This is a genomic window from Pseudomonas sp. 3HC3 (assembly GCF_044904505.1).
Lineage (GTDB): Bacteria > Pseudomonadota > Gammaproteobacteria > Pseudomonadales > Pseudomonadaceae > Aquipseudomonas > Aquipseudomonas putida_Y.
Map to the genome: position 1 here is coordinate 1 of NZ_JADDRH010000020.1, position 57,671 is coordinate 57,671.

A 57,671-nucleotide genomic window follows, 5' to 3' on the forward strand; every position below is an offset into this window, starting at 1 on the left:
ATGTTGGCCAGAAGCAAAAAGCTTCCTCGAACAGGCCTGATACATAGATGCAACCGGGTTCCTATGTTCAAAAAAGCAGCTAGACAGTGTGGGCGAGTCCATACATAGGAGCGGGTTTACCCGCGAAGGGACCATCAACATCACATCAGGAACCCAGCCCACCTCAGGAGGTCTGTGTTTGCATGTATTACGGTGAACGCTTCAACGCCTGGACCCACTTGGTCGGTGCCGTCCTCGCTGCTATTGGTGCCATCTGGCTGATCGTGGTCGCGGGCCTGCAAGGCGACCCGTGGAAGATTGTCAGCTTCTCCATCTACGGCGGCACGCTGCTGTTGCTGTACAGCATCTCCACTCTGTACCACAGCACCCGTGGGCGGGCGAAAGTGATCATGCGCAAGCTCGACCATCTGTCGATCTATCTGCTGATTGCCGGCAGCTACACGCCGTTTTGCCTGGTCAGCCTGCGTGGCCCTTGGGGATGGAGCCTGTTCGGCGTGGTCTGGGGGCTGGCGATCATCGGCATGTTGCAAGAGATCAAGCCGCGCTCCGAGGCGCGGATCCTGTCGATCATCATCTATGCGGTAATGGGCTGGATCGTGCTGGTGGCCGTCAAACCACTGCTGAATTCGCTGGGCACTGCCGGCTTCGCCTGGCTGGCTGCCGGCGGCGTGTTCTACACCGTCGGCATCATCTTCTTCGCCTTCGACAGCCGCTTCCGCCACTGGCATGGCATCTGGCACCTGTTCGTGATCGCTGGCAGCCTGATGCACTTCGTGGCGGTGTCGCTCTACGTACGCTAATTAAAAATCGCCCCACAACTGCTGTGCCACCGACAGCGCCACCACTGGCGCGGTCTCGGTGCGCAGCACGCGTGGGCCAAGGCGGGCTGCGTGGAAGCCGGCGGCTTTGGCCTGCTCCACTTCGGCCTCGCTCAGGCCGCCTTCGGGGCCGATCACGAAGGCCAGGGTTGCGGGCTTTTCATGGCTGGTGAGCGGCTCGGCCACCGGGTGCAGGACCAGCTTCAGGTCAGCCTTGGTGCTGCTCAACCATTCGGCCAGGGGCACGGGTGGGTGGATGACGGGCAAGGTAGAACGCCCGCATTGTTCACAGGCGCTGATCGCCACTTGGCGCCAGTGGGCCAGGCGCTTGTCGGCGCGTTCGTCTTTCAGGCGCACTTCGCAGCGTTCGCTGACGATCGGGGTGATTTCATTGGCGCCAAGCTCGGTGGCCTTCTGGATCGCCCAGTCCATGCGCTCGCCACGGGAAAGGCCCTGGCCCAGGTGCACATGCAGCGGTGAATCGGCCTGGCCGGCAAAGGCCTGGTCAAGGCTGACGCGGACAGTTTTCTTGCCCACCTCAAGCAACTGACCACGGAATTCCTGGCCGCTGCCATCGAACAGCTGCACGGCGTCGCCGGGGGCCATGCGCAGCACGCGGCCAATGTAGTGGGCCTGAGCCTCGGGCAGGTCGTGCTCGCCAAGGCTCAGGGGGGCGTCGGTGAAGAAGCGGGACAGTCTCATGGTTCAGCTCGGACGTAAAAGGATCATGTGACCCTTGTAGGAGCGGTTTTACCCGCGAATGCGATGGTAGGGTCACCGACGCATTCGCGGGTAAACCCGCTCCTACGGGGGCTCGGTGGCGGGCCTTCGGGCCTAGCCCGGGTCGCGGAAGTCGGGGTGGAAGTTGGCCGGCACAGCGACACTGATGCTATCGCGGGTGGCGATGTCGATGCCTTCGCTGGCCACCTCGGCAAGGAAGTCGATTTGCTCGGGGGTGATCACATACGGCGGCAGGAAGTACACCACGCTGCCCAGCGGTCGCAGCAGGGCGCCGCGGGTCAGGGCGTGCTCGAACACCTTCAGGCCACGCCGCTGCTGCCAGGGATAGGCAACCTTGCCTGCCTTGTCCTGAACCATTTCGATGGCCAGGGCCATGCCGGTCTGGCGAATTTCGGCAACGTGAGCATGATCGGCCAGGTGTGCGGTGGCTGTGGCCATGCGCGTGGCCAGGGCCTTGTTGGCCTCGATCACATTGTCCTGCTCGAAGATATCCAAGGTCGCCAGCGCCGCAGCGCAAGCCAGCGGGTTGCCGGTGTAGCTGTGCGAGTGCAGGAATGCGCGCAGTGTCGGGTAATCGTCGTAGAACGCCTGGTACACCTTGTCGGTGGTCAGGCAGGCGGCCAGCGGCAGGTAGCCGCCGGTCAGGGCCTTGGACAGGCACAGGAAATCCGGGCGGATGCCGGCTTGCTCGCAGGCGAACATCGTGCCGGTGCGGCCGAAGCCCACGGCGATCTCGTCGTGGATCAGGTGCACGTCGTAGCGGTCGCAGGCCTCGCGCAACAGCTTGAGGTACACCGGGTGGTACATGCGCATGCCACCGGCACCCTGTATCAGTGGCTCGACGATCACGGCACTGATCGAGGCGTGGTGTTCGGCCAGGGTCTGCTCCATGGCCTGGAACATGTTGCGCGAGTGCTCCTCCCAGCTCATGCCCTCGGGGCGCAGGTAGCAGTCAGGGCTGGGCACCTTGAGAGTGTCTAGCAGCAGCGCCTTGTAGGTTTCGGTGAACAGCGGCACATCACCCACCGACATGGCGGCAATGGTTTCGCCGTGGTAGCTGTTGGTCAGGGTGACGAAGCGCTTCTTGTCCGGTTTGCCGATGTTCTGCCAGTAGTGGAAGCTCATCTTCAGCGCCACTTCGATGCACGACGAGCCATTGTCGGCATAGAACACCCGGTCGAGGCCGGCCGGGGTCATGGCGACCAGGCGCTCGGACAGCTCGATCACGGGCTGATGACTGAAGCCGGCCAGGATCACGTGTTCGAGCTGGTCGACCTGGTCCTTGATGCGTTGGTTGATGCGCGGGTTCGCGTGGCCGAACACGTTAACCCACCAGCTGCTCACCGCATCCAGGTAGCGTTTGCCCTCGAAGTCTTCCAGCCACACGCCTTCGCCGCGCTTGATCGGGATCAGCGGCAGCTGCTCGTGGTCTTTCATCTGGGTACAGGGGTGCCACAGGACCTTGAGGTCGCGTTGCATCCACTGATCATTGAGGCCCATGGGCACTTCTCCTGGCTTTGCGGCGTGGTTCGACCGCGTAAGCCTAAGCAATGCCGCAGGGCAGGACAACCGCTGCCGTTCAATGGTGGTGGGTGCCGGCCCATTCGAGCTTGCTGCCATGCACGGTGCAAAGCCCTGCAGGATGTGTTGCCGGAGTTGAAGCTCAGGCCTGAGGCTGTGCGAAGTAACCAAGATCATGCACAGGTCCCCTGCCACTGTGTGGCATAGCTACTGACAAAAATGTGAGCTGCCAAAAGGACTTGATGTCACTGCGCTGGCAGGGTGGTCGGACCTGACGTATTCTTAACGCATCTACCCGGGGCATTCCTGCCTCTCCCCGTTTCTGTAACCCCTGACTCGGAGTTCGCCGACATGGCTGCTGCTTGGGTGCGCCTGTGCGCGTTGGTATTGATTGGTGTGTCCAGCGGCGCTGCGCTGGCGAAAGACAAGACGCCCACGGCGATTGTCGTGGGGGGAGGCCTGGCAGGCCTGACGGCAGCCTACGAGCTGCAGAACAAAGGCTGGCAGGTGACCCTGCTGGAGGCCAAGGCGGGCATGGGCGGGCGTTCGGGCCTGGCCACCAGCGAGTGGATCGGCAACGCCAAGGCACAGCCGGTGCTTAACCAGTACCTCAACCGTTTCAAGCTTGAAACACTGCCGGCGCCGGAGTTTGTGCGTACCCCCGGTTACCTGATCGACGGCGAGTACTTCAGCGCCAGCGACCTGGCCACCAAGCAACCGGCCACTGCCGAGGCGCTCAAGCGTTACGAAAAAACCCTCGATGACCTGGCCCGCTCGATCGATGACCCGCTGAACCCGCAGGCAACCAGCACGCTGTTCGCCCTGGACCAGATCAACGTCTCCACCTGGCTGAACAAGCTGCAACTGCCTGCCACCGCCCGTCAGTTGATCAATCAGCAGATCCGCACCCGCTACGATGAACCGTCGCGCCTGTCGCTGCTGTACTTCGCCCAGCAGAACCGCGTGTACCGCGGCGTTAGCGACCGCGACCTGCGCGCCGCGCGGCTGCCCGGTGGCAGCCCGGTGCTGGCTCAGGCTTTCGTCAAGCAGCTGAAAACCATCAAGACCAGATCGCCGGTTACCGCGATTGTCCAGGACAAGGATGGTGTCACGGTAAAAGTCGGCAGCGTCGGTTACAAGGCAGATTATCTGGTCATGGCCGTGCCTTTGCGCGCGCTGGCCAGGATCCAGATGACCCCTGGCCTGGACAGCCAACATCTGGCGGCGCTCAAGGGCACCAACTATGGTTGGCGCGACCAGATCATGCTCAAGTTCAAGAAACCCGTATGGGAAAGCCGTGCACGCATGTCGGGCGAAATCTTCAGTAACGCCGGCCTCGGCATGCTGTGGGTCGAGCCGGCGCTCAAGGGGGGTGCCAACGTGGTGATCAACCTGTCCGGCGACAACGCTCGCCTGCTGCAGGCCTTTGGTGACAAGCAGATGGTCGACCAGGTGCTGATCCGTCTGCATGCGTTCTACCCCCAGGCCCGTGGTGCTTTCACCGGTTACGAGGTCAAACGATACAGTGCTGACGTGGGCACTGGTGGTGCCTACCTGGCCTACGGCCCGGGGCAGATCAGCAAATACTGGCGCCTTTGGGAGCGCCCGGTGCAGCGCATTACCTTTGCCGGTGAGCACACTGATGCCCTGCACCCCGGCACGTTGGAAGGCGCCTTGCGCAGTGGCCAGCGTGCGGCCAGCCAGGTTCAGGACCTGTTGGCCGGCAAGTCGTTCGACCCGGCCAAGGTGGCGCCGGTTGCTGCGACGGCAGGTGCGGCGGCCGCCAAGGAGAGCAAAGGAGGGTTCTTCTCCAATATGTTCGGCGGTTCGTCCGACAAGGGCGACAAGGCTGACAAGGCGCCGGTCAAAGCTGAGCCGAAGCCGTCCGAGGAGGCGAAGCAGGACAAGCCAGGCTTCTTCAAGCGCTTGTTTGGTGGGGCGGACACGCCCGAGGTGAAAGCTGCAGCCAATACCCAGGCCAAGGCTGGCTGATTGACCGACAGTGTCGGCCTGTTTGCAGCCTGAAGGCCGGCACTGCAACCCCAACGCTCCGACTATCGTTAATGTTTTCTTAATGGTGACCCAACAGAATAAATATCGGATTCCTCGATAATCCGAAGCAATTTTTTCCGCTTTTATTCGATAAGTTTCGCGTTAGTCTGTGCACAGCTTTCACGGGGAAACACGCAACATGCAACTGCGCAATTCACCTTCTCGCTACGGCGTGGTCAGCATCATCCTGCACTGGGGCGTGGCACTGGCAGTCTTCGGCCTTTTCGGCCTGGGCCTGTGGATGGTCGGCCTCGATTACTACAGCCCTTGGCGCAAAGCCGGCCCGGACCTGCACAAGAGCATCGGCCTGGTGCTACTGGCGGTGATGCTGCTGCGGATGCTATGGCGTTTCATCAGTCCGCCACCACCGGCTCCGGTCAATCATGGTGCGCTCACGCGCCTGGCGGCCAAGATGGGCCATCTGGTCCTGTACTTTGGGCTGTTTGCAGTGATGGTTGCCGGTTACCTGATTTCCACTGCCGACGGCGTCGGCATTCCGGTGTTTGGCCTGTTCGAAGTGCCGGCATTGATCAGCGACCTGCCAGACCAGGCAGATGTGGCGGGTGTGGTTCATTTGTGGCTGGCCTGGGGGCTGGTGATTTTTGCCGTGCTGCATGCCCTGGCCGCGCTCAAGCACCATTTCATCGACCGTGACGCGACCCTGACTCGCATGCTGGGCCGCAAAGCTTGACTCTCAACCTCAATTACACAGGAAGGAACAGGATGTTGAAAAAGACTTTTGCCGCTCTGGCGCTCGGTACCGCTCTGCTCTCTGCTGGCCAGGCCATGGCTGCCGAGTACAAGATCGACAAGGAAGGCCAGCACGCGTTCGTTGACTGGAAAATCAGCCACCTGGGCTACAGCTTCATCCACGGTACCTTCAAGGATTTCGACGGCAACTTCAGCTGGGACAGCGCCAAGCCTGAAGCCAGCAAGATTAGCGTCGACTTGAAAACCGCCAGCCTGTGGTCGAACCACGCCGAGCGTGACAAGCACATCGCCAGCGCCGACTTCCTCGACGTGAAGAAGTACCCGGACGCCAAGTTCGTCTCCACCAGCGTCAAGTCGACTGGCGACAAGACGGCTGACGTGACTGGCGACCTGACCATGCACGGTGTCACCAAACCGGTGACGTTCAAGGCTACCTTCAACGGTGAAGGCAAGGACCCATGGGGTGGTGAACGCGCTGGCTTCAACGCCACCACCACGCTGAACCTGAACGATTTTGGCATCAAAGGCCCGGGCGCTACTTCGCAGACCCTGGACCTGGATATCAGTGTTGAAGGTGTGAAGCAGAAGTAATTTCTGCCAGCTGAAGACCGAGGGGGCCGCTTTGCGGCCCTATCACGACATAAGGCCGCTCCTGCAGAGATCAAGAAATTCTCTACAGGAGCGGCCTTATGTCGTGATAGGGCTGCGAAGCAGCCCCCTCGGTATTTCTATCAGCCCTTGCGGGTCAGCAGCGCCGGGCGCTCACCGCGTGGGCGGCTTGGCAGGTCATCCAGTTGCTCAGGCGTCGGGAAGCGGTCCAGCTTGGACTCCTTGCGAATGATCACTGGCTGTTTTTCCGGCTGACGCGGGTTGCGCACGGCCGGCTCTTGCCGGGCAGCATCGTCACGCGCAGGGCGACCACGGCCACCGCCGCCATCACGACGGCTACCGCCACCGTTGTTGGCGCGGGGCGGGCGTTTTTCTCCGCCGGCACTGCCACCACTGCGTGGCTGGCCGCCATTGCGGGCTTGGCCCTGGCCGCCAGCGTTGCTGCGTTGGCCATTGCCTTGCCCCTGACCTTGGCCAGCACCACCTGGGCGGCGGTTGCGGCCCTGGTTCTTGCCCTGGTACGGGCTGACATAGTCGGCGCGGTTACCGAAGTTATCGAGCTCGTCGTCCAGGAATTCTTCCGGGTCGCGGTCTGCTGGCGGCTTCGGCACGCTGCTATTGCTGGCCTGCTGCTGGCGTGGCTTCTTGTCACGCGGCTTGCGCGGTTGCTGCTGCTTGTCACCGCTCCTTTCCTTGTCCTCCGGCTTGGCCGCAGCTTGCTGCCTGGCTTTGCCTTTGTCCTTGCCTTTGTCCTTGCGGCCGCCGTTGGTGTCTTTACCACCTTCGCCACGGGCTTGCTGGTTGCGGCCACCGCGGCCGTTGTTCTGCGGGCGCTCGCGTGCTTCGGGCTTCTCGGCTTCTACCTGGCTGGCGTCGAACCCCATCAGGTCGCCGTCTGCGATGCGCTGCTTGGTCACCCGCTCGATGCTCTTGAGCAGCTTCTCTTCATCTGGCGCGACCAGGGAAATTGCTTCGCCCGAACGACCGGCACGGCCGGTACGGCCAATGCGGTGGACGTAGTCTTCCTCGACATTTGGCAGCTCGAAGTTGACAACGTGGGGCAACTGGTCGATATCCAGGCCGCGGGCAGCGATGTCGGTGGCGACCAGTACGCGCACGCTGTTGGCCTTGAAGTCGGCCAAAGCCTTGGTGCGGGCGTTCTGGCTCTTGTTGCCGTGAATCGCGGCGGCGGTCAGGCCTTGCTTTTCCAGGTACTCGGCCAGGCGGTTGGCGCCGTGCTTGGTTCGGGTGAACACCAACACCTGTTCCCAGGCGCCCAGGGTGATCAAGTGCGCCAGCAGGGCACGCTTGTGGCTGGCAGGCAGGCGATACACCCGCTGCTCGATACGCTCGACGGTGGTGTTCGGCGGGGTGACCTCGATACGCTCCGGGTTGTGCAGGAGCTTGTCGGCGAGGTCGGTGATGTCCTTGGAGAAGGTGGCCGAGAAGAGCAGGTTCTGACGCTTGGCCGGCAGGCGGGCGAGGACCTTCTTGACGTCGTGGATGAAGCCCATGTCGAGCATGCGATCGGCTTCATCCAGTACCAGGATTTCCACGTGGGCCAGGTCGACCTTGCCTTGGCCGGCGAGGTCGAGCAGGCGGCCTGGGCAGGCGACCAGCACATCAACGCCTTTGGCAATGGCCTGGATCTGCGGGTTCATGCCAACGCCGCCGAAGATGCAGGCGCTGACCAGTGGCAGGTCACGGGCATAGACCTTGAAACTGTCATGCACCTGGGCTGCCAGTTCGCGGGTCGGTGTCAGGACCAGTACGCGAGGCTGGCGCGGGCCGTGGCGCTGCGATTTGTCGGGATGGCCGGCCGGGAACAGGCGTTCGAGAATCGGCAGGGCGAAGCCGCCGGTTTTACCCGTCCCTGTCTGTGCGGCAACCATCAGGTCGCGGCCTTGCAACACGGCGGGAATTGCCCGCTGTTGCACGGGGGTCGGCTGGGTGTAGCCCGCAGCCTCGATAGCGCGGACAAGAGCCTCGGAGAGACCGAGGGAAGCAAAGGACATGGGCGATCCTGTTCTCGTGTGGGCTGGGCCCGTTGGGATGTTCTGCCTGGCGCGACGGGCATCGGTGGAATGCGATCGCGTCCGGTCCAGCTGGGCTTTCACTGCACATCCGGGAAACGGAGGCTGGACGCGAAGGGGCGTCGGTGCCGATCGGGATGCCTTTTGCGAGGCCGAGCGTCCGGGCGTGAGCCGGGCGGGAAGGCCCGAGTATAACAGAGCTATCGCGCTGTGCTGCTTTCCTGCTGCTCAACGGCGTTGAGAATGTTTCCGGTGTCGCTTGTGTAGCGGTTGCTGATCGCTGCATAGGCCGGTTCCTGCTTGAATCGCTGCAGCTCTTCGGCAAAGGCCAGTGCCAGTGCCTCCCGGCCAGGTTTGCGCACTAACCCCAGGTACTGTGTTTGATGGCTTATGACCAGCGGCAACTCCTCGACGTGCCGCTGCAAGCCAAGTTGGTGAAGCAGGTGGTGCCCAACCCTGCGGTCGGTGATCGCCAGGTCGATACGGCCCAGCATCAGCTTGCCAAAGTTGGCTTCGAGGGTGGGTGCGGCTTCGCGCTTGAAGTAAGAGGCCTCGCTGAACGCGGCACCATAGGTATAGCCAGGCGATGTGCCGACGGTAAGGCCGGAAAGGTCTTTCAGCTGGGTGACGGCATGGCGGCGTGCTTGAGCCTGGAACAGGACGAATTCGACCTCCGACAAGGGCTCGGGCGCATAGACCAGGTAGGGCTGGCGCGATTCGATCTGGAAGGTGTCGAGGATGCCGTCGGCCAAGCCTTGCTTGATCATTGCCAGACAGCGTTTCCACGGCAGGAACTGCAACTCGACCTCGACCCCCAGGCGCTTGAAGATCTGAGTGGTGACCTCGTAGTCGATACCGCGTGGCTGGCCTTCATGCTGATACACGTAGGGCGCCCAGTCATCAGTCACCAGACGCAGTCGCTCGCCCAGAGCCAACGGGCTCAGGCTGGCGAGCAGCAGGATCCAGAACAGACGGGCGATATGTGACATGGCCGGAGATTACGCGCTCGGCCGGTGTACGGTAAAGGCATGCACGATCGATGTGGGAGCGGGCGTGCCCGCGAACACCGGCGAAGCCGGTGCCAACTATCGGGTTGCTCCCTTCGCGGGCACGCCCGCTCCCACAAACCGCCAAGACAATGAATTTTGCGGGGACATCAGGCTTGAGTGGTTCGCAGCAGATGCGCCTCGATATCCTTGCGCCGCTCGCCCAGCGATAGCCGCAACCCCGGATGGCGCAGGCACTGACGCAGCCGCTCGGGCTCCATGTAGCCATGGCGGTCATTGAGGTTTTCCAGGGCCTTGTCCCACCAGGCAGACGCGCAGGCGCGGTCGAACTCATTGGGGTAGGGGTAGCAGCCATACAACAACTCGCGGGCGAACTGGCGCTCGTGGCTGGGCAGGGTCAGGCTCAGCGCCTTGTAACCCAAGCGGTGCAGGGTTGGTGGCCGGGGCAGTTGGTCGTTGACCTGCGCAACATCGGCCAAGGCTGAGGGGCTGAGTGGGTCATGGTCGTGCTTGCGCAGCCAGGCCTGGATCTTGGCGCGGAACTGCGCCTTGCGGCTCCAGTAGTGATGGATGACATCGGTACACTCGGCCAGCTCCAGGTTGCGGTAGGCCGCGATGGCCAGGCAGAACTCCTCAAGGGTATAGGCCTCGCGAGCCAAGGGGTAGAATTCATCCATCATGGCGATGGAGCGGTCGAGGGTACCGCAGTCCTCGGCAGTGAGGCCGATAACGCCGGAATTGACGAGCGGCATCTGACAGTCTGCGAGCCCTCTGGACTCGAGAATGGCCAGCAGGTTCTTGTACAAGAGGCACTTCTGGTCAGCGCCGTAGCGCGCGCCGATGGCGTTGCACAGCAGGCGGTTGGGCGCCACACGGGCGAACAGATGCAGCGGCGAAGTGCGGAAAAAGGTGTCTGTGTCGATCAGCACTGCCAGTGGGTGTTCCTGCAGTACCCGGCGCAACAGCACATGCTTGCTGCGAAAGTGATAACCGTGCGGGGCGTTCCATGCCTGGCGCGTGGCCTCGTCCAGCAGATGGACGGTGACGGGCAGCTTGGCGTAGGGCTGCGCAGTGTCGGTGTAAACCTGGATGTCCATGGCCTCGCCGGCTGCGCTGCCCAACTGGGCGAGGGCGCTGACGATGCTGAAGCAGGCTTCCTGATGGTAGGTTGCCGGGCCGAAAGCCAGGTATACAAGCTGTGGGCGCGAAGGTTGGGGGTGCTGCATGGCAGGCGAGACCTGTTTAACCCGAAATTGAATAAGGCTTTAGTCTATGACCAAAGCCTTAATCATTTCTTAAACAGACTTTGCCAAAAGATTTCAGCGCGGCAGCTTAAGGTTGTTCCAGATCGCCAGGCTCGGTTCAGCCTGGTTCAAGGTATAGAAGTGCAGGCCCGGCGCGCCGCCTTGCAACAGCTGTTCGCACATGCGGGTAATCACTTCTTCGCCGAAGGCCTGGATGCTGGCGGTGTCGTCGGCATAGGCTTCCAGCTGCTTGCGGATCCAGCGCGGGATCTCGGCGCCACAGGCATCGGAGAAGCGGGCCAGCTTGCTGTAGTTGGTGATCGGCATGATGCCCGGCACCACCGGAATGTCCACGCCCTGCTTCTGTGCGCGCTCGACGAAGTAGAAGTAGCTGTCGGCGTTGAAGAAGTACTGGGTGATGGCGCTGTCGGCACCGGCCTTGACCTTGTGCACAAAGTTGGCCAGATCGGCCTCGAAGTTGCGCGCCTGCGGGTGCATTTCCGGGTAGGCAGCCACTTCCAGGTAGAAGTGATCAGCGGTTTCCTGGCGGATGAACTCGACCAGGTCACTGGCATAGCGCAGTTCACCACTGGCCATGCCCATGCCCGACGGCAGGTCGCCACGCAGAGCGACGATGCGTTTGATGCCGGCGGCCTTGTACTCGGCCAGCAGGGCGCGCAATTCGGCCTTGGTGTCGCCCACGCACGACAGGTGCGGCGCGGCAGGGATCTTCACTTCGTTTTCCAGCTGCAGCACGGTATTGAGCGTGCGGTCGCGGGTCGAGCCACCGGCACCGTAGGTGCAGGAGAAGAAGTCCGGATTATAGGTGGCCAGCTGGCGGGCAACACCCATCAGCTTTTCGTGACCGGCGTCGGTCTTGGTCGGGAAGAACTCGAAACTGTAACGGCGTTCTTGTGACATCAGGCGTTCCTCAAGCAGCAAGCTTCAAGCGGCAAACTGCAAGTAAAAGCCAGATCGGTGATGGCCGACCTGGCTTGGCATCGTTCAATATCGTTGGTGCTTGAGCTGCAAGCGGCAATGGCACTGTCTGCCTTGTCTTGCAGCGTGCAGCTCAAGGCTTGCCGCTTAGTAGCGGTAGGCGTGCGGCTTGAACGGGCCTTCGACGGTCACGCCGATGTAGTCGGCTTGCTGCTTGGTCAGCTGGGTGACCACGCCGCCGAAGCCGCGGACCATTTCCAGGGCCACTTCTTCGTCGAGTTTCTTCGGCAGCACTTCAACAGTCAGGCGCTCGGCTTTCTTTTCGGCCGGCAGGTCAGCGAACTTCTGCTCGAACAGGAAGATCTGTGCCAGAACCTGGTTGGCGAACGAACCGTCCATGATGCGGCTTGGGTGGCCAGTGGCGTTGCCCAGGTTGACCAGGCGGCCTTCGGCCAGCAGGATCAGGTAGTCGTCGTTCTGCGGGTCGAAGCTGCCAGCGCCGGTACGGTGGATCTTGTGAACCTGCGGCTTGACCTCTTCCCAGGCCCAGTTCTTGCGCATGAAGGCGGTGTCGATCTCGTTGTCGAAGTGGCCGATGTTGCAGACCACGGCACGCTTTTTCAGGGCCTTGAGCATGTTGGCGTCGCAGACGTTGACGTTACCGGTAGTGGTCACGATCAGGTCGATCTTGCCCAGCAGAGCCTTGTCGATGCTGGCTTCGGTGCCGTCGTTGATACCGTCGATGAACGGCGAGACCAGCTCGAAACCGTCCATGCAGGCCTGCATGGCGCAGATCGGGTCAACTTCGGAGACCTTGACGATCATGCCTTCCTGACGCAGGGACTGGGCCGAGCCCTTGCCCACATCACCGTAGCCGATCACCAGGGCCTGTTTGCCCGACAGCAGGTGGTCGGTACCACGCTTGATGGCGTCGTTCAGGCTGTGACGGCAGCCGTACTTGTTGTCGTTCTTGCTCTTGGTGACCGAGTCGTTGACGTTGATCGCCGGGACTTTCAGCTCGCCCTTGGCCAGCATGTCCAGCAGGCGGTGTACGCCGGTAGTGGTCTCTTCGGTTACGCCGTGCACACGGTCCAGTACCTGCGGGTACTTCTTGTGCAGCAGTTCGGTCAGGTCACCACCGTCGTCGAGGATCATGTTGGCGTCCCATGGCTGGCCATCTTTCAGGATGGTCTGCTCCAGGCACCACTCGTACTCTTCTTCGGTTTCGCCTTTCCAGGCGAACACCGGGATACCGGCGGCGGCGATCGAGGCAGCGGCCTGGTCTTGAGTCGAGAAGATGTTGCAGGACGACCAGCGCACTTCGGCACCCAGGGCAACCAGGGTTTCGATCAGCACGGCGGTCTGGATGGTCATGTGGATGCAGCCCAGGATCTTCGCACCTTTGAGCGGTTGCTCGGCCAGGTACTTGCGACGCAGGCCCATCAGCGCAGGCATTTCCGATTCGGCAATGATGGTTTCGCGACGGCCCCAGGCGGCCAGGGAGATGTCGGCGACTTTGTAATCGGTAAAACCAGCAGGCATGTTTGCAGCGCTCATGAGAGCCTCCATTCGTAATGTGCGAATGGGCGCCGTTGTGCGTTAAGCGCTCGCGGGAGCGAGCAACGCCCCATCCGAGCCTGACAGGCCTAGCCTGCTGCAGCGCCCCTCGGACAGGTGGCGGGCATGGCACCGCTGTGGGCAACCATGTAAAACGGCGCAGATTATAGCTGCCCCCGCCGGCTTGCCCAAGGTTTTCCGTCGATTAATCGCGACGATAGTCGATGTTCAATGGAGCGAAGGCAGCCGCTCTGCCATCATTGCTACACGTTAGCCAAGCAGGTCAGGAGTACAGATGAACTTTCACACCCGCAAGTGGGTTAAACCCGAAGACCTCAACCCCAATGGCACCCTGTTCGGTGGCAGCCTGTTGCGCTGGATCGATGAAGAGGCGGCGATCTACGCCATCGTCCAGCTGGGCAACCAGCGTGTGGTGACCAAGTACATGTCGGAAATCAACTTCGTCAGTGCTTCGCGTCAGGGTGACATCATCGAGCTGGGCATCACCGCTACCGCGTTCGGCCGCACCTCGATCACCCTCAAGTGCGAAGTGCGTAACAAGATCACCCGCAAGAGCATTCTGACTGTCGACAAGATGGTGTTCGTCAACTTGGGTGAAGACGGCCAGCCGGCGGCCCATGGGCGCACCGAGATCAAGTATGTGCAGGACCAGTTCCCGGATTCGGCAGTCGAATAGTTCCTGGTTGTCTGTGCTGGCCTCTTCGCGGGTGAACCCGCTCCTACAGGGGTACGCGATCCCGTAGGAGCGGGTCTACCCGCGAATGGGCCGCAAAGCGGCCCCGGCATTCTCAAGGCTGGGCGCTGACCTTGCGCACCACCCGCCCAATACTCAACCCCTGCACCAGAATCGACGACAGCACCACGATGTAGGTGATCGACAGCAGCAGGTCCCGTTCCTCGCCCAGCGGTAGCGACAGCGCAAGTGCCACCGACACGCCACCGCGCAGGCCACCCCAGGTGAGCACCCGCACCGTGCCTTTGGGCACCGGGCGCCAGCGCCGCAGCAGTACGATCGCCGGGGCCACCGTCAGCAGGCGCGACAGCAGCACTGCCAGCGCCAGCACGCCGCCGGCCGCCAGGTGCATCCAGTTGAACGGCAGCAGCAACAGCTCCAGGCCGATCAATGCGAACAGCAGGGCATTGAGCATGTCATCGATCAGCTCCCAGAAACCGTCCATGTAACGGCGGGTCATGTCATTCATCGCCAGGTTGCGCCCCAGGTTGCCGATGATCAGGCCGGCCACCACCATGGCGATCGGCGCCGACACATGCAGCTCGTAGCACATCGCCGAACCACCGATTACCAGCGCCAGGGTCAGCATGACTTCCACCTGGTACTGCTCGACGCTCTTGATCATGCGGTAGGTGGCGTAGCCGATCAGGCCACCGAACACCACACCGCCAATGGCCTCGTGGGCGAACAGGATTGCCGTGTCGGTCATGCTCGGTGTTTCACCCAGCCGGATGATGCCCAGCAACACGGTGAATACCACGACTGCCGTACCGTCGTTGAACAGTGACTCGCCAACGATGGTGGTTTTAAGCGGTTTGGGCGCATTGGCAGTACGCAGCGCACCAAGTACGGCAATCGGGTCGGTCGGTGAGATCAATGCACCGAACAGCAGGCAGTAGATCAGTGGCACCTGCCAGCCGAACAGGGCAAACACCCAATGCGACAGGTAGCCGATGACCACGGTGGCGATCAGCACGCCCAAGGTGGCCAGCAGGCCAATGGGCCAGCGGTAGCTGCGCAGGTCGCTGAGGTTGACGTGCAGGGCGCCGGCAAACAGCAGGAACGCCAGCATCCAGTGCATGAGCAGGTCGTTGAAATCGATCTGGTTCATCAGCCCTTCGACGCGTTCTTCCAGGCCAGGGAAGCCGATAAGGCTCAGGCCTTGCAACAACAAGGAAAACAGCAGCGCCGTGACCATCACGCCGATAGCGGGGGGCAAGCCGATGAAACGGTAATTGACATAGGTAAGAAGGGTGGTGAGGCAAATAAACGCGGCAACGAGTTCAAGCATCCTGAATCCTGTAACAGTGGCTTCCAAGTCTTATCCCGAATGGCTCGGGCAGTTCTTTGATGACCTGGCTCGGGGTTCGGGGCACAGGGTTTGACCAAATTCCTTTGAGACGTTCCCGAACAAGAGGCGCGCAGCGGCGCCTGGGAACGCTATATATTCAACCTCCAAAAAACCTCACAAGGATTACAAGGCGTGTTGGCAACATCTCTGGTGCTGGTTGCCGCCCTGCTGCATGCAACCTGGAATACCTTGATCAAATTCAGCGGCGAGCGCTTGCTGGTAATTGCCAGCATGGACACGGTAGCGCTGGCCTTCGCGGTGCTGGCGGTGCCCTTTGTCGATGTTCCGCCTGCTGAAATCTGGCCTTGGCTGGTAGCCTCGGCACTGGCTGAGCAGTTGTACCGCTATCTGCTGATCCAGGCCTACCGCGTGGGCGACCTGGGGCTGGTCTATCCTCTGATGCGCGGGCTGTCACCGCTGGTGGTGCTGGGGCTGACCCTGGCCTTTGCCGGGGAATCGCTGAGCCAGCAGCAGATCATCGGTATTCTGTTGATCCCCTGTGGCATGGCCTGCCTGTTGTGGCAGGGCGGCGGCGGTGACCGGCTGCCTTGGTCGATGTTGCCGGTAGTTGCCTTGATTGGCCTGTGCATTGGTTGCTACACCTGGTTCGACGGCCAGGCCGTGCGCCTGTGGGGCAAGCCGTGGGATTACCTGGTGTGGCTGACCCTGCTCAGCGCCTGGCAATTTCCGTTGTTGGCGGGCGTAGCGCGGCGGGCGCCATTCGTTCTGTTCTGGCGAACCCAGTGGCGCCTTGGGTTGGCGGTAGGGTTCTGCGTATTGTTCAGCTATGCCCTGGTGCTGTGGGCCATGCACCTGGGGTCAGTGGCCGAGGCGGCGGCACTGCGGGAGTTGAGCGTGATCCTGGTGGTGCTGCTGGGTATGCGCTACCTCAAAGAACCTTTTGGCGGGCCGAGACTCCTAGCTTGCGGGCTGGTGTTGGCCGGCATGCTGGTAATGAAGCTTTGACCTGAAGACTGAACAAGGAGTCCTGTCCATGACTGTTGCCCTGTGGTGCATCCTGATTGCGCTGCTGTTGAACCCGCTTTGTGCCTTGATCGCCAAGGCGAGCAGTGGCCGCTTCGGCCTCAAGGACAATCACGATCCGCGAGCCTTCCTCGATACCTTGTCGGGCCTGCCACGGCGTGCCCATGCTGCGCAGCAGAATGGCTACGAAGCGTTTCCGGCATTTGCTGCGGCGGTGCTGGTGGCGGATATCGTCGGCAATGCCGAGCAGGTGACCCAGGATGTACTGGGAGTGATGTATATCACCAGCCGCTTGCTTTACATCATCTGCTACCTGGCCGACTGGGCTGCCCTGCGATCGCTGATGTGGTTTGCCGGCTTGGCGTTGATCGTGTCGTTCTTCGTGGTTTCCATCTGAAACCGAGTGGCCTTCTTCGCGGGCTTGCCCGCTCCCACAGGTACACCACAGTATTCAAGGGCTGTGGTGTACCTGTGGGAGCGGGCAAGCCCGCGAAGAATCCACCGCCGATCAAGGTACCTTAGGTACCTCAGGTAGCGGCTGGCCTTTAGGCCAGAGCATCCAGATCTGCCCCTGCTGCTTCATGTTCCCCGCCAGCTCGCCGGCTTCCGGCCCGGTGCCCCAGAACAGGTCGGCACGCACTTCACCCGCAATCGCCCCACCAGTGTCCTGCGCACCCACCGGGCGCACCACTGGCGAGCCGTCCGGGCGCGTAGTGGAAAGCCACAACAGGCTGCCCAGCGGAATTACCTTGCGGTCGATGGCCACGCTGTAGCCGGCGGTAAGCGGCACGTTCAGCGAGCCGCGCGGGCCTTCGTTGCTGTCCGGGCGGGTGCTGAAGAATACGTAGCTGGGGTTGCTGGCCAGCAGCTCTGGTACGCGCTGCGGGTTGGCCTGGGCCCAGGCATGAATGGCGCCCATGCTCACGTCTTCTTTTTTCAGCTGGCCCTGTTCCACCAGCCAGCGGCCGATCGGCCGGTAAGGGTGGCCGTTCTGGTCGGCATAGCCCAGGCGCAGTTGACGGCCATCTTCCAGTTGCACCCGGCCAGAACCCTGGATCTGCAGGAATTGCAGGTCCATCGGGTCGGTCAGCCAGGCCAGCACCGGTGCCTTGACGCCGTTACGGTTGATGACTTCGGCCGTGTCGTATGGCTTGAGCACCCGACCCTCCAGACGGCCGCGCAGGCGTTTGCCCTTGAGTTCGGGGTACACGCTGGCCAGGTCGACCACGATCATGTCATCAGGGATGCCGTAAACCGCCACATGGTTGGTTGCCGAGGGGCTCAGGCTGCCCGGGTAGACCGGCTCGTAGTAGCCGGTAATCAGGCCGTTGGCATTGTTCTCTGCAGAGCGCAGGCCGTACACCTGCAGGTTCTGCTCAAGGAAGGTACGCACTTGGGCGGCGCTGGCTGTGGCGCTGCCGGCCGCTTCGCAGGTGGCGGCCCACACCGGGTCGCGCTTGAGCTTTTCGCAGCCGTTGCGCCAGGCATAAAAGCCGGCCAGCAGGTCCTCATCGCTGACGGCCGGCAAGTCTTTCCAAGTGGCCGGGGCATAGGTGGCGACAGCGTGGGGCTCGGGCTTGGCGCTCTCGCCGCCGTTGCAGCCGGCCAGCAAGGCTAGTACCGGCAGTGTCCAGGCCAGGTGGCGCAGGGCAGATTTCATGTGTGCATTCCTGTCATGAGCGAACATGAAGGTTCGCCCCTGTCTTTTATGTGGCTATTGGTGTTTGGCCCAGGGGCAGCGATACTGGCCGCCCATTTGCGTAGGCCGAAGTGAGCGTGATGTTGAAGCGATTGACCGTTGTTCTGCTGGCAGCACTTGCCCTGGGAGGGGCTTTGACTGGTTGTGACCGGGTTGACCCGAACTCGCCGCTGGGCAAGCGCAAGGTGATCTTCAAGGACATGCTCAAGACCAGCGAAGACCTGGGCGGCATGCTGCGTGGTCGGTTGCCGTTTGACGGAGTGAAGTTTGCCGACGGTGCGCTGAAGCTGGACAGCCTGTCGCATCAGCCGTGGCAGCACTTTCCACAGGTGCGCGATGGTGGTGACAGTGCCGCCCGCGCCGACGTGTGGGAGCGCCAGGCGCGGTTTCATGACCTGGCCCGGCAGCTTGAAGGTGTCACCGGCGAACTGGTTGATGTTACCCGCAACCAACCACTGGATGCTGCGCAACTGAAAGCACCGATGGGCAAGGTCGAGGCTGCGTGCAAGGCCTGTCATAGCGAATTTCGTAATCATTGAAGGCTGTGCAGGCCACATTGGCCCTTGTAGGAGCGGGCTTGCACGCGAACACTGGCGAAGCCGGTGCCATGCACCGCGTCGCACTCTTCGCGGGCAAGCCTGCACTACAATGACCGCGCCTGTTTAACGGTCGAGATCGTCGACTGCTTCCTGCAGCTCTTTACGCGACTCAGCCAGCTTGTCCTTGCGCTTGTTGATCTTCTCGGCGTCGCCTTTCTTCTCGGCCTTCTTCAAGTCCTTTTCCCGCTGCGCCACTTCGTGACGCGCATCGAGCACCTTCTGCTCACGCTCTTTGCGCAGGCTGGCGTCGGTGCAGTTGTCCACACCGCGCAGGGCTTCTTCCAGCCCTGCAACCTGATCGCTGTTGCCGTGGTCACGGGCAATTTTCAGCTGGTTTTCGATGGCGCTACGCTTGGCGGCGCAACCGGTCAGGCCCGGGTCCGGCTGGGCAGCTTGCACGCTGCCCGCAGCCAGACCCAGTGTTGCGAGCAGGAAAAGAGTCGAAATACGTTTCATGAAAAGCCTCTTGAACGGGGCGGGGCAGCAAAAGTTGGTGGAAATCCTGCCTTGGTTTTACCCATTTAGAAACCCTTGGTGGGGTTTTCTGCCTGAGTCTCGGGTTTTTCCTACGCATTATTTGGTAAAAAATCATTGCTCAATGTGCTGGGGTGGGGTCGGGAACCCTTCTATGCCGGTTTCTGCCAGCTGTGCGGCAATGGCTTGCACCTCAGCGGCCGCGAAGAAATCCACAAGTTGGCGCGAGCGTTTTGCGCCGATGCCGGGCACAGTTTGCCATTGCCCGGCACTGCGTGAAGCCAGCTCTTGCCAGCCGCCAGTCAGTGGCAAATGCTTGCCAATGGGCATGCCAAGGGCGCGCAGCCACTGATCGAACGGGCGTGAGCGGGCTTCGTCGAAACTGCCCAGCAGCTGTGTTGCAGTGAGCCTGCTGATTCCGGGTGCCTGCTGCAGGCGTTCGGCATCGAGATGCAGCCAGTCGGTCATGGACGTTACCAAGCCAGCTTCGACCAGCCGACGCCATGTGCCGGGCCCGGTGCGCGGCAAGGCCAGGCCCTGTTTACCGCCAAGCCAGGTGAGTCGGGCAATGAACTGCTCATCACAGCCCTCGCTGGCCTGCCAGCAGCTGTGGGCATGATGCTGGTCGGGTGCTGGCGCGGTTATTGGTTGGCGCTCTACAGCGCGGTGCACGACGTGATCGAGCCGCGGAATTGTCAGCCCGGCGAGGCTGATGGCCACCTGATCGCCGGGGCGAATATCCAGGCTTTGCCAGCGCGCCAGCGACCCAAGGCTGACTTGGGTAATGCGCCGGTCATCGAGGGTAACGGGTTGCACTTGCAGAACGGGCGTGACCCTGCCAGTGCGGCCGACCCGAAAGCGCACGTCGCGTACTTCAGCCAAGGCTTGTGCATAAGGGTACTTCCAGGCCGCGATCCAGTAAGGTGCCTTGGCCTGCCAGCGCTCGGCAGGCGGCCGGCTGCCCTGGCGCAGAATCACACCGTCGGTGGCGAAGGGCAGAGCAGAGCGATACCAGTGCTCGCGCCAGTGTGCCGCATCCTCCAGCGTATCGATGGCGATGCTGTAAAGCTGGCTGTCCGGAAACCCCAGCCGTGCCAGCTGGGCGAGGCGATCGGCCTGTTGCTCGGGGCCGTGCGGCCAGCCCCACACGAACAGGCCGATAGCGTTGCCTTGTGCGCCAGTCAGTTGCTTGCGTGCAAGCAGCCCTGCCACGGTACCCCGGGCGTTGGCGCTGCCTGCCTTGGCTTGCACATGGTCGCCCAGGCGCAGATACAGCTCACCTTGCAAGTGCAGGTCGACCGCCTCAGGCAACTGCCGAGTGACAGCGCCGAGTTGTGGGATGTGTCGGCTCCAGTCATGGCCGTGTACACCGTCCCCCCGGCTGGTCAGTTGTACCAATCGGCCCTGCTGGTAAGTGAGGGAAACTGCAACACCGTCGACCTTGGGCTGTACCCACACGCCGGTCTTGCCGGCCATCCATCGCGCCACGGCCTGGCGGTCTGCCAGCTTGTCGACGCCGGTATGCGGCACGGGGTGGGGAACCGGGCCGCGAGCACTGGCCAGGGGGGAGGGGCTGGTGCCAACCGCGAAGCACTGCTGCAGGTGGTTCAGGCGCTCGCGGCTCTGGTCGTACAGTTCGTCGGCCACCAGGGCTATGCCCTGGCGATGGTAGTGCTCGTCCCATCGGGCAAGCGTGGCGCGCAGTTGCGCAACTTCGGCCTTGGCCTGTTGCGAGTTCCAGTGTGGGCATGAGGCAGCCCTGGCCAATGGGGCGTTCAGCGCAAATAACAGGGCGAACAACAGCAGGTACGGCATGGCCTGGCATCCTTGCATGGCGTGGAAGCGCTTAGCGTAGGCGGGTAGCGGGGCGGTTGGTGTGTGCAGTTGTCAGGTGATATTTCGCAGATGTTCGTCTTCAATCCCGGGCTGGGGCAAGAAACCAGCGCCGCTTGGGCGGCGGCCGATCTCACAGGCGATGAAAATGCTGTGACAGGCACAAAAAAGCCCCTGCCGATCACTCGGCAGGGGCTTTCGTCCAGCGCTGCAGGAAAATTTACAGGCCGGCAGCGTCACGCAGCGACTGGGCGCGGTCGGTGCGCTCCCAGGTGAAGGTGGTGAAGGTGTCGTCGCCGACAGTCTTCTGCTGCGGTGTGCGGCCGAAGTGGCCGTAGGCAGCGGTTTCCTGATACATCGGGTGCAGCAGGTCGAGCATGGTGGTGATGGCGTACGGACGCAGGTCGAAGCACTCGCGCACCAGCTGGATGATCTTGTCGTCGGAGACCTTGCCGGTACCGAAGGTGTTGATCGAGATGGAGGTCGGCTGGGCCACGCCAATGGCGTACGACACCTGGATCTCGCAACGCTCGGCCAGGCCGGCGGCGACGATGTTCTTGGCTACGTAGCGGCCGGCGTAGGCGGCGGAACGGTCAACCTTGGACGGGTCCTTGCCGGAGAACGCGCCACCACCGTGGCGGGCCATGCCGCCGTAGGAGTCGACGATGATCTTGCGGCCCGTCAGGCCGCAGTCACCCACCGGGCCACCGATGATGAAGTTGCCGGTCGGGTTGATGTGGTACTGGGTGCCTTTGTGCAGCAGTTCGGCCGGCAGGGTGTGCTTGACGATCAGCTCCATCACGGCTTCCTGCAGGTCTTTCTGCGAAACCTCCGGGTTGTGCTGGGTCGACAGCACCACGGCGTCGATACCGACCACTTTGCCGTTCTCGTAGCGGCAGGTGACCTGCGACTTGGCATCCGGGCGCAGCCACGGCAGCAGGCCGGACTTGCGCGCCTCGGCCTGGCGTTCTACCAGACGGTGCGAGAAGCAGATCGGTGCAGGCATCAGGACTTCGGTTTCGTTGCTGGCATAGCCGAACATCAGGCCCTGGTCACCGGCGCCCTGGTCTTCCGGCTTGGAGCGGTCCACGCCCTGGGCGATGTCTACCGACTGTTTGCCGATGATGTTCATCACGGCGCAGGTGGCGCCGTCGAAGCCGACGTCGGAACTGTTGTAGCCGATGTCGATGATGACTTTGCGCACCAGGTCTTCCAGGTCGACCCAGGCCGAAGTGGTGACTTCGCCGGCGATGATGGCAACACCGGTCTTGACCAGGGTTTCGCAGGCTACGCGGGCGTATTTGTCCTGGGCGATGATGGCATCAAGGACAGCGTCCGAAATCTGGTCGGCGATCTTGTCCGGATGCCCTTCGGACACGGACTCGGAGGTGAAAAGGGAGTATTCGCTCATCTCGAAGGTTCCTGAAATTTACCGATGGTGTATGTCGCCAGCCGTCCGCTGGAAATGGCGGACCTGGATCTGGAAACCGTTACGCAAGCCCACGTACAGGCTGTCCGCATGGGCCAGCCCGGCAGCGTTGGCCCAGCGCGCCAGGTCGTCCTGTTCGAAGCCCAGCCAGAGGTCGCCGCAGGCTTCGCGTGCCCACCCCTGGTCATGGCTGCACAGTTCGGTGACCAGCAGGCTGCCGCCTGCCTTCACCCGTTTGGCCAGCTGGCGCAAGGCCAGGGCCGGGTCGCTGAAATGGTGCAGCACCATGTTCAGCACAACGCAGTCGGCGGCCACATCCGTTGCACCCAGTGCATCGGCCAACTGCAGGTTCACGTTGTCGAGCCCTTCGCGCTGGCACACCTGGCGCGCAAGCTCGAGCATGGTAGGGCTGTTGTCCAGGGCGGTGACCTGGGCGAAGCGCCGGGCCAGGTCGGGCAGGAAGCCACCGTCGCCGGGCCCGACTTCCAGCGCGCTGGCGGCCGGGTCGAAATGCAGTTTGTCGAGTAGCGCCAGCAGGCTGTCGCGGTACTGCGGAAGGCCGGCGATCAGGTCTTGCTGGGCACGGAACTTCTCTTCCACGCGCAGGAAGAAGTCCTGACTGGTGGCCGCTCGGCGCTGCTGTACATGGGCTATACGCGCCTGCACATCGGACGGCAGGGCCAGGTCGTCGACTTCTTCGAGCAGCGCCGCGTGAAGCCGACCCCCCAGGCGCAGGCCATCGGGCAGGGCACGGCGGTAGAAGATGGCGTTACCTTCGCGGCGGGTTGCCACGAGGTCGGCCTGCGCCAGCACCTTAAGGTGGTGGCTCATGCCCGACTGGCCGATGTCGAAGATTTGCGCCAGCTCCAGCACGCCGAACGAGTCGTTGGCCAGGGCGCGCAATACGTTCAGGCGCAACGCATCGCCACTGGCTTTGCACAGGGCGGCCAATGTTTCGCGTTGCTCGGGGATCGATTGCGCACGGAGATTCATGGGGCGGCAGTCTAGACAGGCATCGATGCCCTAGCAAGGTCAATATCAAAAAGTTTTGATATTGGCGATGAGCTGCAAGCCGAAAGCCTCAAGTTACACGCTTTGGGGCGCCCCGAGTCGCGCTCTGCTTCTTCAGTTGCGGCTTAAAGCTGGCGCTTGGCGCTTAAATGTTTGCCCCAAGCGCCCCCAGTGGGCGAAAATGGCCGCCTTTTTCGTGACACCACCTATTCAAGCCCCCTAGGAGATCAGCGATGCCCAGCCGTCGTGAACGTGCCAACGCCATTCGTGCCCTCAGCATGGATGCCGTGCAAAAGGCCAACAGCGGCCACCCAGGTGCCCCCATGGGCATGGCGGATATCGCCGAAGTGCTTTGGCGCGACTACCTGAAGCACAACCCGAGCAACCCGAGCTTCGCCGACCGTGACCGCTTCGTACTGTCCAACGGCCACGGTTCGATGCTGATCTACTCGCTGCTGCACCTGACCGGCTACGACGTCACCATCGATGACATCAAAGGTTTCCGCCAGCTGCACAGCCGCACCCCGGGCCACCCGGAATACGGCTACACCCCAGGCGTCGAGACCACCACCGGCCCGCTCGGCCAGGGTATCGCCAACGCCGTGGGCTTCGCCCTGGCCGAAAAAGTGCTGGCTGCCCAGTTCAACCGTGACGGCCACAATATCGTCGACCACAACACCTATGTGTTCCTCGGCGACGGCTGCATGATGGAAGGCATCTCCCATGAAGTCGCCTCGCTGGCAGGCACCCTGGGCCTGAACAAGCTGATCGCCTTCTACGATGACAATGGCATCTCCATCGACGGCGAAGTGCACGGCTGGTTCACCGACAACACCCCGGCGCGCTTCGAAGCCTACAACTGGCAGGTGATCCGCAACGTCGACGGCCACGATGCCGAAGAAATCAAGATGGCCATCGAGACCGCCCGCAAGAGCGATCGCCCGACCCTGATCTGCTGCAAGACCATCATTGGTTTTGGCTCGCCGAACAAGCAGGGCAAGGAAGATTGCCACGGTGCACCGCTGGGCAACGACGAAATCGCCCTGGCCCGTAAAGAACTGAACTGGAACCACGGCCCGTTCGAAATCCCTGCCGACATTTATGCCGAGTGGGATGCCAAGGCCGCTGGCGCCAAGGCCGAAGCCGAGTGGAACCAGCGTTTTGACGCCTACGCCAAGGCCTACCCGGAGCTGGCTGCCGAGTTCAAGCGCCGTGACAGCGGCGAGCTGCCGGCCGACTTCAGCGAAAAGGCCCAGGCCTACATCAACGAAGTGGCTGCCAAAGGCGAAACCATCGCCAGCCGCAAGGCCAGCCAGAACGCCCTGAACGCCTTTGGCCCGCTGCTGCCGGAGTTCCTCGGTGGTTCGGCGGACCTGGCCGGCTCCAACCTGACCCTGTGGAAAGGTTGCAAGGGCGTCGAAGCCAATGACGCCAGCGGCAACTACGTGTTCTACGGCGTGCGCGAGTTCGGCATGACCGCCATCATGAACGGCGTTGCCCTGCACGGTGGCCTGGTGCCTTACGGCGCGACCTTCCTGATGTTCATGGAATACGCCCGCAACGCGGTGCGCATGTCGGCCCTGATGAAGCAGCGCGTGATCCACGTGTACACCCACGACTCCATCGGTCTGGGCGAAGACGGCCCGACGCACCAGCCGATCGAGCAACTGACCAGCCTGCGCAGCACCCCGAACCTGGACACCTGGCGCCCGGCCGACGCGGTGGAATCCGCCGTGTCCTGGAAAAACGCCCTGGAGCGCAAGGACGGCCCTTCGGCACTGATCTTCTCGCGTCAGAACCTGCAGCACCAGGACCGCGATGCCCAGCAGATCGCCGACATCAGCCGCGGTGGCTATGTGCTCAAGGACTGCGCCGGCGAGCCCGAACTGATCCTGATCGCCACCGGTTCCGAAGTGGGCCTGGCTGTTCAGGCCTTCGACAAGCTGACCGAGCAAGGCCGCAAGGTGCGCGTGGTTTCCATGCCGTGCACCAGCGTGTTCGATGCCCAGGACGCTGCCTACAAGCAGTCCGTACTGCCGCTGGAAGTCGGTGCGCGCATCGCCATCGAAGCTGCCCACGCCGACTTCTGGTACAAGTACGTTGGCCTGGAAGGTCGTATCATCGGCATGACCACTTACGGTGAGTCGGCGCCGGCTTCGGCACTGTTCGAAGAGTTTGGCTTCACCCTGGAGAACATCCTCGGTACTGCCGAAGAGCTGTTGGAAGACTGATTTAAAGATCTGCGGGCGGTGTCGCCTTCATTCGCGGGCAAGCCCGCTCCCACAGAGGTTGCATGAGACCCTGTGGGAGCGGGCTTGCCCGCAAATGCCACATCGCAAATTCCGCAGGCTGACGACAATTGAACTGTCTCGTGAGCCCCGAATGCCCCACCTGCGTCCCTACAAAGTTGCACTCAACGGTTATGGTCGTATCGGCCGCTGTGTCCTGCGCGCGCTGTTCGAGCGGGGGGCAAAGGCCGGCTTCGAGATCGTCGCGCTGAACGATCTGGCCGATCAGGCCAGCCTGGAATACCTGACACGCTTCGACTCCACCCACGGGCGTTTCCCCGGCGAGGTCAAGGTCGACGGCGACTGTCTGCACATTAATGGCGACTGCGTGAAGGTAATGCGCAGTGCCACCCCCGAAGGCATCGACTGGGCTGCGCTGGGCATCGACCTGGTGCTGGAGTGTTCCGGCGCCTATAACACCCGTGCCGATGGCCAGCGTTTCCTCGACGCCGGTGCGCCAAGGGTGCTGTTCTCGCAGCCCATGGCCAGCGAGGCCGATGTTGACGCCACGGTGGTCTACGGCATCAACCAGGCCTGCCTTACCGGCAGCGAGCGCCTGGTTTCCAACGCTTCGTGCACCACCAACTGCGGCGTGCCGCTGCTGCGTGTGCTGGACCAGGCGTTTGGCATCGAATATGTACAGATCACCACCATCCACTCGGCGATGAACGACCAGCCGGTGATCGATGCCTACCACCACGAAGACCTGCGCCGCACGCGTTCGGCCTTCCAGTCGGTGATCCCCGTGTCCACTGGCCTGGCGCGTGGCATCGAGCGCCTGCTTCCGGAACTTGCCGGGCGAATCCAGGCCAAAGCGGTACGTGTACCGACCGTCAACGTCTCGTGCCTGGACATCACCCTGCAGACCGCCCGCGACACCAGTGCGGCCGAAGTCAACCGAGTGCTGCGCGAGGCCGCGCTGGATGGCCCGCTTAAAGGCTTGCTGGCCTACACCGAGCTGCCGCACGCCAGCTGTGATTTCAACCATGACCCGCATTCGGCGATCGTCGATGCCAGCCAGACTCGTGTTTCCGGCCCCCGCTTGGTAAACCTGCTGGCCTGGTTCGACAACGAATGGGGTTTTGCCAACCGTATGCTCGACGTTGCCGAACACTTTCTGCACGTCGTTCACCCAACCCGCAATAAACAGCCCTGAAGGACTGCATTCATGACCGTGTTGAAGATGACCGACCTCGACCTGCAAGGTAAGCGTGTACTGATCCGCGAAGACCTCAACGTGCCTGTAAAGGACGGTGTGGTAGCCAGCGACGCACGTATCCTGGCAGCGCTGCCGACCATCAAGCTGGCCCTGGAGAAGGGCGCAGCGGTAATGGTCTGCTCGCACCTGGGCCGCCCGACCGAAGGCGAATTCTCTGCCGAGAACAGCCTCAAGCCGGTCGCCGATTACCTGAGCAAGGCCCTGGGCCGTGACGTACCGCTGGTTGCCGACTACCTGGACGGTGTCGCGGTACAGGCCGGTGAACTGGTGCTGTTCGAGAATGTGCGCTTCAACAAGGGCGAGAAGAAGAACGCCGACGAGCTGGCGCAGAAGTACGCAGCCCTTTGCGACGTATTCGTCATGGACGCTTTCGGCACTGCGCACCGCGCCGAAGGCTCGACCCATGGCGTCGCCAAGTTCGCCAAGGTTGCCGCTGCCGGCCCGCTGCTGGCAGCCGAGCTGGATGCCCTGGGCAAGGCCCTGAGGGCCCCGGCCAAGCCAATGGCGGCCATCGTTGCCGGCTCCAAGGTTTCCACCAAGCTGGACGTGCTGAACAGCCTGAGCAGTGTTTGCGACCAGTTGATCGTCGGTGGCGGTATTGCCAACACCTTCCTGGCCGCTGCCGGCCACCCGGTGGGCAAGTCGCTGTACGAGCCTGACCTGGTCGACACCGCCAAGGCCATCGCCGCCAAGGTCAGCGTGCCGCTGCCAGTCGACGTGGTGGTTGCCAAAGAGTTCGCCGAGAGCGCAGAAGCTACCGTAAAAGCCATTGCCGACGTAGCTGCCGACGACATGATCCTGGACATCGGCCCGCAAACCGCGGCCAACTTCGCCGAGCTGCTGAAGTCGTCGAAAACCATTCTGTGGAACGGCCCGGTTGGCGTGTTCGAATTCGATCAGTTCGGTAACGGTACCAAGGTACTGGCCAAGGCCATCGCCGACAGCGCCGCGTTCTCTATCGCCGGTGGCGGTGACACCCTGGCAGCCATCGACAAATATGGCGTCAGCAAGGAAATCTCCTACATTTCTACCGGTGGTGGCGCCTTCCTCGAGTTCGTCGAGGGCAAGGTCCTGCCAGCTGTGGCAATCCTGGAAGAGCGGGCCAAAGCCTGATGACGTCGGCGCTTGGCAAAGGGAGTGGCCTGGTGGTCAAGCAATTGCCTGTGATGCTGCTGGCCGGCCTGCTGAGCGCTTGCGCGGGCAGCCCGGACTCGGATGCCGACTCGGCGCGATCGCACAAGGGCGGTTGCTACCAGTCCGAATGGCAGGCCGAGACTGTGCCGGTCATCAGCAAGCGTGTGGGCCCGGAAGGCCTGGAAAAGTACGACGAAGACCATCAGCGCAAGGCGCCAGGTTGCCCTTGATCGGGTAATAGGCAACCTGAAGGTTTATTTGTGGTCTTGAAAAAGGGACCGCTGTGCAGCCCTTCGCGGGCGAGCCCGTGAAGGGCTGCACAGCAGCCCCAAATCGAGGAAACTGAATGAAAGCGCTTTTGGCCGTGACGGCCGTGGCGACATTGGCAGGATGCTCACTGCTGCAGCCGGCGCAACCCGCCCCGGCAGACAACTGGACCCGTTGGGTCTGCGACACCCAGGCTGAGGTGCTTTGGCGCTTTGCCGATGCGCAACGCGACCAAGTTGACGTGCGCCTTGGCGGCGGCGACCAGGTCTACCGGCTCAAGGCTGAACCGGGTGCCTCGGGTGCGCTGTACAGCGATGGCATGCTGGCCTTCCACACCAAGGGCGAAGAAGGCCTGGTGTACTGGGTGGCAACCAACGATCTGATTGGGCGGGGCTGCAAGGCACCGTGACTGGCCGGGCCGCGAGGGTGGCCCACACTACTTGAACAGCAACCGCCCCTGCGGCAGGCTTGCACGAAACAAACGACGCTTGTCGGGAGAGAGATACACAATGGCACTCATTAGCATGCGCCAGATGCTGGACCACGCCGCCGAGTTCGGCTACGGCGTTCCAGCTTTCAACGTCAACAACCTCGAGCAGATGCGCGCCATCATGGAAGCGGCCGACAAGACCGACTCTCCGGTGATCGTCCAGGCTTCGGCCGGTGCCCGCAAATACGCCGGCGCCCCGTTTCTGCGCCACCTGATCCTGGCTGCCATCGAAGAGTTCCCGCACATTCCGGTGTGCATGCACCAGGACCACGGTACCAGCCCTGACGTCTGCCAGCGCTCGATCCAGCTGGGCTTCAGCTCGGTGATGATGGACGGCTCGCTGGGTGAAGACGGCAAGACCCCGACCGACTATGAATACAACGTCCGCGTTACCCAGCAAACCGTTGCCATGGCTCACGCCTGCGGCGTTTCGGTTGAAGGCGAACTGGGCTGCCTGGGTTCGCTTGAAACCGGCATGGCCGGTGAAGAGGACGGGATCGGCGCCGAAGGCGTGCTGGATCACAGCCAGATGCTGACCGACCCGGAAGAAGCCGCCGACTTCGTCAAGAAGACCCAGGTCGACGCCCTGGCGATCGCCATCGGTACCAGCCACGGTGCCTACAAGTTCACCAAGCCACCCACCGGTGACGTGCTGGCCATCGATCGCATCAAGGAAATCCACAAGCGCATTCCCAACACCCACCTGGTGATGCACGGTTCGTCCTCGGTACCACAAGAGTGGCTGGCGATCATCAACCAGTACGGCGGTGACATCAAAGAAACCTACGGTGTACCGGTCGAAGAAATCGTTGAAGGCATCAAGCACGGCGTGCGCAAGGTCAACATCGATACCGACCTGCGTCTGGCGTCTACCGGTGCCATGCGCCGCCTGATGGCGCAGAACCCGAGCGAGTTCGACCCGCGTAAGTTCTTCGGTGAAACCATCAAGGCCATGCGTGACGTGTGCATCGCCCGTTACGAAGCCTTCGGCACCGCTGGCAATGCCTCGAAGATCAAGCCGATTTCTCTGGAAGGTATGTTCCAGCGCTATCTGAAAGGTGAGCTGGCCGCCAAGGTCAACTGATCTACTGGTAACCCTGAAAAACCCGCAGCGATGCGGGTTTTTTTTGGGCGATGGAAACCTGTACTTAATTCCGGCAGACCGACCGTTAGTCGGCTACCGTACAGTTTGACCATTGATAGCGTTCTGATTGCATTGCGTGTTGCAGCCTCAGGTCTAGAGTACTAATGGATCCAACCGTATTTTGAAGTCGGTCACATAACAGAGAAGCAGCATGGATGGCGCTTACCCTCAACAGCAGCCACTGGATGGCAGCTCAGTTCTTCTGGTGGTAGACGACTACCCCGAGAACCTCATCAGCATGCGGGCCTTGCTGGCCCGGCAGGATTGGCAAGTATTGACGGCAAGCTCAGGGATTGAAGCCTTGAGCGCGTTGCTTGAGTACGAAGTCGACCTGGTGTTGATGGATGTACAGATGCCGGAAATGGACGGCTTTGAAGTCGCTCGGCTGATGCGCGGCAATCAGCGTACCCGACTGACCCCGATCATTTTCCTCACTGCCAACGAACAGTCCGAAGCGGCCGTGCTCAAAGGCTACGCCAGCGGCGCCGTGGACTACATGTTCAAACCGTTCGACCCGCAAATCCTCAAGCCCAAGGTCCAGGCTCTGCTCGAGCAGCAGCGCAACCGGCGCATGCTGCAGCAACTGAGTCGCGAGCTGGAGGCGGCCAGGGCATTCAATGCATCCATCCTGGAAAATGCCGCCGAAGGCATTCTGGTGGTTGATGCCCATGGCATCATCAGTTTTGCCAATCCGGCCATTTCCCGTTTGCTGGCTGCACCGGTGCAACAACTGCAGGGCACCCAGTTGCTCGACGTTGTGCAGTTGGGCAGTGTCAGCCTGTGGCGCGATTCGGACTTCTACAAGGCCTACCAGGGGCGACGTATCTTCCGCGTACACGATGCCCAACTGCGTATCCATGGGGGTGAACCTGTGCCGGTGGCGCTGTCGTGTGCGCCGTTGCCGGCCGACCAGCAGGCCATGGTGGTGACCGTGCTGGACATGTCGGTGGTGCATGACTTGCACCAGCAGCTGGAATATCAGGCCATTACTGACCCACTCACCGGTTTGCTCAACCGCCGTGGTTTCTACCAGGCTGCTGAAGGTGCTCTGTTGCGCAACGAGCGCTCGGGCAAGGCGCAGGCGCTGATGTACATGGACCTGGATGGCTTCAAGCGCATCAACGACTCGCTTGGCCACGACGCCGGCGACCGGGTGTTACGCTGGGTGGCCGAACAGCTCAAGGACTGCCTGGGTAGTGAGGCCTTGCTGGCGCGCATGGGCGGCGACGAGTTCACCGCACTGTTCGACAGCTTGCCTTACGCGGAGCAGGCCGGGCGTTATGCCGAACGGTTGCTCGAGCGTGTTTCCATCAGCCATGAGGTAGATGGGCTCGATGTATGCCTTGGGGTCAGCATCGGCATTGCCACCTACCCGGACTGCGGCGCCAATGTCGAAGGCCTGCTGCGTTCGGCCGATACAGCGATGTACGCAGCCAAGCAGGCTGGGCGGCAGCAATACCGCTTCTACGACCAGGAGCTCAACGGGCGGGCGCGCTCGCGGTTGATGCTTGAGGACAGCGTGCGCACGGCCATCGAGCAGCAGGACTTTACCTTGGTGTACCAGCCACAGGTAGCTTTCCACGATGGTCGCTTGCGTGGTTTCGAGGCCTTGCTGCGCTGGCAGCACCCCAGCGTTGGCGATGTACCGCCGGGGCTGTTCATCCCGTTGCTGGAAGAAGCGCGGCTGATCAACCGCCTGGCCAGCTGGATCTACCGCCAGGGGGCCGCGCAGCGGCAGGCCTGGTACGACCGTTTTCCGCCGGACCTTGTGCTCGGCATCAGCTTGAGCCGTGCGCAGTTCGTCATGCCTGGCCTGGTCGAAGAACTGAAACGGGTCATCCAGCTTTACCAGCTTGTCCCGACGCAGTTGGAAGTGGAAGTGGCGGAAACCTCGCTGATGTATAACATCGATGCGGCCGTCAAACAGATACACCGCTTGCGTGAGCTGGGCGTAAGGGTGGCCCTGGATGACTTCGGTGCGGGTGACTGTTCGTTGCGCATGCTGCGCGACCTGCCTATCGATACCCTCAAAATCGACCGCCATCTGGTGGCACGCCTGCCCGATTCGGCGGTAGATGCTGCGTTGGTTCGCAGCGTGATCGGTCTGTGTGCCGATTACCGTATCACGGTGATCGCCGAGGGCGTGGAAACCCCGGCGCAGGCAGCCTGGCTCAAGGCCAATGGTTGCGAATACGTTCAGGGCTTCCTGGTGGCTTATCCGATGACAGCGGCTGACGCTAGCGGCTTCCCGGCGATTTTCTCCTGGCCAGGGCCGTGATTGGCTAGAATCGGCATTCGTTACGCCGAATACAGCGCCATGACCGTATTACGTTACTTGCAAGCCTACCCCCCGCACCTGCAGGAGCAGGTGCGGCAGATGATCGACAGCGACCGCCTGGGTGAATACCTGCAGCGCCGTTACCCTGATCGCCATGACGTGCAAAACGACAAGGCGCTGTATGGCTATGCCCAGGATCTGCGCCAACAGTACCTGCGAAGTGCGCCAAACCTGGACAAGGTGCTGTTCGACAGCCGTCTCGACCTGACGCATCGGGCCCTGGGCTTGAACACGGCGGTGTCGCGGGTGCAGGGCGGCAAGCTCAAGGCGAAGAAGGAAATCCGCATTGCCTCGCTGTTCAAGGAGGCCGCGCCACAGTTCTTGCGCATGATTGTTGTGCACGAGTTGGCGCACCTGCGCGAGCGAGATCACAACAAGGCGTTCTACCAGCTCTGCCAGCACATGGAGCCGGACTATCACCAACTGGAATTCGACCTGCGCGTCTACCTGACCTACCGGGAGCTGCCGGGCAACCTCTAAGGAACATGCAGCATGGAAGTAAGCAAGACCAAGAGCAGCTTCTACCGCCGCTTGTACGTGGCCTGGCTGATCGACAGCCAGACGGCTACCAGCGTGCCTGCCCTGATGGAGGCCACCGGCATGCCCCGTCGCACAGCCCAGGACACTATCGCCGCGCTGGCCGACCTGGACATCATCTGTGAGTTCGAACAGCAGGAAGGCGCACGTAACCACGCCGGGCATTACCGCATTCATGACTGGGGGGCGATCGACAAGCAGTGGATCATCCGTCACTTGCGGCAGATCCGCGACGTACTGGGCTACCCCTGACTTGAAAGGCTGGCATGGTCCGTATGGGGACGGGGTTGACTCAACCCTTGCGCATTCCGATAGACGCGATGCCGTCCACCAGAGACTCCCCGCCCACCACTGCAAGCCCATGGCGGGCATAAAACGCCTGCAAATGCGCCTGAGCCGACAAATAAACCGGCACCCCCGGCCAACAATGCTCCGCCGCCTCCAGCCCCTTGAGCAGCAAGCTTTCTTCGAGCTTCAAACCTCGTGCTTGCGGTGATGTCACCAATCGCCCCATCACCACATCCCCACCTTGTGACTGCGGATCCAGCAGGCGCAGGTAGGCCACCAGCTTGTCTTTGTGCCAGGCCATGAGGTGGAAGGTATCGCCAGTCAGGTCCTGACCATCGACTTCCTGGTAGGCGTGGCGCTGCTCCACCACGAATACCTCAGTGCGTAATTGCAAAATGGCGTAGAGCTGCGCTTTGCCGAGGGCGGTGTGGTGCTTGCACAGCCAGTCGATTGACATTGGCACAAACTCCTTGGATGGGGCTCGATCATCGCATGCTGCATGTGCTTCGGCCAAAATAGAGGCTAAATGACACTATTGGCCGCTGCCCTCGGTAACAGCTTTGTGTAATCTCACTGCCAGTGTTGCCCTCCATATGCGAAAGGACGTGAGCATGCGGCCACTGCTTTGTGTTCTGGGTTTACTGGCAACGATGCTGGCAACACCCGCCCTGGGTCGCGACAAGCTACGGCTGGTGGCTGACAACTGGCCACCGTTCACCGATGCCAGGATGCCGGGCGGCGGCCTTGCGACCAGCATCGTTACCACGGCACTGGCCCGCGCCGGCTACGCCAGCGGCTATGAAGAGGTGCCGTGGGCGCGTGCGTTGCTGGGGGTAGGTGAAGGGCGCTACGACGTGCTGATCAATGCCTGGTACAACGATTCGCGCGCCAGTATCGGGCAGTTCTCCAACGCCTACCTCAATAATCGAATTCGCCTGCTGCAACGTAAGGGCGAGACGTTTAGCTACAAGCAGCAGTCTGACCTTTATCCCTACAGCATTGCCGTAGTGCGTGATTACGCCTATTCACCGGAATTCGACGGGGATCCCCGGCTGCGCAAGGTGGTGGTGCGCAACTTTTCTTCTGCGGTACGCATGTTGGCGGCGGGGCGGGTGAGCCTGGCGGTGGAAGACGAGTACGTGGCCCGCTACAACCTGCAGCGTGAGCCGCAGGAAGTGCGTGATGGGGTGATGCTGGTGGAGCCGCCGCTAGGGGAAAACACCCTGCATATTCTGGTCAGCCTGAAGCACCCGGAGCATAGGCGGATCGTCGAGCGCTTCGAGCAGGCGATTGCGGCGATGAAGTCGGATGGCAGCTATGCCCGGCTGCTGCGTCAGTATGGTTTTTGAGCGCTGCGGCCAGTACAGGCAATAAAACTATCAGGCCGGGGCACCTTCTTTGATCAGGTGTGCCGCCAGGGTCCGCAATGGCCCCAGCTGGCGGCATATCAACGCCAACTGCGTCTGCACCAGCCGCTGATGCTCATCCAGATCTTCCGGCATCTGCTCCAGGGCATTGGCCAGCGCCTCTTCGGTATCACTGTGAATCGCCACCGGCAGCCGTGCGGCCAGGCCGTTGGCAATCTCGTCCAGGCTGCTGGCCAGGCTTTGCCCGGCGCCTTCGATCAACTGCTCCTGCACCTCCGCCGGCAACGCTGTGTCGCGGTGCGCGCCTAACCCCGAGAGGTAACTGAGCAAGGTGTGCGACAGCACCAGGAAGCGAAAGCCAACGTCGGCTTCCTTACGGAAATGCCCCGGCTCCATCAGCATGTTGGCCAAGGTGGTGGACAGCGCCGCGTCAGCGTTGTGGGCATTGCGCCGGGCCAGGCGGTAGGCCAGGTCGTCGCGCTTGCCGTGGGCATACTGCTGCATGATCTGGCGCAGGTACACGCTGGCGCAGGCCAGGGTATTGGCCAGCGCCTTGTTCAGCCGTCGGCCCTGCCAGTCAGGCAGGAAAAGGAATACCGCGAGGATGGCAATCAGGCTGCCCACCAGGGTATCGAACAGGCGTGGCAGGAACAGGCCGTAGCCATCGCCGATCTGGTTGAAGCAGAACAGCACCATCAGGGTGATCGCGGCAGTGGCCAGGGTGTAGCGGGTGGTGCGGTTGACGAAGAACACCACCCCGGCAACCACGGCGAACAACGACTGGATGACCGGGTTAGGGAACAGGTCGAACAAGGCCCAGCCTACTGTCAGGCCAACGGCAGTGCCGAAGATTCGCTGCACCAGCTTGCGCCGGGTGGCCCCGTAGTTGGGCTGGCACACGAACAGCGTGGTGAGGATGATCCAGTAGCCCTGGGTCGGGTGAATCAGGTGCACCATGCCATAGCCGATCGACAGCGCCAGCGGCAGGCGCAAGGCATGGCGGAACAACAGCGAGGTCGGGGTGAGCTGAGTGCGCAGGCGCGTCCATACGTCCTTCAGCGAGCGTGGCGAGCGGTCGAGCAGGCTGCTGTCGCTGGTATCGGCCAGGCTGTCCGGGTTGCTGGCGGCACTGAGCAGGCGGTCCAGTGTTGCCAGGTTGGCGGCTAGTGCCCGCAGCGAGCGCAGCAGGCCGCGCCAGGCCGGGTTGCTCTGGATGCGCAGGTGTTCGAGCGAAGCGTTGAGGTCCTCGAGGGCTTCTGGATAACCGCTGGCCAGCACGAACGGTTGGCGCAGGCGGATCGAGCGTGCCAGCTCCTGGCAAGATGAGCCCTGCTTACGCAACAGGCGCTGGCAGCGGAACATGACGTCACTGTGGAAAAACGCCTCGGTCAGTGCGTTGTAGGGGTAGTGCGAGGCACTGACACGCTCGTGGATGTCCTGGGCCAGGAAGTACAGCTTGAGGTAGCGGCTTACCTTCGAGTTTGGTTGGCTGTTGCCCACCCGGTGCAGGATGATCTCCTTGGCGGCGTTCAGCGCTGCCACCACCTTGCCGTTCTGCTGGGCCAGTTCCAGGCGCCGGGCCTCGACGTCGAGCGTGCGGATCGGTTCGAACAGGCTGGCCTTGAGCTTGAGGTAGCTGCCCAGCTCGAAGAACAGTTTGGCCAGGCTCTGTTGTACCGGCTGGTTGGAAAACAGCGCCTGCCATAGTACCGACAACAGCCCGTACCAGGCCGCACCTGCCACCAGCAGCAGCGGTTCGTGCCAGAAGTCGGTGACCTGGCCGCCGCGCTGGTCCACGCCGATCATGGTGTAGACCGCAGTGATCAAGGTGGCCGAAGCGATGGCGCCGTAGCGCTCGCCCAGCGCCCCGAGCATGGTCAGGCCAAAGGCGGCCAGGGCCAGGGCAATGACGAAGATCCAGGGGTAGGGGAACAGCAACTCGACCGCCAGTGCAGCGATGGCGAAACACACCAGGGTAACGGCCAGGGCGCTGAGGCGGCCCTGCCAGCTGTCGTCGGTTTCGGCCAGGGCGCTGGCGATGATGCCGAGGAACAGTGGAATCAGCAGGGCCATCTCGTTCTGGTACCAGCACAGGGCCAGACTGCCGGTGAGGGCAATGGTGACCCGGATGCTGTAGCTGAACTTGTCTTGGCCCCACAGGCGACGCAGTGACTGACGGAACGAGCTCGATGACATGATGGCCTGCCAGGCGGTGATCAGAAGAATACCTTTCAGGGCCGGTTATTGGGGCCGCTTCGCGCCCCTTCGCGGGCACGCCCGCTCCCACAGGGTTCTTTGTAGACCGTGTGGGAGCGGGCGTGCCCGCGAAGGGGCGCGAAGCGGCCCCAATAACGGCTCCAGGCACGGGCCAGCAAGAAGCGTTCCGTGCTGCTGAAAGGATTCTACCCTACACGAACTGCGCTGCGGCGTTCGCCGATGCCCAGGCCCACTGGAAGTTGAAACCGCCCAGGTGGCCGGTGACATCCAGCACTTCACCGATGAAGTACAAGCCGGGGCTTTTCAGCGATTCCATGGTCTTGGACGACACCTCGCGGGTATCCACGCCGCCCAGGGTCACTTCGGCGGTGCGGTAGCCTTCGGTACCGGCCGGCACAACTTGCCAGTTCGCCAGCTTTTCGGCGATTTGTGCCAGTTCTGCCGGGGTGTACTGCTTCATCGGTCTGGACTCGAACCACTGCTCGGCCAGCAGGTTGGCCAGCTTGCGGGTGAACACTTCGCCCAGCACGGTCTTCAGTTCTGCGTTGGCGCGTTCGGCCTGCATCTGTTGCAGCCAGGAAAGCGCATCGCGGTCGGGCAGCAGGTTGATCTCGACCGTGTCACCGGCTTCCCAGAACGACGAGATCTGCAAGATCGCCGGGCCACTCAGGCCACGGTGCGTGAACAGCAGGTTTTCGCGGAAGCTGGTGCCATTGCAACTGGCGGTGCAGTCCAGCGAGGTGCCGGATAATTCGGTGCACATCGCCTTGAGTTGGGGCTCGGTGATGGTGAATGGCACCAGCCCGGCGCGGGTTGGCAGCAGGGTGTGGCCGAACTGACGGGCTACCTGGTAGCCAAAACCGGTGGCGCCCAGGGTCGGGATCGACAGGCCGCCGGTGGCGATGACCAGCGACTGGCAGGCGAACTGGCCGCTGCTGGTCTGCAACAGGTAGCCGCTTTCGGTCTTCTCGATCTGTTCGATGCTGGTGTGCATGCGGATCTCGGCACCGGCCTCGTCACACTCGGCCAGCAGCATGTCGAGGATGTCACTGGCCTTGTTGTCGCAGAACAGCTGGCCGAGCTTCTTCTCGTGGTAAGCCACGCCGTGCTTGCACACCAGTTCGATGAAGTCCCACTGGGTGTAGCGGGCCAGGGCCGACTTGCAGAAGTGAGCGTTGTGCGAAAGGAAGTTGGCCGGCTCGGTGTACAGGTTGGTGAAGTTGCAGCGCCCGCCGCCGGACATGAGGATCTTCTTGCCTGGCTTGTTGGCGTGGTCGAGCAGCAGCACCCGGCGGCCACGACGGGCGCTGAGCTGGGCGCACATCAGGCCGGCGGCGCCGGCGCCAAGGATGATCACGTCGGTGGAGTGCACGGTATGAACCTTCAGATTTGAAATGCTGAACCCTGTGGGGGCGGGTTCACCCGCGAATGCGATGGTGCATTCACTGCCGCATTCGCGGGTAAACCCGCTCCTACAAGGGATTTGCCTGGCTTTAGATAATGCGGACTTTCAGGGCGCGGCCCTTGATCTTGCCGCTGTTCAGCCGCTGCATGGCCTGCTTGGCCAGCGCCCGCTCCACGGCCACAAACGCCTGGAAGTCGAAGATGGCAATCTTGCCCACCTGCTTGCCCGGGATGCCGGCATCACCGGTCAAGGCCCCCAGGATGTCGCCAGGGCGCAGCTTGTCCTTGCGGCCAGCGGCAATGCACAGTGTGGTCATCACCGGCAGCAGGGGCTCGCCGCCCTTGTTTTTCAGGCTGTCCAGCTGGTCCCAGCGCAACGGGCTCTTCTGCAGCGCTTCGATGGCCTGGGCGCGGTGGCCTTCGGCCGGTGCCACCAGGCTGACCGCAACGCCTTTCTCGCCGGCGCGGCCGGTACGGCCCACGCGGTGCACGTGGATTTCCGCATCACGTGCCAGCTCCACGTTGATGACCATGTCCAGGCCATCGATGTCCAGGCCGCGGGCGGCCACGTCGGTAGCCACCAGCACCGAGCTGCTGCGGTTGGCGAACATGGTCAGCACTTGGTCACGGTCGCGCTGCTCCAGGTCGCCGTGCAGGGCCTGGGCGACGATGCCCTTGGCGGTCAGGTGGGCAACCACGTCCTCGCATTGCTGCTTGGTGAAACAGAACGCTACGCACGACTGCGGGCGGTAGTGGCCGAGCACGCGGGTGACAGCCTCCAGACGTTGCTGCGGGTCAATTTCGATGAAACGCTGCTCGATCTGGTTGTCAGTGTGCAGGCTCTCGACCTTGACCTGCTGCGGGTTGCGCATGAAATCGGCGGCCAGTTGCTTGATGCCGGCCGGGTAGGTGGCCGAGAACAGCAGGGTCTGGCGGCGCGACGGAGTCTTGCCGATGATGCTGGCGATAGCGTCGAAGAAGCCCATGTCGAGCATGCGGTCGGCTTCGTCCAGTACCAGGGTGTTCAACCCGTCCAGTACAAGGGTGCCTTTGTCCAGGTGCTGCTGGATGCGCCCTGGGGTGCCGACGATGATGTGCGCGCCGTGCTCCAGCGAAGCGATCTGTGGGCCCAGCGAAACGCCGCCGCACAGGGTCAGGATCTTGATGTTGTCCTCGGCGCGGGCCAGGCGGCGCAGCTCCTTGGCCACCTGGTCGGCGAGCTCGCGGGTAGGGCAGAGCACCAACGCCTGGCAGCCGAAGTAGCGCGGGTTGATCGGGTTGAGCAGGCCGATGCCGAAGGCGGCGGTCTTGCCGCTACCGGTCTTGGCCTGGGCGATCAGGTCCTGGCCTTTGAGGATGACAGGCAGGCTCTGGGCCTGGATAGGCGTCATCGACGCATAGCCGAGGGCGTCCAGGTTGGCCAGCATGGCAGTGGACAGCGGCAAGGTGGCAAAGGCGGTGGATTCGGTGGTCACGAGGCGGGCCTGCGTTGCGAAGCGAAAAATGCCGCACAGTCTACCAGCCTCGTGGCCATTCGCCCTACGACTCCATGTGTTGTTCCGGACGACGGGCACGCCTTCCGTCCGTCGGCGCCAGTTGCAGGAAGATCGCCGCCGCCAGCATGGCCATTACGCCGATGGTGACGAAGGTCAGCTGGAACGCGCCCAGGGTGGTTTCCACGCCCTCGGCGCTGCCTGCCGCAGTAAAGCCGCCCAACAGTGCGCCGGCGCAAGCCACGCCCAGGCTCAGCGACAGTTGCGCGACCACCGACAGCAGGCTGTTACCGCTGCTGGCGCTGGCATCGTCGAGATCGATGAGCGTCACTGTGTTCATCGCAGTGAACTGCATGGAGTTCACGGCACCCAGAAGGCCAAGTTGCACCAACAGCAGCCAATAGGGCGTCTGCTCGTCCACCAGGCCCAGGCTTGCCAGCAGGATGCCTAGCAGCAAGGTATTACCGGTGAGAATGATGCGATACCCGAACCGTTCGATCAGCGGTCGGGCAATGGACTTGGCCAGCATGGCCGCCACCGCCAGCGGGATCATGCTCATGCCTGCCTGGGCGGGTGAGTAGCCAAGCGCGACCTGCAGCAGCAACGGCACCAGGAAGGGCAGAGCGCCGCTGCCCAGGCGGGCGAACAGGTTGCCGAGGATGCCGATGGCGAAGGTACGCACGCGGAACAGGCTGGGCGAGAACAGCGGCTCCGGGTCGCGCCCGGCTCGCAGCCAGTACGCGGCCAGGCAGGCCATGCCGGCGAACAGCAGCAACATTACCCGCAAGTGCGGCAGGTGCAGCTCGCCCAGGCCTTCCATGGCAATGGTGATCAGTACCATCGCTGCGCCGAACAGCAGGAAACCAGGGCCGTCGAAGGTGGTGCGCTCGGCGCCGCGCAAGTCCGGGATGAACTTCCACACTGCAATGCAGCCAAGCAGGCCGACTGGCAGGTTGAGCAGGAAGATCCAGTGCCAGCTGAGGATTTCCACCAGCCAGCCACCGACCGTTGGCCCCAGCAATGGCCCGAGCAGACCGGGGATGGTGATGAAACTCATGATCCGCACCAGATCGCTGCGTGGGTAGGCACGCAGCACCACCAGCCGCCCGACCGGCAGCATCAGTGCACCGCCCAGGCCCTGCACTACGCGGGCGAAGATCAGGAAGCCAAGGCTGTTGGCTACGGCGCACAGCAGCGAACCAAAGCTGAACAGCAAGATGGCGCTGAAGAAGATGCGCTTGGTGCCGAAACGGTCGGCGATCCAGCCGGAGGCAGGGATCAGCAGGGCCACGGTGAGCATGTAGGCAATGATCACACCCTGCATGCGCAATGGATCTTCGGCCAACGAGCGGGCCATGGCTGGCAGCGCAGTGTTGAGGATGGTGCCGTCCAGGGACTGCATGAAGAAAGCGATGGCCACCACCCAAGGGATCCAGCGGGCGGTGACGGGGTCCAGCGGGGTGCGTTCGGGCATGACGTCCTCGTTTGTCAGTGCCGGCCCTTTCGCGGCTAAAGCCGCTCCTACAGGGGTTACGCGTTCCTTGTAGGAGCGGCTTTAGCCGCGAAAGGGCCGGCAAGTCCAGTCACAATGTCAGGGTCAGGCCTTTGACCAGTGCCCCGGGCAAATGACTCGACCCGGTACTGCGCTGTCCATAAGTATTGGTCGACAGAATCATCTCGCGCTCCTGGGTCAGGTCCTCCAGCTGGCTGCCCAGCAAGCTGTACAGGCTGTCATCGAAGCGCATGGTGCTCACCGGCCCCTGGATTTGCCCGTCTTCTACCCAGAAAGTGGCGAAGCGGGTCAGCCCGGTCATGCGCGCCGCTGGCAGGTCCGAGTAGTTCAGGTACCACAGGTTGCTGATGTACAGCCCGGTGCCTAGACGCTCAAGGATCTGCGCACTGGCCAGATTGCCCGGCGCCAGGCTGAGCGCACAGGGCGACTCATAGCCGTCGGCGCCATTGGCCTGCAGTTCGAACTCGGCCGCACTGCGCGCACTGATCAACCGCTGCCGGGCTTCACCTTGCTGGATCAGCGGCACATCCAGGCGCGGCGCACCTTCATCGGAAAATGCCGGGCTAAGCGACCCGCTGACCTGCTCGGTAAAACTGACCAGCGGGCTAAGCCGTGCATCGCCATTGTACAGGCGCTGCAGAGCGCTGTTGCCAGTGGCCAGGGCCTGCGCGGAAAAGCCGCCCCAGCACAACATGCCGGCGACTTCGTCCATGGCCGCAGGTGCAAGGTAGGCGCGGTAGGTGCCGGGCTTGAGGGTAACTGCCGGGCGGCCGAGGAAACCCAACTGCTCTCGTGCTTGGCGCAGGCGTGCGGCGAAGTCGTCGGCACTCCAGACCTGGCCGGCATAGTTGGCCTTCACCGCCTGGCCATTAGCGTGGAACAGGCTCCAGTCGAAGTTGAAACTGTTGGCCTGGTGCCAGCCGAAGGCGCCGAACGAGCTGGCGAAGCCCCGGCAGACCGGGCCGGCGGCATAGATGCCGACCAGGTCCAGGTCGCCTGCTTCACGCTCGAGCAGGTCCAGTACTTCGTTCAGTGCGGGCAGGGGGTGTTCCTGCAGGTTATGGCTGTGCCAGGCATTCTCGTCCAGGCGCAGGTAAGGGTCGAGGGCCAGCAGAGGCAAGGTCTGGCGCAGTTGCTCGAGCGCAACGTTCAGGCGCTGGCGATCCAGCTGTGCGTCGCCACTCAAGGTCACCTGCTGTTCCGCCTGGCGCCCATCGCGCACCAGCCGCAGCTGCGCGCTGGCCTGGCTGACTTCGCCGGCCTGGCGCACCTTGGCATGGTTGAAACGCACGAACTGCGATTGCTCGGCACTGTAACCGAGGGTGAACTGCTCGCCTGCCTGAAGGGCGGCGTGCACATCCCCGACCAGGTTTTCGAAAGCGTGCTTCATCAGGCGTCTCCTCCGAATACATCGATCTGGCGGAATACACAGGCCGGCGAGGCATGGCCTACCCGCACCACCTGATTGGGTTCGCCCTTGCCACAGTTGGGCGTGCCCAGCACCTGGAAGGTACTGTGGTCGCCAACCGCCGACAGGTTGCGCCAGAACTGCGCGGAGATGCCGCGGTAGTTGGGGTTCTTGACGATGCCCTTGAGCGCGCCATTTTCAATCAACTGGCCCCATTCGCAGCCGAACTGGAACTTGTTGCGCGCATCGTCGATGGACCAGGAACGGTTGGTACGCATCAGGATGCCATGTTCTATGCCCGCGATCAGCTGGTCGAGGGACTGGTCGCCCGGCTCGATGTTGAGGTTGGCCATGCGGTCGATCGGTGCCCGGTTCCAGCCACAGGCGCGGCTGTTGGCCACGCCATCCAGGCCGGAGCGGAACTGCGACAGCGCGCCCCCCAGCGGGCGCAGCAGCAGGCCGGCGCGTATCAGGAACGCTTTGCTTGCCGGGGTACCGTCGTCGTCATGACTGTAGCTGGCCAGCTCTTCGCCAATGGTCGGGTCGAAGGTCACGTTCAGCAAGCTGGAGCCGTACTGCAGATGGCCGAAGTCGCTGGCTTTGACGAAGCTGGTGCCTGCGTAGTTGCGCTCGTCGCCGAGAATGCGGTCCATCTCCAGCGGGTGGCCGATGGATTCATGAATCTGCAGCATCATCTGGTCCGGCATCAACAGCAGGTCGCGCGGGCCGCTGGGGGTGTTCGGTGCCAGCAGCAGTTGCAGCGCTTCATCGGCCACCCGGCTGGCCGCGCCGACCAGGCCACAGCGCTCGATGATTTCGAAACCACCCTGTTGGCCGAAGTTGTCGCGGCCCAGGCTGCGGCTCTGGCTGTCCTGGCCATCGCTGGCCGTTACGCCAAGGCCTGGGAACAGGAAGCGCTGGGCGTGGCGCAGTTCGGCGCCGGCCGAGTTGAGGTAGGTTTGCTCGACCAGGCTCAGCCCAAGGCTGGCCTGCCAGTCGACCAGGCGGCTGTCCCTGGGCACGCTGGCCGATTCATCGGCGAGCAGGCCAAGGCAGTCGGCGAGGCTGGGTACGGGTTGGTCGAAGTTGGGCGAAACATGGTCGTGGCGTGCGCTGGTCACCGCTTGTTCGCGCAGGTCCAGCAGGCTGTGCCGGGCAATCTGCCGCGCCAGCGCCTCGGCTTGCTCAAGGGCGCGCTGCAGGCCTGTCTGGGACAGGTCGGCGGTGGCAGCGTAGGCCTCCACGCCATTGATCCGCACGGTGAGCATGGCGCCCTCATCCAGGCTGAAGAAGGGTGGTTCGGCGACGTTGCGGCGAACTGAAAGCGCCTGGTGCGACTGTTTTACATGGCGCAGGGAAAACAACTCGGCCGTACTGCGCAGCGCGGCAAAGCGCTGGCGCAGCAGGGCGCTGGAATCGAACATGCGGATGCCTCCGTGTACACGGTGGCTCCCCCTAGAACCACCCGTCTTGCATACCGAGGCAGGTATCGTCGTGTGCCTCGAGCAATGCCAGCTCATTATGGCAGCCCGGTACTTCCCAGGTCAGGAAATAACGTGCGGCTTGTAGCTTGCCCTGGTAGAAGTCGCGGTCGCTGGCATTGCCTTTTAGCAAGCCAAGCTCGGCGTGAATCGCCTGCTCCAGCCAGCGCCAACCAACCACACAGTGGCCGAAAACCTTGAGGTACAAGGCAGAGTTGGCCAGGGCGCCAGCGACTTTGCCATGGGCCAGGTCGCCGAGCAGGGCCAGGGTTACGCCCTGCAGGCGGTTAGCCAGTTGCTCCAGCGGCTGGCGCAGCAGGTCCAGGTTGGGGTGATGGCTGGCGCGCTCGCCGGTGGCGGCGATCAGGCGGATCAGTTGCTTGAGGCCGGCACCATTGTTCTGCGCCAGCTTGCGGCCGAGCAAATCGAGCGACTGAATACCTTCGGTACCTTCGTGGATCGGATTCAGGCGGTTGTCGCGGTAGTACTGCTCAACCGGGTATTCGCGGGTGTAGCCGTGGCCGCCAAGAATCTGGATCGCCAGTTCGTTGGCCTTTAGGCAGAACGCCGAGGGCCAGGACTTGACGATCGGGGTCAGCAGGTCGAGCAGCGCCTGCGCTTGGTTGCGCGACGTTTCGTCGTCGGCGGTCTGGGTATCGTCGAACAGGCGCGCTGCGTACAGGCCCAGGTCGAAGGCGCCTTCTACATAAGCCTTTTGTGCCAGCAGCATTCGTTTCACATCGGTGTGCGCGATGATCGGTACTGCCGGGCTGAGCGGGTCTTTGCTGTCCGGCAGCCGGCCTTGCGGTCGCTGGCGGGCGTACTCCAGCGAATACAGGTAGCCGGCGTAACCGAGCATGACCGCCCCCATGCCAACGCCGATACGTGCTTCGTTCATCATCTGGAACATGCAGGCCAGGCCTTGGTGCGGCTGGCCGACCAGGTACCCGACGCACTGGCCATTGTCGCCGAAGTTCAGCGCGGTCGAGGTGGTGCCGCGCCAGCCCATCTTGTGGAACAGCCCGGCCAGCACTACATCGTTGCGCGGGCCGCGGCTGCCGTCCGGGTTTACGTGGTACTTGGGCACGATGAACAGCGAGATGCCCTTGACCCCGGGCGGGGCGTCCGGAAGCTTGGCCAGCACCATGTGCACGATGTTTTCCGACAGTTCGTGGTCGCCGCCGGAAATGAAGATCTTGTTGCCTTTGAGCCGGTAGCTGCCGTCGCCTGCTGGTTCGGCGCGGGTACGGATGTCCGCCAGCGACGAGCCGGCGTGGGGTTCGGTCAGCGCCATGGTGCCGAAGTAGCGGCCCTCGATCATCGGTTGCAGGAACAGGCGCTTCTGTTCATCGGAGCCGAAGCTCTCGATCAGGTTGGCCGCGCCCATGGTCAGGAATGGGTAGGCCGTGGTGCCCGCGTTGGCGGCCTGGAAGTGGGCGAAGCAGGCTTGCGAGACCAGGCTGGGCAGCTGCATGCCGCCGACCTGGAAGTCCCGGTTGGCGTTGAGGAAGCCGGCTTCGAGGAAGGCATCGACGGCGGGCTTCACTTCGGGAATCAGCTCGGCGCGGCCGTCCACGTAGCGTGGCTCGTTTTCATCGGCTTTGCGGTTGTGTGGCGCGAAGAACCTCTCGGCGATGGTACGCGCGGTGGTCAGCGCCGCATCGAAGGTTTCACGGCTGTGCTCGGCGAAGCGCGGGCGCTGGGTCAGGGCTTCGGCGTCGAGGACTTCGTAGAGCTCGAAGGCGAGGTTGCGGGGGCTGAGCAAGGTCTCGGGCATGGTGGCGGTCCTGAGGCGGGATGCTGCGAGTGTAGGAGTGTGTTAGGACTGGGGACAGGTTAATAGGTTTGCGTGATATGGGTTGAGAACGCCGGGAAGCCTGCCGTTTATTGGTGAAACCAACGCCAGATCAGGTCGTGTAATGCCTGTTCGGGACAAGACAGAGACGTTTCCCATGAGTCAGATCGTAATTGGACTGCTGCGGATCGTATGTCAGTTGGCCTTGAATGTGCGTTTTGGTGTTCACAAGGAAACGTTTCAGATGAGTGATGCCCACAACGCTGACTTGGTTGAGGCCAACGGCAATCAGGTCCCCTTCTTCGTAGTTTCACCCATGAAATTTGGCGTAATGACTTTCTTTACCTTGGGCTTCTACTGGGTTTATTGCTTCTATCAAAGTTGGAGTCTGCATAGAGAGAAAACGGGAGAGCGCGTAAGTCCGTTCTGGCGAAGTGCTTTTGCAGTGTTCTTCATCTATCCATTATTGAGAAGGGCAAATGACCACATTCGCGACTCAGGTAAAACCTATCCTTGGTCCATCCTGGGGCTCACTCTGGGCTATTACGGTTTTTGCGTTATCTGGGTGGTTGCCAGCGTCGTGTTGGAAGGCCAGTTGTGGCCAGCCTATTTTGTGGGCTTAGTCATTCAGGCCGCTTGGCTGATCATTCTGGTGTTCATGCAGAAGGGCATCAATTTCGGTGCGGGTGACAAAGAAGGGAAGGCCAACAGCCGGTTCACGCTGGCCAATTGGCTTTGGATGCTGCTGGGTATTGCGCTTATGGTAGCGCAGCTGTTTGCTTTGATTGCGCTTTCACGAATGGGTTGAGCAATTTTGGCCGGAGCTCTGTATGAGTGGAGCTCCGGACAGTCCCCGATCCGCCCCGCGCTTCCACTTTCCGTGAAGACAATACGATGCTGGGGTAGAAGCCTGCTGCAAAGTTTTTTGATATGTCTGGACTGGCCCTTTCGCGGGTAAATCCTGCAGCGGCCTGTGTCCAGCCCCCGATGTGTGTCCGCCACCGTGGTAGGAGCGGGTTTACCCGCGAATACGGTGGTGGCGGCAACGGTCAACGGCGGGTGGAGATTGGCCAGCAGGGCCGGCCCTTTCGCGGGTGAACCCGCTCCTACGACGGCCTGTGTCCAGCCCCTGCTTCGGAACACACCCATAAAAAAAGGAGAGCCGAGGCTCTCCTTTTTTTCAACAACCCTCAGCCATTAGCCAATGGTCATCAGGCTGGCGTTACCGCCTGCCGCTGCAGTGTTCACACTCACCGCGCGTTCGATGACCAGGCGTTCCAGCGCAATCTGGTGATCACCGCTGGACAGCCCGTGCACCCCAACGATCGCCCCGGCACGCTTGGCTACCTGCTGGCATACGCCGCGCAGCTGATCCGAGTCGCCATGGTGGATCACGGCGTCGAACGCCACTTCATCCTTGTTCCAGTCCGCGACCAGCTTCACCTTGGCCTGCAGCTCACGTGGCAGACGGGCGCGCAGGGCCTTGCCCGGTTCACCGTCAACCCACACCGCCGAGCTGCCAACGGCCAGGACTGCGGCGAACTGCGCCAGCAGGTCGGTTTCGTTGTCGGCCAGGCACAGTACGTGCTCACGCGGCAGGATGGTGTAGCTGTTGCGCTCGCCGGTCGGGCCTGGTAGCAGGCGGGCGATACCGCTCTGCGACTGGCTGGCGAACTGGCTGCACAGTGCGGCCAGGTCGGCCAGCTGGTTGCTCTCGGCCCAAGCTTTCAGGCCGTGCAGCGGCTTGATCAGCTGTTCGTGCAGGGTGCGGTCCGGCTTGCCTTCGCCGTCCTGCTGCTGGAAGTGGCGGCCAATGGCGTCGGCCGGACGGGTCGACAGCAGGCGGTAAAGGTACAGCGGGCCGCCGGCTTTCGGGCCGGTGCCAGACAGGCCTTCACCACCGAACGGCTGCACGCCCACCACGGCACCCACAATGTTGCGGTTGACGTACATGTTGCCGGCATTGGCGGTTTCGACCACTTTGGCAATGGTCTCGTCGATGCGGGTGTGCACGCCCAAGGTCAGGCCATAGCCGGAGTTGTTGATCTGCTCGATCAGTTGGTCCAGATTGCGGCGGTTGTAGCGCACAACGTGCAGTACGGGGCCGAAAATTTCGCGCTTCAGCTCGTCGAAGCTGTCCAGCTCGATCAGGGTTGGCATGACGAAGGTGCCGCGCTTGATCTCGGCAGCATCGGCAATGGCCACTTGGTAGACCGAGCGGCCTTTCTCGCGCATGCCCTGAATGTGCTTCTCGATGCCGGCCTTGGCTTCGGCGTCGATCACCGGGCCGATGTCCACGGCCAGGCGGTCCGGGCAGCCCAGGCGGCTTTCAGCCATGGCGCCTTTGAGCATTTCGATTACGCGGTCGGCGGAGTCTTCCTGCAAGCACAGCACGCGCAGGGCCGAGCAACGCTGGCCGGCACTGTCGAAGGCCGAGGACACCACGTCGATCACGACCTGTTCGGTCAGTGCCGAGGAGTCGACGATCATCGCGTTCTGGCCGCCGGTTTCGGCGATCAGCGGGATCGGGCGGCCCTGATTGTCCAGGCGGCCAGCGACGTTGCGCTGCAGCAGGCGGGCCACTTCGGTGGAACCGGTGAACATCACGCCTTTGACGCGCTCGTCTCCGACCAGGCCGGCACCGACGGTTTCACCGCGGCCTGGCAGCAGTTGCAGCACGCCTTCGGGGATGCCAGCTTCCAACATCAGGCGCACGGCCTGGGCGGCGATCAGCGGGGTTTGCTCGGCAGGTTTGGCCAGTACCGGGTTGCCGGCAGCCAGGGCTGCGGCCACCTGGCCGGTGAAGATCGCCAGCGGGAAGTTCCAGGGGCTGATGCACACCACCGGGCCCAGCGGGCGGTGGGCGTCGTTGCTGAAGTCGTTGCGTGCCTGCACCGCGTAGTAGCGCAGGAAGTCCACGGCTTCACGCACTTCGGCGATGGCGTTGGCGAAGGTCTTGCCGGCCTCGCGGATGAGCAGTCCCATCAGCGGCTGGATTTCGGCCTCCATCAGGTCGGCGGTGCGTTCCAGAATGGCAGCACGCTCTGCTGGCGGGGTGGCCTGCCAGATCGGCGCGGCGTTCAGTGCGCACTGGATGGCGTTGTCCACGTCGGCAACGGTGGCTTCTTGCACGTGGCCGACCACGTCGCGGTGGTCCGCCGGGTTCAGTACCGGTGCGGCAGCGCTCTCACTGGCGGCGCAGGCCAGCAGCGGGACAGCCTTCCAGTCGTTGTGAGCGGTGGCCAGCATGGCGCAGGACAGCGATGCCAGGCGGTGTTCGTTGGCCATGTCGATGCCGGCCGAGTTGGCCCGTTCAGTGCCATACAGATCGCGCGGCAGCGGGATACGTGGGTGCGGCAGACCGATACTGCCTTCCTGGGTACCCATGCGCTCGATGCTGGCCACCGGGTCGGCGACCAGTTCCTGGATGGAAATCGAGTGGTCGGCGATGCGGTTGACGAACGAGGTGTTGGCGCCGTTTTCCAGCAGGCGGCGTACCAGGTAGGCCAGCAGCGTTTCATGGGTGCCGACCGGTGCGTACACGCGGCACGGGCGGTTCAGCTTGCCATCGGCAATCTTGCCGACCACTTGCTCGTACAGCGGCTCGCCCATGCCGTGCAGGCACTGGAACTCGTACTGGCCCGGGTAATAGTTCTGCCCGGCAACGTGGTAGATGGCCGACAGGGTGTGGGCGTTGTGAGTGGCGAACTGCGGGTAGATGGCTTCTGGCACGGCCAGCAGCTTGCGGGCGCAGGCCACGTAGGACACGTCGGTGTAAACCTTGCGGGTATAGACCGGGTAGCCTTCCAGGCCTTCGACCTGAGCACGCTTGATCTCGCTGTCCCAGTAGGCGCCTTTTACCAGGCGGATCATCAGGCGGTGGCGGCTGCGCTTGGCCAGATCGATGACGTAGTCGATTACGTACGGGCAGCGCTTCTGGTAGGCCTGGATAACGAAACCGATGCCGTTCCAGCCAGCCAGGGATGGCTCGAAGCACAGGCGCTCGAGCAGGTCGAGCGAAAGCTCCAGGCGGTCGGCTTCTTCGGCGTCGATGTTCAGGCCGATGTCGTACTGCTTGGCCAGCAGCGTCAGCGACAGCAGGCGCGGGTACAACTCTTCCATTACGCGCTCGTACTGGGCGCGGCTGTAGCGCGGGTGCAGTGCCGACAGCTTGATCGAGATGCCTGGGCCTTCGTAGATGCCACGGCCATGCGAGGCCTTGCCGATCGAGTGGATGGCCTGTTCGTAGGACGCCAGGTACTTCTGCGCGTCGTGCTCGGTCAGTGCGGCTTCGCCAAGCATGTCGTAGGAGTAGCGGAAGCCTTTGGACTCGAAGCGGCTGGCGTTGGCCAGTGCTTCGGCAATGGTCTCGCCGGTGACGAACTGCTCACCCATCAGGCGCATGGCCATGTCGACGCCCTTGCGGATCATCGGTTCGCCGCTCTTGCCGATGATGCGAGTGAGCGAGGAGGTGAGGCCGGTTTCGTTGTGGGTGCTGACCAGCTTGCCGGTCAGCAGCAGCCCCCAGGTGGCGGCGTTGACGAACAGCGATGGGCTGTTGCCCAGGTGTGGCTGCCAGTTGCCGGTACTGATCTTGTCGCGGATCAGCGCATCGCGGGTGCCTTTGTCGGGGATACGCAGCAGGGCTTCGGCCAGGCACATCAGCGCCACGCCTTCCTGAGACGAAAGGGAGAACTCCTGCAGCAGGCCCTGGACGACACCGGCACGGCCGCCGGCGCTTTTCTGATTGCGCAGTTTTTCGGCAATGCTTGCGGCCAGCTTGTTGGTGGCTTCGGCCAGCGGCGCGCTCAGGCGCGCCTGCTCCAGCAGCATTGGCACCACTTCCTGCTCGGGGCGGCGGTAGGCAGCGGTGATCGCCGAGCGCAGTACCGACTGCGGCAAGATGCTCTCGGCAAATTCGAGGAAGCACTGGTGGCTGTGGTCGGCCTGGATTTCACCGGCATCGTCGGCCGGGTTGCTGGCATGACCGTTGAGTTCGGTCAGGGTGGCACCACCCTCGAGCTTCTCCAGGTAGTTGAAGATCGCTTGCTTGATCAACCAGTGAGGTGTGCGGTCAATGGACTGCGCAGCTGCTTTGAGTCGCTCACGGGTCGGGTCGTCGAGTTTGACCCCAAGGGTGGTAGTCGCCATTTCTTATCCTCGTTATTGCCACGGTTGTGGCCTAAGCTGGCATCAAGAGTAGCTGTAGGACAATTCGGGTGCAACTAGGTGCAACCTGAATTTTTTGTGTAGAAGGTGCAACTCGTCCGATAGCCATTCCCGTCCCCTGAAAAGGGGTGTTTTTGGTGTGATTTATTCTGAAAAACCGGTTTTTTACTCCCGAAAGGAGCAAAAAATGGGTTTTGTCGGAAAATGCACTGGCAGGTGCAACTTGCAAAAGAAAAATGGTTGCACCTTCTTTGCGTTGTTGCATAGCATTCGCCGCCTGGGTGCAACCGCCATCGCTGCGGTTGTGCATGATAAAAACAAACGCCAGGGCACACGCATGGGCAATCCACTAACGATCACCTTCGTGATCTACATCGCAGCAATGGTGCTGATCGGCTTCGCCGCCTATCGCGCCACCAAAAACCTTTCCGATTACATTCTGGGCGGTCGCAGCCTGGGTAGCGTGGTTACCGCGCTGTCTGCCGGTGCCTCCGACATGAGTGGCTGGCTGCTGATGGGCCTGCCTGGTGCCATCTACTTCGCGGGCCTGTCCGAGGTCTGGATCGCCATCGGTCTGACGGTGGGTGCCTACCTGAACTGGCTGTTCGTGGCCGGCCGGCTGCGCGTGCAGACCGAGCACAACGGTGACGCGCTGACCCTGCCGGACTATTTCTCCAGCCGTTTCGAAGACAATAGCGGCCTGCTGCGTATCATCTCCGCCATCGTCATCCTGGTCTTCTTCACCATCTATTGCGCCTCCGGCATCGTTGCCGGTGCCCGTCTGTTCGAGAGCACCTTCGGCATGTCGTATGAAACCGCGCTGTGGGCTGGTGCAGCGGCGACCATCGCCTACACATTCATCGGTGGTTTCCTGGCTGTGAGCTGGACCGATACCGTGCAGGCCACGCTGATGATCTTCGCGCTCATCCTCACCCCGGTGTTCGTGCTGATCGCCACCGGCGGCTTCGATCAGACCTTCGCCGCTATCGAGGCGGTGAACCCGGCGAACTTCGACATGCTCAAGGGTGCCACCTTCATCGGTATCATCTCGCTGATGGGCTGGGGCCTGGGTTACTTCGGCCAGCCGCATATCCTGGCGCGCTTCATGGCCGCTGATTCGGTGAAGTCGATCGCCAAGGCGCGCCGCATTTCCATGACCTGGATGATCCTGTGCCTGGCGGGTACCTGCGCCGTAGGCTTCTTCGGTATCGCCTACTTCTCGGCCCATCCTGAACTGGCAGGTCCGGTAAGCGAGAACCACGAACGTGTGTTCATCGAACTGGCCAAGATCCTGTTCAACCCATGGATCGCAGGTGTCCTGCTGTCGGCCATCCTGGCCGCGGTCATGAGTACCCTGAGCTGCCAGTTGCTGGTGTGCTCCAGTGCCTTGACCGAAGACTTCTACAAAGCCTTCCTGCGCAAGAATGCTTCGCAGATCGAGCTGGTGTGGGTCGGCCGTCTGATGGTGCTGGCCGTGGCCCTGATCGCCATCACCATGGCCGCCAATCCGGAAAACCGCGTGCTGGGCCTGGTGGCCTATGCCTGGGCCGGCTTCGGTGCTGCCTTCGGCCCGGTGGTGCTGATTTCGGTGCTGTGGAAAGGCATGACCCGTAACGGCGCGCTGGCCGGTATCGTGGTGGGTGCGCTGACGGTGATCCTGTGGAAGAACTTCGACACCCTCGGGTTGTACGAAATCATCCCGGGCTTCCTGTTCGCCAGCATCGCCATTGTTCTGGTGAGCAAGCTGGGTAGCCCTTCGCAGGCGATGGTCAAACGCTTCGAAGCGGCTGACGCGGCGTATCACGCCGACAAGTAACACCCGTTGAATTGGCGGCGCCTGCTTTGCGGGTGCCGCCAATCAGCAGCCAGGCCTGACTCCGCCTGCAAGGCAAGGTAAACTTGCCGCCTTCGCAGGAGTTGCCATGAACTATCGTCACGCCTTCCACGCCGGCAACCACGCCGACGTCCTCAAACACATCGTGCTGACCCGCCTCATCGCCCTGATGTCGCGCAAAGAGCAGCCTTTCGCCTATATCGATACCCACGCAGGGCTCGGCCTGTACGACCTGCAGGGCGACCAGGCAAGCCGTACCGGCGAGTACCTGGAAGGCGTAGCCCGCCTGTGGAATCGCGATGACCTGCCGGCCATGGCCGACGACTACCTGCGCATCATCAAGCGCCTGAACGCCGATGGCGAGCTGCGCTACTACCCGGGTTCGCCCGAACTGGCCCGTCGCCTGATGCGCCAGCAGGACCGCGCTCTGCTCAACGAGAAACACCCCGAAGACGGGCCGCTCCTCAAAGAAAACATGAAAAAAGACCCGCGCGTGACCGTGCACCTGGGTGAAGGCTGGCATGTGCCGCGGGCCTTGCTGCCGGTGCAGGAAAAGCGCGCGATCATGCTGATCGACCCGCCGTTCGAGCAGGCCGATGAGCTCAAGCGCTGCACCACTGCCATGAAAGAGGCGATTGGCCGCATGCGCCAGACGGTTGTGGCTATCTGGTACCCGATCAAGGACCAACGCTCGCTGACCCGCTATTACCAGGACCTGACCAGCACTGGTGCGCCGAAACTGTTGCGGGTTGAGCTGTATGTGCATCATCAGGACAGCCCTCAGGGGCTGAACGGCTCTGGCCTGGCCATCGCCAACCCGCCGTGGGGGCTGGAGGATGAGCTTAAGGAGCTGTTGCCATGGCTGGCCAAAGAGTTGGCACAGACTGCCGGTAGTTACCGCATGGACTGGCTGATCGCCGAGTAAACCTGTAGGCGCGGGTTTTCCCGCGAACACCGGCTACGCCGGTGCCATCCACCGCGTTGCCTGCTTCGCGGGTGAACCCGCTCCTACAAGGGGGCGGTGTGCCCCCAATGTTTGCGTTATAATCCCGCCCTTTAGCCGCCATCCGCCCAAGAGGCCGCTGGCGCATTTTTACCGAATGAAGAGGCTAATCCCTTGGCATTGACGATTCTTGGCCTGTCCGGCGCCCTTAGCCATGACCCTTCCGCGGCCCTGTACATTGACGGCAAGCTGATTGCCGCCGCCGAAGAAGAGCGCTTCGTGCGTGACAAGCATGCGAAGAACCGCATGCCCTACGAGTCGGCGAAGTTCTGCCTGGAACAGGCAGGCATCAAGCCGTCCGACGTCGACGTGGTAGCCATCCCGTTCGCCCCGATCAGCCTGTTCGGCAAGGCGCGGTGGCACTATGCCAAGCGCTATTGGTACGCCCCGGATCGTGCACTCGATGCCATCCTGATGGGCAACCGTCGCTACAAGCGCTATCGCAAGAAGATCGTCTGGTGCCTGGAGCAACTGGGCTTTGACCCGAAAAAGGTCAAGATCGAGCCCGTCGAGCACCACCTGGCCCACGCTTCCAGTGCTTATCACTGCTCGGGCTTCAAGGAAAAAACCGCAATCCTGGGCATCGACGGCAAGGGCGAGTACGCCACTACCTTCTTTGGCTACGGCGAAAACGGCAAGATCCACAAGATCAAGGAATTCTTCGACCCGGACTCGCTGGGTGGCCTGTACGGTGCTATCACCGAGTTCCTTGGCTTCGAAATGCTCGATGGCGAGTTCAAGGTCATGGGCATGGCGCCGTATGGCGACGCCAGCAAGTATGATTTCTCGCGTCTGGCCAGCTTCGAAAACGGCGAGTTGGTCATCAACACCGAGTACGCCAACGTTATCGGCCTGCGCCGCTATAAAGAGAAGGGCAAGGGCTTCTACTTCTCGCCAAAGCTGATCGAATGGCTGGGCCCCAAGCGCGAAGGCGACATCGCCGACGAGCCGTACATCCATTACGCCGCCAGCATGCAGGCGCTGTTCGAGAAACTGGCGCTGCAGATGATCGACCATTACCTGGGCGACACCCTGCGTGAAACCGGCAAGTTGGCCTTCGCCGGCGGCTGTGCGCTGAACGTCAAGCTCAACCAGAAGATCATCGCCCGTCCGGACGTGAAAGAGCTGTTCGTCCAACCGGCCTCCGGCGACGCCGGGACTGCCGTTGGCGCCGCTGCCTATGTTTCCCACGCCCGTGGCGTTCCGGTCGAGAAGATGGAGCACGTCTACCTCGGCCCGTCGTACTCCAACGAAGACGTGATCGCCGCCTGCGCCCGTCACCCGAACCAGCCAAAGTGGCGCAAACTCGAAAACATGCCGCAGCAGATCGCACAGATCATGGTCGATGGCAACCCGGTAGCCTGGTTCCAGGGCCGCATGGAGTTCGGGCCGCGTGCCCTGGGTGGCCGCTCGATCATCGGCTGCCCGAGCGTGGAAGGCGTGGCTGACCGCATCAACCACCAGATCAAGTTCCGCGAACGCTGGAGACCTTTCTGCCCGTCGATGCTCGACACTGTTGCCCCGCAGATGATCAAGGTCGACCATCCCGCGCCGTTCATGACCTTCACCTTCGAAGTCGCTGAAGAGTGGAAGGCCCGCGTGCCGGAAGTAGTGCATGAGGACGGCACTTCGCGCGCCCAGGTGCTCAAGCGCGAGTACAACCCGCGCTACTACGACATGATGAAGGCGCTGGAAGACCTGACTGGCAACGGCGTGTCGCTGAACACCTCGCTGAACCGTCGTGGTGAACCGATGATCTGCTCGCCGACCGATGCGTTGAACATGTTCTTCGGCTCGGACTTGCAGTACCTGATCATGGAAGACATTTTGGTTGTGAAGGACGGCGCGGCCCCGTATGACCAGCCGCTCTGAACCGCGCATCCTGCAGTTCTGCCATGGCTATGACGGGCCGTTCCTGGACTGTGCCCGTCAGTACGCCAGCCTGTTTCAGGGGCGTGGGTACCAGGTCACCACGGTGTTCCTCACCGGCGCCGCCGACGCGCAGGTAGCGGCTGGCTGTGCGTCGGACGAGGTGCTGTTCCTTGAGTTCAGTTCCAAGGACGTGCGTGGTCTGAAACTCGGCGCCATCCGCGCATTGCGGCGCATTGCGGCCGAACGCAATTTCGCTTTCTGCATCGCCCATCGCTTCAAGCCGATCTACGTTGCCCTGCTGGGAACCGGCCTGCCAGTGATTGGTGTGCACCATGCCTTTGGTGACTACCAGCGCAAAGGCCGCCGCCTGTTCGCGAACCTGTTCAGCAAGCGTCTGAGCCTGCTGGGTGTTTCGGACGCGGTACGTGACGATATGCGCCGTTGCTTGCCGCAGTGGCCGGCCGAGCGCATTCAGACCCTGTACAACCGCATCGACATCGACGCCCTTCAAGCAGCGCTGGTGTCGCGCGCTGACGCACGGCAGGCCTTGGGCCTGGACTCGCAGGCGTGGATCGTCGGCAATGTTGGGCGCCTGCACCCGGACAAGGATCAGGCCACCCTGTTGCGCGGTTTTGCCCAGGCACTGCCGGGGCTGCCTGCTGGTGCCCGCCTGGCGATTCTCGGCAAAGGTCGTCTGGAGGCCAGGCTCAAGGCATTGGCCGCCGAGCTTGGCATTGCCGGGCAAGTCGACTTTCTTGGCCAGGTACCGGATGCGCGCCGTTACTTTCAGGCGTTCGACGTGTTCGCTTTGAGTTCAGATCACGAGCCGTTCGGCATGGTTCTGCTTGAAGCGATGGTTGCCGGTGTGCCGGTGCTGGCCACGGCCTGTGGCGGTGCCCGCGAAGTGGTTGAGGGCGTTGGCGTTCTGTTCCCGCTGGGCGACGCCGCGCAGTTGGCCCAAGGCCTGAAGCACATGGCCGTACTGGATGCTGAACAGCGCCAGGCCTGTGCCAGGCACATGCTGCAGCGCCTGCGTGAGCGTTTCTCTGACCAGGCGGTGCGCGAGGCCTTCTGGCAACTCCCGCGGGTGCGCGCGTTGGTGGGGCAGGCCTGATGCTCAATCGTATCCAGGCCTTCCGCGAGCGCGGTTGGCAAGCTATCGATGCCAAGGCTTATGCCCAGGCATGGGCGCGCTTTGGCGGCAGTGTCGCCACCCATCCGCTGGTGGTCGAGCAACTGGCGGACCTGGCACAAATCCCGGTGCGTTACCTGGGCTGGCACCAGGCTGGCGAGCTGAAAGCCGCGATTCCGGTCTGGGGGCGTCACCTGGCGCTGTCCAAGGATGTGCTGAAGCGTGCTGGCAAGAAAGCCCTGTTCGACCTCGGCAATGCCGAGATCATCTTGCCGGCGGCGCCTGATGCCGCTGCGCCGTTGCGCCATACCGTGCGTTACCTGTCCGAACTGAACCAGGGCCGCTTCAACGGCCTCAAGGCGCAGAAGGAGCAGCTGGCCATGGCCCGGGCGCCTGAAGACCTGTCGAAGAAGTTCCGCTACAACCAGCGCCGTGAACTGCGCCTGCTGGAAGAGGCGGGTGGCGTGGTGCGCCCGATCAGCGACTTCAGTGCTCAGGAAATCGCCCGCATGTACTGCGACCTGTTCCAGCGCCGCTGGGGCTTCCCTGCCACCGGTGCCGAGCGTATGGCCGATGTGCTGGAGCGCCTGCGCGAGCTGCTGATCGGCTCGGTGCTGCTGTTGGACGGTAAGCCAATTGCCATCCAGCTGGTGTACCGTGTCGAGGCGCCCGAGTGGATTAGCGTCGAGTACATCAATGGCGGTGTCGACCCTGAAACCAAGGCCTTCAGCCCAGGCAGCGTGCTGAGCTTCCTCAATACCCAGGCCGCCTGGGAAGACGCCCGGGCGCGCAACAAGCCGCTGCGGTTCTCGTTCGGCCGCGCTGACCGCGAGTATAAGGACCGCTGGTGCAACCCTGTGCCGGTGTATCAAGCGTGAGCCGCAAGCAGCAGTTGCTCAAGCGCCACCGGCG

At 62.5% G+C, this 57,671-nt stretch carries 46 protein-coding genes, 1 pseudogene and 1 riboswitch (1 of these 48 running past the window's edge); of the genes and pseudogenes, 25 read left to right on the plus strand and 22 right to left on the minus strand.

Annotated features, from left to right (window positions below):
- Positions 1–182: 182 nt before the first annotated feature.
- Entirely contained in the window at positions 183–800 is a 618-nt protein-coding gene (locus tag INQ47_RS21150; protein WP_019436736.1) for a hemolysin III family protein, read from the plus strand.
- Here INQ47_RS21150 and INQ47_RS21155 read toward each other — a convergent pair whose 3' ends face one another.
- Complete coding sequence (locus tag INQ47_RS21155) at positions 801–1,520, minus strand: 16S rRNA (uracil(1498)-N(3))-methyltransferase (RefSeq protein ID WP_404702514.1); 720 nt, start codon at positions 1,518–1,520, stop codon at positions 801–803.
- 132 nt (positions 1,521–1,652) lie between these two features.
- Positions 1,653–3,059: an adenosylmethionine--8-amino-7-oxononanoate transaminase gene (locus tag INQ47_RS21160; RefSeq protein ID WP_252461005.1), complete on the minus strand. Its 1,407-nt coding sequence runs from the start codon at positions 3,057–3,059 to the stop codon at positions 1,653–1,655.
- 372 nt (positions 3,060–3,431) lie between these two features.
- On the opposite strand from INQ47_RS21160, the pseudogene INQ47_RS21165 reads away from it, so the two are divergent.
- From INQ47_RS21165 to INQ47_RS21175, 3 genes and pseudogenes are all read left to right on the plus strand, one after another.
- Positions 3,432–5,063, plus strand: a pseudogene (locus INQ47_RS21165) (flavin monoamine oxidase family protein); the annotation flags it as partial.
- A gap of 208 nt (positions 5,064–5,271) precedes the next feature.
- Positions 5,272–5,823, plus strand: a complete 552-nt coding sequence (locus INQ47_RS21170; protein WP_021783763.1) for a cytochrome b — start codon at positions 5,272–5,274, stop codon at positions 5,821–5,823.
- A gap of 32 nt (positions 5,824–5,855) precedes the next feature.
- On the plus strand, positions 5,856–6,434 hold the full coding sequence (locus INQ47_RS21175) for a YceI family protein (RefSeq protein WP_003249350.1): 579 nt from the start codon (positions 5,856–5,858) through the stop codon (positions 6,432–6,434).
- Between the two features lie 140 nt (positions 6,435–6,574).
- On the opposite strand, the gene INQ47_RS21180 is transcribed toward INQ47_RS21175, so the two are convergent.
- From INQ47_RS21180 to ahcY, 5 genes are all read right to left on the minus strand, one after another.
- Entirely contained in the window at positions 6,575–8,467 is a 1,893-nt protein-coding gene (locus INQ47_RS21180; RefSeq protein WP_252461001.1) for a DEAD/DEAH box helicase, read from the minus strand.
- Between the two features lie 218 nt (positions 8,468–8,685).
- Positions 8,686–9,474 carry a substrate-binding periplasmic protein gene (locus INQ47_RS21185; RefSeq protein WP_404702515.1) on the minus strand — a complete coding sequence of 263 codons (789 nt, stop codon included), beginning with the start codon at positions 9,472–9,474 and terminating at the stop codon, positions 8,686–8,688.
- 167 nt (positions 9,475–9,641) lie between these two features.
- The gene (locus tag INQ47_RS21190) at positions 9,642–10,718 is read right to left on the minus strand and encodes a hypothetical protein (RefSeq protein ID WP_252460999.1); all 1,077 of its coding nucleotides are present in this window, start codon (positions 10,716–10,718) and stop codon (positions 9,642–9,644) included.
- A 93-nt stretch (positions 10,719–10,811) separates the two neighbouring features.
- Positions 10,812–11,657 (minus strand): methylenetetrahydrofolate reductase [NAD(P)H], encoded by an 846-nt coding sequence (metF, locus tag INQ47_RS21195; protein ID WP_252460998.1) that lies wholly within the window; start codon positions 11,655–11,657, stop codon positions 10,812–10,814.
- Between the two features lie 165 nt (positions 11,658–11,822).
- Positions 11,823–13,232, minus strand: a complete 1,410-nt coding sequence (gene ahcY, locus INQ47_RS21200; protein ID WP_014592646.1) for an adenosylhomocysteinase — start codon at positions 13,230–13,232, stop codon at positions 11,823–11,825.
- 20 nt (positions 13,233–13,252) lie between these two features.
- Positions 13,253–13,349: riboswitch (S-adenosyl-L-homocysteine riboswitch) on the minus strand.
- A 178-nt stretch (positions 13,350–13,527) separates the two neighbouring features.
- Between ahcY and INQ47_RS21205 the strand changes: the two genes are divergently transcribed.
- A complete protein-coding gene (locus INQ47_RS21205; protein ID WP_021783769.1) occupies positions 13,528–13,929 on the plus strand; it encodes an acyl-CoA thioesterase in 402 nt (133 codons plus the stop codon).
- Between the two features lie 112 nt (positions 13,930–14,041).
- Here the strand turns inward: INQ47_RS21205 and INQ47_RS21210 are convergent, their stop codons facing one another.
- Positions 14,042–15,277: a cation:proton antiporter gene (locus tag INQ47_RS21210; RefSeq protein ID WP_404702516.1), complete on the minus strand. Its 1,236-nt coding sequence runs from the start codon at positions 15,275–15,277 to the stop codon at positions 14,042–14,044.
- A gap of 192 nt (positions 15,278–15,469) precedes the next feature.
- On the opposite strand from INQ47_RS21210, the gene INQ47_RS21215 reads away from it, so the two are divergent.
- Positions 15,470–16,303, plus strand: coding sequence for an EamA family transporter (locus tag INQ47_RS21215; protein WP_266032388.1), 834 nt, complete (start codon positions 15,470–15,472; stop codon positions 16,301–16,303).
- A 28-nt stretch (positions 16,304–16,331) separates the two neighbouring features.
- Positions 16,332–16,718 carry an MAPEG family protein gene (locus INQ47_RS21220; RefSeq protein WP_176683081.1) on the plus strand — a complete coding sequence of 129 codons (387 nt, stop codon included), beginning with the start codon at positions 16,332–16,334 and terminating at the stop codon, positions 16,716–16,718.
- Between the two features lie 111 nt (positions 16,719–16,829).
- Here INQ47_RS21220 and INQ47_RS21225 read toward each other — a convergent pair whose 3' ends face one another.
- Complete coding sequence (locus INQ47_RS21225) at positions 16,830–17,981, minus strand: murein transglycosylase A (protein WP_404702517.1); 1,152 nt, start codon at positions 17,979–17,981, stop codon at positions 16,830–16,832.
- 119 nt (positions 17,982–18,100) lie between these two features.
- On the opposite strand from INQ47_RS21225, the gene INQ47_RS21230 reads away from it, so the two are divergent.
- The gene (locus INQ47_RS21230; RefSeq protein WP_404702518.1) at positions 18,101–18,559 is read left to right on the plus strand and encodes a c-type cytochrome; all 459 of its coding nucleotides are present in this window, start codon (positions 18,101–18,103) and stop codon (positions 18,557–18,559) included.
- Between the two features lie 123 nt (positions 18,560–18,682).
- Here the strand turns inward: INQ47_RS21230 and INQ47_RS21235 are convergent, their stop codons facing one another.
- From INQ47_RS21235 to INQ47_RS21250, 4 genes are all read right to left on the minus strand, one after another.
- Complete coding sequence (locus INQ47_RS21235; protein WP_084850245.1) at positions 18,683–19,075, minus strand: DUF1090 domain-containing protein; 393 nt, start codon at positions 19,073–19,075, stop codon at positions 18,683–18,685.
- Between the two features lie 132 nt (positions 19,076–19,207).
- Positions 19,208–20,908: an NAD-dependent DNA ligase LigB gene (ligB, locus tag INQ47_RS21240; protein ID WP_404702519.1), complete on the minus strand. Its 1,701-nt coding sequence runs from the start codon at positions 20,906–20,908 to the stop codon at positions 19,208–19,210.
- A 238-nt stretch (positions 20,909–21,146) separates the two neighbouring features.
- Positions 21,147–22,337, minus strand: coding sequence for a methionine adenosyltransferase (gene metK, locus INQ47_RS21245; protein ID WP_003249375.1), 1,191 nt, complete (start codon positions 22,335–22,337; stop codon positions 21,147–21,149).
- A gap of 18 nt (positions 22,338–22,355) precedes the next feature.
- Entirely contained in the window at positions 22,356–23,348 is a 993-nt protein-coding gene (locus INQ47_RS21250; protein WP_404702520.1) for an ArsR/SmtB family transcription factor, read from the minus strand.
- 251 nt (positions 23,349–23,599) lie between these two features.
- Here INQ47_RS21250 and tkt point away from each other — a divergent pair, with 251 nt between their 5' ends.
- From tkt to INQ47_RS21295, 9 genes are all read left to right on the plus strand, one after another.
- Entirely contained in the window at positions 23,600–25,597 is a 1,998-nt protein-coding gene (tkt, locus tag INQ47_RS21255) for a transketolase (protein ID WP_404702521.1), read from the plus strand.
- Between the two features lie 151 nt (positions 25,598–25,748).
- Complete coding sequence (gene epd / locus INQ47_RS21260; RefSeq protein ID WP_252460987.1) at positions 25,749–26,810, plus strand: erythrose-4-phosphate dehydrogenase; 1,062 nt, start codon at positions 25,749–25,751, stop codon at positions 26,808–26,810.
- Between the two features lie 12 nt (positions 26,811–26,822).
- The gene (locus INQ47_RS21265) at positions 26,823–27,986 is read left to right on the plus strand and encodes a phosphoglycerate kinase (protein ID WP_404702522.1); all 1,164 of its coding nucleotides are present in this window, start codon (positions 26,823–26,825) and stop codon (positions 27,984–27,986) included.
- Positions 27,986–28,237 (plus strand): hypothetical protein, encoded by a 252-nt coding sequence (locus INQ47_RS21270; RefSeq protein ID WP_404702523.1) that lies wholly within the window; start codon positions 27,986–27,988, stop codon positions 28,235–28,237. Before INQ47_RS21265 ends, INQ47_RS21270 begins: the two co-directional genes overlap by 1 nt.
- A 116-nt stretch (positions 28,238–28,353) precedes the next feature.
- Positions 28,354–28,683 (plus strand): MliC family protein, encoded by a 330-nt coding sequence (locus INQ47_RS21275; RefSeq protein ID WP_252460983.1) that lies wholly within the window; start codon positions 28,354–28,356, stop codon positions 28,681–28,683.
- 100 nt (positions 28,684–28,783) lie between these two features.
- Positions 28,784–29,848, plus strand: coding sequence for a class II fructose-bisphosphate aldolase (gene fba / locus INQ47_RS21280; RefSeq protein ID WP_176683090.1), 1,065 nt, complete (start codon positions 28,784–28,786; stop codon positions 29,846–29,848).
- A 211-nt stretch (positions 29,849–30,059) separates the two neighbouring features.
- A complete protein-coding gene (locus tag INQ47_RS21285) occupies positions 30,060–32,186 on the plus strand; it encodes a putative bifunctional diguanylate cyclase/phosphodiesterase (RefSeq protein WP_404702524.1) in 2,127 nt (708 codons plus the stop codon).
- A 39-nt stretch (positions 32,187–32,225) separates the two neighbouring features.
- Complete coding sequence (locus tag INQ47_RS21290; protein ID WP_054889349.1) at positions 32,226–32,726, plus strand: M48 family metallopeptidase; 501 nt, start codon at positions 32,226–32,228, stop codon at positions 32,724–32,726.
- Between the two features lie 12 nt (positions 32,727–32,738).
- On the plus strand, positions 32,739–33,035 hold the full coding sequence (locus tag INQ47_RS21295; RefSeq protein ID WP_404702525.1) for a helix-turn-helix domain-containing protein: 297 nt from the start codon (positions 32,739–32,741) through the stop codon (positions 33,033–33,035).
- A 40-nt stretch (positions 33,036–33,075) separates the two neighbouring features.
- Here INQ47_RS21295 and INQ47_RS21300 read toward each other — a convergent pair whose 3' ends face one another.
- Positions 33,076–33,528, minus strand: coding sequence for a GNAT family N-acetyltransferase (locus INQ47_RS21300; protein ID WP_404702526.1), 453 nt, complete (start codon positions 33,526–33,528; stop codon positions 33,076–33,078).
- A 154-nt stretch (positions 33,529–33,682) separates the two neighbouring features.
- Between INQ47_RS21300 and INQ47_RS21305 the strand changes: the two genes are divergently transcribed.
- Positions 33,683–34,420 carry a substrate-binding periplasmic protein gene (locus INQ47_RS21305; protein ID WP_404702527.1) on the plus strand — a complete coding sequence of 246 codons (738 nt, stop codon included), beginning with the start codon at positions 33,683–33,685 and terminating at the stop codon, positions 34,418–34,420.
- Between the two features lie 30 nt (positions 34,421–34,450).
- Here the strand turns inward: INQ47_RS21305 and yccS are convergent, their stop codons facing one another.
- The 7 genes from yccS to INQ47_RS21340 form a co-directional block, all read right to left on the minus strand.
- Entirely contained in the window at positions 34,451–36,634 is a 2,184-nt protein-coding gene (gene yccS, locus INQ47_RS21310; protein ID WP_404702528.1) for a YccS family putative transporter, read from the minus strand.
- Positions 36,635–36,845: 211 nt separating this feature from the next.
- Positions 36,846–38,027 (minus strand): NAD(P)/FAD-dependent oxidoreductase, encoded by a 1,182-nt coding sequence (locus tag INQ47_RS21315; RefSeq protein WP_404702529.1) that lies wholly within the window; start codon positions 38,025–38,027, stop codon positions 36,846–36,848.
- Positions 38,028–38,148: 121 nt separating this feature from the next.
- Positions 38,149–39,486 (minus strand): ATP-dependent RNA helicase DbpA, encoded by a 1,338-nt coding sequence (gene dbpA, locus INQ47_RS21320; protein ID WP_245355303.1) that lies wholly within the window; start codon positions 39,484–39,486, stop codon positions 38,149–38,151.
- Positions 39,487–39,598: 112 nt separating this feature from the next.
- Positions 39,599–41,026: a multidrug transporter subunit MdtD gene (gene mdtD, locus INQ47_RS21325; protein ID WP_252460975.1), complete on the minus strand. Its 1,428-nt coding sequence runs from the start codon at positions 41,024–41,026 to the stop codon at positions 39,599–39,601.
- Positions 41,027–41,135: 109 nt separating this feature from the next.
- Complete coding sequence (locus INQ47_RS21330) at positions 41,136–42,455, minus strand: TldD/PmbA family protein (protein WP_404702530.1); 1,320 nt, start codon at positions 42,453–42,455, stop codon at positions 41,136–41,138.
- Positions 42,455–43,897 carry a TldD/PmbA family protein gene (locus tag INQ47_RS21335; protein ID WP_404702531.1) on the minus strand — a complete coding sequence of 481 codons (1,443 nt, stop codon included), beginning with the start codon at positions 43,895–43,897 and terminating at the stop codon, positions 42,455–42,457. Before INQ47_RS21335 ends, INQ47_RS21330 begins: the two co-directional genes overlap by 1 nt.
- A 31-nt stretch (positions 43,898–43,928) precedes the next feature.
- Positions 43,929–45,731, minus strand: a complete 1,803-nt coding sequence (locus INQ47_RS21340; protein ID WP_404702532.1) for an acyl-CoA dehydrogenase — start codon at positions 45,729–45,731, stop codon at positions 43,929–43,931.
- A gap of 142 nt (positions 45,732–45,873) precedes the next feature.
- Here INQ47_RS21340 and INQ47_RS21345 point away from each other — a divergent pair, with 142 nt between their 5' ends.
- Positions 45,874–46,557: a hypothetical protein gene (locus INQ47_RS21345; protein WP_354668565.1), complete on the plus strand. Its 684-nt coding sequence runs from the start codon at positions 45,874–45,876 to the stop codon at positions 46,555–46,557.
- Positions 46,558–46,946: 389 nt separating this feature from the next.
- Here the strand turns inward: INQ47_RS21345 and putA are convergent, their stop codons facing one another.
- Positions 46,947–50,900 carry a trifunctional transcriptional regulator/proline dehydrogenase/L-glutamate gamma-semialdehyde dehydrogenase gene (gene putA / locus INQ47_RS21350; RefSeq protein WP_404702533.1) on the minus strand — a complete coding sequence of 1,318 codons (3,954 nt, stop codon included), beginning with the start codon at positions 50,898–50,900 and terminating at the stop codon, positions 46,947–46,949.
- 355 nt (positions 50,901–51,255) lie between these two features.
- On the opposite strand from putA, the gene putP reads away from it, so the two are divergent.
- The 6 genes from putP to INQ47_RS21380 all read left to right on the plus strand — a co-directional run.
- A complete protein-coding gene (gene putP / locus INQ47_RS21355) occupies positions 51,256–52,734 on the plus strand; it encodes a sodium/proline symporter PutP (RefSeq protein ID WP_028697041.1) in 1,479 nt (492 codons plus the stop codon).
- 106 nt (positions 52,735–52,840) lie between these two features.
- Positions 52,841–53,677, plus strand: coding sequence for a 23S rRNA (adenine(2030)-N(6))-methyltransferase RlmJ (locus INQ47_RS21360; RefSeq protein WP_003249430.1), 837 nt, complete (start codon positions 52,841–52,843; stop codon positions 53,675–53,677).
- Positions 53,678–53,869: 192 nt separating this feature from the next.
- Positions 53,870–55,627: a carbamoyltransferase gene (locus INQ47_RS21365; RefSeq protein WP_252461269.1), complete on the plus strand. Its 1,758-nt coding sequence runs from the start codon at positions 53,870–53,872 to the stop codon at positions 55,625–55,627.
- A complete protein-coding gene (locus INQ47_RS21370; protein ID WP_252461268.1) occupies positions 55,611–56,741 on the plus strand; it encodes a glycosyltransferase in 1,131 nt (376 codons plus the stop codon). Before INQ47_RS21365 ends, INQ47_RS21370 begins: the two co-directional genes overlap by 17 nt.
- Complete coding sequence (locus INQ47_RS21375; RefSeq protein WP_252461267.1) at positions 56,741–57,637, plus strand: antimicrobial resistance protein Mig-14; 897 nt, start codon at positions 56,741–56,743, stop codon at positions 57,635–57,637. The genes INQ47_RS21370 and INQ47_RS21375 overlap by 1 nt, the downstream gene beginning before the upstream one ends.
- A protein-coding gene (locus INQ47_RS21380) for a PIG-L deacetylase family protein (RefSeq protein ID WP_404702534.1) crosses the window boundary here: on the plus strand, positions 57,634–57,671 show its 5' end (the start). 1,366 nt of this gene lie beyond the right edge of the window; only the first 38 of its 1,404 coding nucleotides appear in the window; it begins with the start codon at positions 57,634–57,636; the stop codon falls past the right edge of the window. The genes INQ47_RS21375 and INQ47_RS21380 overlap by 4 nt, the downstream gene beginning before the upstream one ends.

Coding starts and splice junctions, on each gene's coding strand:
- INQ47_RS21150 (WP_019436736.1), top strand. CDS start 183: ATGTATTACGGTGAACGCTTCAACGCCTGGACCCACTTGGTCGGTGCC.
- INQ47_RS21155 (WP_404702514.1), bottom strand. CDS start 1,520: ATGAGACTGTCCCGCTTCTTCACCGACGCCCCCCTGAGCCTTGGCGAG.
- INQ47_RS21160 (WP_252461005.1), bottom strand. CDS start 3,059: ATGGGCCTCAATGATCAGTGGATGCAACGCGACCTCAAGGTCCTGTGG.
- INQ47_RS21170 (WP_021783763.1), top strand. CDS start 5,272: ATGCAACTGCGCAATTCACCTTCTCGCTACGGCGTGGTCAGCATCATC.
- INQ47_RS21175 (WP_003249350.1), top strand. CDS start 5,856: ATGTTGAAAAAGACTTTTGCCGCTCTGGCGCTCGGTACCGCTCTGCTC.
- INQ47_RS21180 (WP_252461001.1), bottom strand. CDS start 8,467: ATGTCCTTTGCTTCCCTCGGTCTCTCCGAGGCTCTTGTCCGCGCTATC.
- INQ47_RS21185 (WP_404702515.1), bottom strand. CDS start 9,474: ATGTCACATATCGCCCGTCTGTTCTGGATCCTGCTGCTCGCCAGCCTG.
- INQ47_RS21190 (WP_252460999.1), bottom strand. CDS start 10,718: ATGCAGCACCCCCAACCTTCGCGCCCACAGCTTGTATACCTGGCTTTC.
- metF (WP_252460998.1), bottom strand. CDS start 11,657: ATGTCACAAGAACGCCGTTACAGTTTCGAGTTCTTCCCGACCAAGACC.
- ahcY (WP_014592646.1), bottom strand. CDS start 13,232: ATGAGCGCTGCAAACATGCCTGCTGGTTTTACCGATTACAAAGTCGCC.
- INQ47_RS21205 (WP_021783769.1), top strand. CDS start 13,528: ATGAACTTTCACACCCGCAAGTGGGTTAAACCCGAAGACCTCAACCCC.
- INQ47_RS21210 (WP_404702516.1), bottom strand. CDS start 15,277: ATGCTTGAACTCGTTGCCGCGTTTATTTGCCTCACCACCCTTCTTACC.
- INQ47_RS21220 (WP_176683081.1), top strand. CDS start 16,332: ATGACTGTTGCCCTGTGGTGCATCCTGATTGCGCTGCTGTTGAACCCG.
- INQ47_RS21225 (WP_404702517.1), bottom strand. CDS start 17,981: ATGAAATCTGCCCTGCGCCACCTGGCCTGGACACTGCCGGTACTAGCC.
- INQ47_RS21230 (WP_404702518.1), top strand. CDS start 18,101: ATGTTGAAGCGATTGACCGTTGTTCTGCTGGCAGCACTTGCCCTGGGA.
- INQ47_RS21235 (WP_084850245.1), bottom strand. CDS start 19,075: ATGAAACGTATTTCGACTCTTTTCCTGCTCGCAACACTGGGTCTGGCT.
- ligB (WP_404702519.1), bottom strand. CDS start 20,908: ATGCCGTACCTGCTGTTGTTCGCCCTGTTATTTGCGCTGAACGCCCCA.
- metK (WP_003249375.1), bottom strand. CDS start 22,337: ATGAGCGAATACTCCCTTTTCACCTCCGAGTCCGTGTCCGAAGGGCAT.
- INQ47_RS21250 (WP_404702520.1), bottom strand. CDS start 23,348: ATGAATCTCCGTGCGCAATCGATCCCCGAGCAACGCGAAACATTGGCC.
- tkt (WP_404702521.1), top strand. CDS start 23,600: ATGCCCAGCCGTCGTGAACGTGCCAACGCCATTCGTGCCCTCAGCATG.
- epd (WP_252460987.1), top strand. CDS start 25,749: ATGCCCCACCTGCGTCCCTACAAAGTTGCACTCAACGGTTATGGTCGT.
- INQ47_RS21265 (WP_404702522.1), top strand. CDS start 26,823: ATGACCGTGTTGAAGATGACCGACCTCGACCTGCAAGGTAAGCGTGTA.
- INQ47_RS21270 (WP_404702523.1), top strand. CDS start 27,986: ATGACGTCGGCGCTTGGCAAAGGGAGTGGCCTGGTGGTCAAGCAATTG.
- INQ47_RS21275 (WP_252460983.1), top strand. CDS start 28,354: ATGAAAGCGCTTTTGGCCGTGACGGCCGTGGCGACATTGGCAGGATGC.
- fba (WP_176683090.1), top strand. CDS start 28,784: ATGGCACTCATTAGCATGCGCCAGATGCTGGACCACGCCGCCGAGTTC.
- INQ47_RS21285 (WP_404702524.1), top strand. CDS start 30,060: ATGGATGGCGCTTACCCTCAACAGCAGCCACTGGATGGCAGCTCAGTT.
- INQ47_RS21290 (WP_054889349.1), top strand. CDS start 32,226: ATGACCGTATTACGTTACTTGCAAGCCTACCCCCCGCACCTGCAGGAG.
- INQ47_RS21295 (WP_404702525.1), top strand. CDS start 32,739: ATGGAAGTAAGCAAGACCAAGAGCAGCTTCTACCGCCGCTTGTACGTG.
- INQ47_RS21300 (WP_404702526.1), bottom strand. CDS start 33,528: ATGTCAATCGACTGGCTGTGCAAGCACCACACCGCCCTCGGCAAAGCG.
- INQ47_RS21305 (WP_404702527.1), top strand. CDS start 33,683: ATGCGGCCACTGCTTTGTGTTCTGGGTTTACTGGCAACGATGCTGGCA.
- yccS (WP_404702528.1), bottom strand. CDS start 36,634: ATGTCATCGAGCTCGTTCCGTCAGTCACTGCGTCGCCTGTGGGGCCAA.
- dbpA (WP_245355303.1), bottom strand. CDS start 39,486: ATGCTGGCCAACCTGGACGCCCTCGGCTATGCGTCGATGACGCCTATC.
- mdtD (WP_252460975.1), bottom strand. CDS start 41,026: ATGCCCGAACGCACCCCGCTGGACCCCGTCACCGCCCGCTGGATCCCT.
- INQ47_RS21330 (WP_404702530.1), bottom strand. CDS start 42,455: ATGAAGCACGCTTTCGAAAACCTGGTCGGGGATGTGCACGCCGCCCTT.
- INQ47_RS21335 (WP_404702531.1), bottom strand. CDS start 43,897: ATGTTCGATTCCAGCGCCCTGCTGCGCCAGCGCTTTGCCGCGCTGCGC.
- INQ47_RS21340 (WP_404702532.1), bottom strand. CDS start 45,731: ATGCCCGAGACCTTGCTCAGCCCCCGCAACCTCGCCTTCGAGCTCTAC.
- INQ47_RS21345 (WP_354668565.1), top strand. CDS start 45,874: ATGCCTGTTCGGGACAAGACAGAGACGTTTCCCATGAGTCAGATCGTA.
- putA (WP_404702533.1), bottom strand. CDS start 50,900: ATGGCGACTACCACCCTTGGGGTCAAACTCGACGACCCGACCCGTGAG.
- putP (WP_028697041.1), top strand. CDS start 51,256: ATGGGCAATCCACTAACGATCACCTTCGTGATCTACATCGCAGCAATG.
- INQ47_RS21360 (WP_003249430.1), top strand. CDS start 52,841: ATGAACTATCGTCACGCCTTCCACGCCGGCAACCACGCCGACGTCCTC.
- INQ47_RS21370 (WP_252461268.1), top strand. CDS start 55,611: ATGACCAGCCGCTCTGAACCGCGCATCCTGCAGTTCTGCCATGGCTAT.
- INQ47_RS21375 (WP_252461267.1), top strand. CDS start 56,741: ATGCTCAATCGTATCCAGGCCTTCCGCGAGCGCGGTTGGCAAGCTATC.